We start from the raw sequence: 57,671 nt of genomic DNA on the forward strand, positions 1-57,671 counted from the left end.
CCCCAGCCTCGTGCTCCTTCAGCACCGCAATGATCTGCTCTTCCGTGAATCTTGCTCGCTTCATCAGTCCGTCCTCATCAGGGCCGGACTCTAACTCCGCGTGGAGGAAAAACTCAGTGGCAGGTCAGGCCAATCCGGCTGTGCGCCCACCGCCAAAATGAGCGTCCTGAAACCGGACGCTCCGAAGGTCAGGAAGGGGGCCAAAACCGCCATCTTCGCCAGGGCAAGTTGCGCCAGTACCTGACATTGACGTCGCGCCACAAACCAGACCTTAGCGGCCTTCGTTTCCGAACAGAATGGGCGTTCGAGCGACAGGCTGTAACAGGCGTCGACCTATTACCCGCCTACATGGGATCGCTAGCGCGTCGACCATCGCGCCGACCTTCTCTACCACGCCGACCTGCACCAGCTGCTGTTGCACCTCTACAATCCCGCCGATTGGCCGTTCGACCTGGCGCTGTTCTTGGACACGATGGATGACGACCCGCGCGAATTGGCCGACCAGGTCCTTGCCGACTATCGAGCTCTGGGCAGCAACGACGCCGAGTTCGTGCTGTTGGCGTCGAGCTTGGAGCAAGCGACCAGGAATGTTGACGCACGGCCGAGCTAAGCGGCGTCGGGAATGTAGGCGTTGCTCAACGTTCGGTGGACATCAGACCAGCCAAGCTTGGCCATTAAGCCCTGCTCAATTGCCACCTGGTTCGCCAAATCGTCCAGCTCAACCGAGATACTGAGAAGCGCCGACATTTTGGCGTCGCTATCGAGAATGAACCTCAAGCCGTCGGGTGTCCGAAGCGCCCGTGCTTTGTCCTTGTTGCCATAGCACCAATCGAAAAATCGTTGCGCCTCAGCGAGGATGCTCAGTTCGTTGATATACCCTGCACGCAACGCGGCTCCATCTGCGTGATAAAGCAAGGCTGCGATATCAAAGCTAGGCAGATTGGCGGCGTTTTGGTTCTCGGCGTCGTTTTTCACATTCTTGACCAATCGGACCGCCTTCTTCAGGCCTCCCAGATAAGCCACGTCACGATCGCTGATCAGCTTGATATGCTTGAATGGCCGGTTCGCGATCGTTTCGGGTACCTTCTTGTTCAAGATGGTGACGTCGCGGTCGTGCTTCTGCCGACTAGCTTGATAGGCTTCGGTGTCATGCCAATGAGCAGGCACCACATCAACCGGCCGTTCAAAGGAACCGCCGGAAAGAGAAATTGCCTTGCCGCCACTGCAATCGACGGTCGCCCCCCAATATCGTCGCTTCAGCAGTGCTTCTGCTTCGCTGCGCAGAAAAAACAATGCACTCAGGCTGGTCCGACCTCCAGCGCTTCCATAGAGACTGGCGCGCGCCATGGCGCCGCTGGTCTGGAAGGTAACGAAGCTGCCATCCAGCACCAACAGATCAACGTCACTGACGCCTCGAATATGGACGTCAAGAGGCACTGAACCCTGCAGTTCTGTTTCTACGACCACAGCCAAGCCGTCATGCAGCTGTTTCGAGACTCTCTCGGCTTCGTCGATGCTCTTCTTGGTGTAGGTGCTGTCGACTGCTTGCATCGCGCCAAGCGAGTACCGCGTGTAGGGCTGGCTCAGTGCCCGCCGCTGCCATTTCTCGTCCAGCGACGCGTGGCGAGAAATCTCAAGCTTGGCGCTGTCGTTTAGCCGGTCAATTCGGTCCAGACCCTTTCGTCGAGTCCGAAGATTGGTTAGGCGATCATTGATACTCCGGGGCATTATCTCTGCTCCTTCGTGAGCTGCATCGTGCCAAAACTGAAACGGCCGAGGCCATTGAAGTACTCGCCGTCCCCAGATTGGCGATCGAGTGAGAAAAGGATGTCAGCGGAGCCGCGATGTGGATGTAGGTCGACCTGGCCGACACGAGGCTCATTGCGGTAGGTGTAAAGAAGTCGCCAGCCGACGCTGCTTTCGCAGAGGATCGCAGCTGTAACGCTGGTCGATGTTGATTGCTTTGTTTCCAGGCGGACGCGGAGCTTGTCCCACCGCTGGATGATGATCAGCGTGCCCTTCCAGGGATCGCCTAATGTTTTGTCCGGATTGACTGTTCGTCCCTTCACGGCCCAGCGGCCGCTGAGATTGGGAACGCCAAGAATCTTGCCGATAGGCGCAAAGCGCCAAGCAAAGTTGTCCAAGACCCAATAGAGCCACGCCCAAGTCAGGGCGGCGCTAGTTAGCGATGCGATCCAGACGGTCCATTGCCTAGGAAGTCCTCTGATCTCCAGCCAGGCCCCCAGTCCGGACGACAGCAAGACACCCGCGGCGGATACAGCGGCAGAGACCAAGGCTAGGTACCGGCCAACCTTCGCTCGGTTAAACCCGCCGAGCAAAGCATACTCGTGTTCTACAGGCATCTAACCCAACCGCTGGAGCTATCGGCTATCCCGTGAACAACTTGGGAAGCGCGGTATAGTAAGGCAAGATGTTCTTGTTAAATTCTCCCCAGCTTTTTGCGCCCCCACTCGGTGTCGCAAATGTCCTAAGTCTCTCGGCGCCCCGCGTGCAGGCCAATAGCTCAGCAAAAGCGTGTTGCAAAACTCGTCGCACAGCCTGACAACACTATGAGCCAGGTCGCCGCAGCAATCGGTGTTCACCGGGCGACGCTTTACCGAGCATTGGGCGCGGGCAACTGAGTGGCGCAACTCTCACTGGTCGGGATATCGAGTTTGGTATCGCTCGTCAGGCGCGAGCCAATCAGCGAGATAGCTGAGGGGATCTTGCTCGCCCAGCATCGCTCGCGCCAGCGCCAGGCGGCTTTGAATGTGCTCCCGGCGATCCTCACCGAGGTGCTCCAGCCGCTTCTCCGCCTCCACGAAGAAGCGCTCAACAGCGGTATAAGCACCGACTATCTCAGACGCTGACTGCTGTCGGGGCGACGGATGTGCGCTATCGCGGCGCCGGGCCCGCCCTGAACGACATCGTCTAGGGCCAGATCGAGCTTTTGGCGGCCGGCGATCGGCCTTGCGAAAAGCGGCCAGATCAGGCGCTCGCCGTCACGATGCCGAAACGCTGGCCAGCCTTGCCCGAAGCGCCGACCTTCGACGTGTCTGAGGTGAAGGGCTACGAGACCGTCGCCTCGTTCGGATTCACGCCCGCAGCAATGGCGACTTTTTCAATGGTATGGGCGCGCATTTGCCAGAACTCCGTCCGTTTCAGGACGGCATTGGGGGCGGACGCTGACATTGGCTTGATCGATTGGGCGCGTTGCTCGCGCAAGACAATGCCCATGCAGTTGCCGCGAGGAACTGCAACTTCGACATGGAGCTACTCATTGGCCGAACGATCTCGTGGCCTTAGCCCTTTCCTCGCTTAGGCGGTCGTGTTCACCTATCAATGGTCGGTCTGAGCCGTTAAGTGAGGTAGTCGATGGGGCTGCCGTAGACCATGCTGACTGGTAGCGAACTACTTTGCCGTTGCAGGATGCGGGCATGATCCCTAACCGCCTGATTGCCAACCTCGCGAATGCAGCAGATGCGGCCCTATCGCCGATCTTGCAGACAGGAGCCTCGTCCCATGGGCAAGCTCCCCCCACCGGCGAGGTGGGATTTGTCGCAGCGGCAGTTCTCGGGGGAGTGCCCGCAATCGCCAGTGCATGGAACCCTATCCTTGGGCCGGCGGGTTACCATGTAAGAATGAGCGGCGTCTTTTGTCATAAAGCCCCTCAAGCGACATTCACTGACTCTGCCGGCAACAGTGTAAGCTGCGAACTCGCTGATCTCTTGGTTGTCGTTGACGACCTTACGTCCGGTGGCTCAGGGCAAAGGTGGGCAGCGCTGATCCAAGCGAAAATGGCGGCCGCGGGTGGCGGTAAGACGCTCACCGGTACGCTCGATCTCCGACAGCTCGATCTTTTCACGCGCTGGCCGCTATTCTCGCTTCCTACTGGATATCGGCAGGGTAATCGCGATTTCGCCACATGCGGACATAGCGGTGCGCCTATCGACTGCGGCCGTTACGGTTTGATCGATGGCCAGCCGAGTCCTAAGTGGCACCAGCAGGCACCTTCGACGGTGATGTCGGCAGGCGGAGATCAACTAGGTTCGTTTTTGGCGCATATGGTCGAAGTGGGCCAGTCGGGGTTCGGTCGCGAAGCTACCGGTACAACTGACGACTGGTCGATGACCGTCGACGAACTGCTGAACTTAACCTACGCGAGCGTATTTAACTACGTGACGGGGTTTGGCCCGAGCAATCCGCAGCCACGCCAAACGTCCGCTTTATCGCTCGTAGCGACAACTCCCCGAGCATTCCGCGTCTCAGATCGCCCGATATTTTACTATGTTCGAGACAACGTCTGGTGGGAAGACCGTCCTCCGCCGTCCGGAGGTAAACCTGAGTTCCCCGACGACGGACTCCCTGAGATGAGGGGATTGAGCGTGCTGCGGATCGGCATAGGCGGTGACGGTATCGAGCGGTGACATCGCGGCTAGCGCTGAGCATTAGGCGAGGCGCAGGCGACGCGTCGGCCGGGCGATAACGTCGGGCCTGTCCTTGCACAATGGGATATCGCTTTCGCATGGAGCATCGGTGCCCGATTGCCACGGGTGAATCTTCCGCGCTGGTTCGATCACGCCGGCTTGAGATTGCATTTCCGAATAAGCCGCGCAGAATTGGCTGGCGGATCCGGGGGGCGTGCCCCACAACCCCTCATCAGAGGGAATGGACCATCCCTGCGAGTTCTTGCTGCCATCTCGGCGCTGGATTGAAAGCTGATACCTGGTCGGGCAAATGCATCGCAAAGCTTAAGCTAGCCGGCGCGACAAAGGTCTTGGCTACGGCCTCGCGCCTCAGAAGACGCATTGCTGTGTCTGCGACACGATAGAGGCGTGGCTGGAAGGTTGCCGTGTATCGGGTCGCGTAAGCGCTCCAATCATGCATCGTCGCGTGCCGGTAGCCCACGCCGTTCGCTGCGCCATATGCCTCCACGCGTGTCAGCAAAGCTAGCTGAAGGGGCCCGAATTCTGTATCGTTGCCCAGCATCGCAAGAACCTGATCGACGATGGTCGGGAGGCTTTCCCCCATCGCTGTCGATGGCATCAAGCCGACGCTGAGCAAATGCAATTGCTCCTGGGCGCCGCTGGGAAGTTGGGCCGCCTCAAGCTGGTGGAAGCCAGAAAATTCGTGGATCGAACTCACGGACTGGGTCGTCTTTACCTCGATCGAGTTCGCTCCAAAAATGAAGTCGCGCCCGCCGCCGGGCTGCCAGCCCTGCCAAGCCTCGAGAATGATGCCCTTCAGATGATCTTGAGATCCGATACTGAGAAGGCTCTGTCTCAGCACGATGAGTTCACCGATCAATCCTATGATGACATTTTCCGGCAATGCGCCGCGCCGGATCGCCATCTCGATAATCGGCTCCACGTCACTGAAAGCGGCTTGCGAATCGTCCCCGACACCCAAGCCAGCACGAAGGAGTTCGACAGCGATCAAGGCAGCCACCGAGGCAAAATGAGGGGCTGATGGAAGGACGATGCGGGTCGCCGGAAACGGGTCGCCTCCGCTTTGCGGTTGCCATTCGCCATGCTGCAGGTGCCGGCGAACGAGAGGTGACGTCGCCACGAGTTCGGCGCCGCGAAGAAAGATCTCGTAGTCCCCACTGGCGCCCCGCGCAACGGCCAGCAGCTGGGAGAGCCACCGTAGGTTCCTCGCTTCTCCGTCCGGCGCCTGCAACGCTTCAAGATCGTCGCGGAGCGCCTCAAACGTGGGATTGTTCATGCCCGCAGCGCCGCGACGTGATCGGGGCCGCCATGCGGCAGACCAAGCCCCATGGCGACCAAGTCGTTCGGAGCGGTATCGCATCGGATGACGTGGAAAAGGACAAGGCCAGGATGGCCCCGAGGGCGCCATGTGGCGCCCCCCTCCAGCGACGGAAAAGGTCGTGTGCCATGATAATAGTAATCGACCAACTCGTCGCCGATATAGGAGCCGCCGTATCCCCGGGTTCCCCACAGCGTCTGCAGTGATTTTTCGCTGGGCGAAAGCTGGCGGGTCATCGCCCTGATTCCGTGCTTTATAAGTCGGGGGTCTTGAGCCTTCTGGTCGCCGAAGCGCACCGCGACGTAGAAGCGGGGTCCGGGCGCTGAACTGGCATCGGCATAGGACCAAGGCACGTCGGGACGGTCTGTCGGGTAAAAGCCTGGTGCGTGGCGGTCGCCTCGTAGCGCCTCCCAGAGCCGAAGGTAAGCGGCAATCGAGTATGGGCACGACTGTGGCTCGACGGCGTAGGCCTGCGGCGCCTGGCCGGGCGGCCGAAAGAGCCGGTCGGTCAGTCCGAGAAGGGCTTCGTAATGGTGCCAGCGTAGGCTCAATTCGTTGCTGGGATCAGGATCGTGGTGGCCATAACGAAAGCGATCGAGCAGGTCAGCCAAGGCGAGGAGTCCGATCGGCTGTTCCCGAATGATCCCGCGCTCGAAGCTATTGGCGTCCGCCAACGGAACCCATCGACCGTTGCTGCAGATATCGCTCAGCACGTCCACATTCGCATTTGCCAGCCCACCATCCACCGTCTCGACCAAGCGAATGGATGGTCGCGGCCCCGGCGAGAGCGGGACCTTCCGGCTATCAACCTTGCTGGTCGCGAGGAACGAGGCACCCTGCAGCACCAGGATCGAAGAGGCCGCATTACCTGTCTCATCTTCCATCTTCCGCATTATCTCGGACTTCAACGCGTTGTCGTTGACGTGGTAGCTCCGAAATAGCTGGAGTTGGTCCTCAAAGGTCAGCACACGACAGAACGGCAGATGCGGCCCGCGATAGCCGAACCACCTTTGCATCTGCATCTGGGTGTCGGCTGCCGGTTCGGTCGCGCTGCGTAGGAAAAGGCTCGTGGATAGTCCCTCTAAGGTCAGCCCGCGAGAAAGCACGTTACCCGCGACGAAAATGGACAAAAGATCCGGCGCTGGCGCGTAGCCGCCAGCGACCTGTTCGGGCTGAAAGCGCGGCCGGTCGTCTGAGGCAGGATCGCTGTTTAGGACTCTGATCGCGACATTCGGAAAAATCTCTTCGATAAGGATGCAACGGATCGCTGCCCACGAGGCGAGAGCGATAGGTTGGTAGGGCGCGCTCGGCATCGTCGCAAGCGCGATGCGGGTCGTCTCGAACTGTGCAAGCCAAGCCTGCCATGTTTGTTCCTCGGCATCCAACCGCTTCACGAGGCCTTCGACAGACATTCTCAGCTCGGGTAACCCGATATCCTCGTCGGGAACGACGGTTCGTTGCTCCTCGCCCGGCAAAGACATCGACCAACGAACGATGTCGACCGCCGCACTGAAATGGTCTCCCTTTCGTACTGAGGGGTGGTGCAGCATCGTGTGGGCTAGAGGAGACGCGGCCCTCGCCGCGTCGGCCGTATCGAAGATGGCGGAGCGCGCCATCGTGAGCGACACACCGCTCTGGTGAAGCCGAACGGCAGCGCCTACCAGAAAGCTTCGCAGCGCATCGGAGAGCATCTCCCAGCGCAGGGCCTGATGACGCAGATCGAGTTCCGCCTGACTCTCGCCGACGCGAAGCTCGGGGAACGGTGAGGGTTTGACCAGGGCAGCCCCGGGAATTCCTTGCAACCGCTCGTAGAAGATCTCGCCTCCGCAATAGTAGCCGCTTAAGCCTCTCGGCTCTGTGAACGTAAGGGAGCGAGGGCTAAGGGCGCCGGAACCTCCGGGCACGCGCAACGCCGCGTTGAAATCGCGAGGCGATAGAGGGTTGTGCGTCGCTTGTAGAAAGTTGGCCTGCGGCGTTGCGGTGTAGGCCACGTAGCTTGCCAGAAGGTTCTGGTGGCGGGTTTCCGAGAGGTCCGAGTCGCCGCTCCAAAGAGCGGTGATTAGGCGTGGCGTCACCTTGAGCGAGCTTTCACTATCGAGGACTGACGCGTCGTCCGCCTCATCGTCGAGCAGAAGCATCTTGAACGGCGCCTGCCGCGCGTTCAGGAACGGCTCGTCGATAACATGCTGCAGAAATCGGCGCAGCATCAGCAGATGGTCGTCCTCCTTGGGAACCACGCAGATGATTGGCCGGCCGGCTTTTAGGGCCAGCTTCGCCAGTTGGCGCTGAAGGTAGCGGGAAGGCTCTGCTCGCTGCTCGTTCAGGATGTCCGCGGGCTGCGGTAGAATGAGCCGTTCGGCGCGGCGCCAGTAGGCGTTCTCGGGGGTCGAGCCGTCGAGTTGTGCTAGCAAGCGTTCATAGGTCTGCAGCCAAAGGCCGACGCGGGTCCCGGCCAAGAGGATGATCAAGTCGACCCGACGGTCGAGAGCCATCGCGGCGACGCCCAGCATGCTAGCCGTCTTGCCGGACTGGACCGAGCCGACGACCATGCCAGTCCGAACGCGGCCGGCAGGCCAAGCCGCTTGCTCAGCGTCGGGTCCCGACTCCGGGATGGCTCTGTCGATGATATAGCGCGCGTCATCCTCTAGGATCTGTACCCCGCTCTCCGATTGGCGGGTCACAAGGGCGGAGCGGTAACGCGACCACCAGTCGTCTTGGCCCGCGCTTGAAGTATCGACACCAATCTGGCCACGCTGTTTTTGTGCGGCCGGCACCACAGACAACGGTCCGATCCAGGATTGAAGATCGACGACCATCAGATCGGGATCTTGCGGATTTCGATCAACGCCTGGATCGCGCTGTCGCCGTATCGCTCGGTAACCTCCGAATGAGCCAAAGACAGGTCAATCCCGAGTGCTTCCAATATCGATGTCGACGACGCCGCAATGTGCGCCCACTGCGTCTTGTTCTGGGTGCTTTCCGGCCCGACCATCACGGCGGTGCGCTGACGGACCGCCTCTAACCCGCCGATGATGCGATCCTGCTCGCCCATGATGACGAGTACGAGGCACGCCATGAGGCTCGCCACGACCGGAAGCTCCTCCCACCGTGACGCCATCTCGCTCTTGCCTTTGCGTCTGAACCTCGGGTGCCATGCATCCGAAACCGTCTGGTGAAGCTCCAAGGCCGCGATAAGATCGGTCGAGAGATTGATGAGCGTTTGGTTCGAGGTGAACTGCGCGAGGCGGCCACCATCGATCGCACGTAGGAACTCATCAATGTGACTCGCCGTGGACGGCGTTCGGTACGCACCGTCGGGCGCCTGGGCGGGTTTCATGATCAGGGTCGCCACGGTCCACAGCAGTATCTTGGTCCGACGAAAGCGCGTTACTCCGAAGCCTAGATCTTTGATGATTTGATGCGCATCCGGCTTCGGATCGATACCTGCCTCGACCAATTCGGGCGCAATGGTCGCTTCGGGCCTGTCGCCGCTTACAAAAAGAATTGCTCGCGATATGGCTAGGTGGTTGAAGACCGCGTTGCGAATTTCTTCGGCATTGAGCTTTATTCCTTGTTGATTATATAACTGAAAGACACGATGGATGTCCCTAACCTTTGTATCTTTATAGATCAGGACAGGTATGAAATAGTCGCAGGGCGTCTCGAAGAGATCAGCCACCGTGATCGTTTCTCCAGCTATCGTAACGGACTCATTTCTGATATCGCAGTAGTAGCGTCCACCCAGCTTAACGAGCGGATGACCCTCGGGGTAGCTCTTCGTCTTGAACGGGAGGTAGTTGTCTCGGATATCCGCCGCGCGCAATGAGTTGCGCCGTGCGAATTGAGCGAAGTTGGTCTTGAAGACCTCGAAGTCTTTCATCTGCTTCGCGTTCTCCAGCCCTTCCGGGTGGCTACCCATGAAGCGGAGGATCGCAGTTAGACGTTGTTTTCCGTCTACGATCTGAAACCGTTGGCTGTTCGACATCTTGGCCAAGATGATCGACGGCAAGGGGATACCACTGAGAATCGACTCGATGAGCATCTGCGAATCTGAGTTCGACCAGACGAAATCACGCTGGTAGGTAGGGTTGAGGTCGAGGTGCTGTTGCGATGCGCGACCCGCAAGGTCGTAGATGCGCCACTTGTCCACGCTGGCATTGATTGAGAGCGGCTCGACGATGGGGGGCTCATCCCACGCCTGGACCCACGCCTCGGTGGCGGCGGCGACCGATCGCTCCTCTTCCTCAATGAGCTGCAGGAACATGGTCCGGTTGCTGGCGGCCCGGCTGAGCCGCTCTTCCAGATTTTGCGCTCCGAACTCGGTAAGCCGGACGAGCCCATCGATGACGACGAAGCTGACAGCCGCTTTCCCGGGGGAAAGCTCATCAAAGAGCCGAAGCGCCACCGTCTCTGGAGAATCCTCACCATCGAAGCTGGCATCCAGGTTGAGCCAGATTCCGACTTGGAGCACTCGCGAGAGCCAATCGCTGGACGTGAAGGAAACGTCCGCGCCGTCAAAGGCCTGAGGCGCTTTTACGCCGCGGAGCTTCGGCACGAAGCTGGGCTGCGACAGGTCGCTTAGCAAGGAGCTTATCTGGTCGTAGTCTAGATCGATCACGCCGCTCTCCACCCCACGCTTCCCCATGCTCCTAGGCAACTTCTTTGGGCTCGCGGCGGACTGGCCCAAGACCATTCCGATCGCTGCACCAAGCCGTGCCCCTTAGCCGACGCTGGCTAACGCCTCGATTTTCTCATGCATATGCGTCAAGGGCAGCGAAGGTTGGGCGCGCTCGACTTCTGTCGGTAAGCCCAGGAGCGCTGTTGCAACCGCGTTTATGACGTCGACGTTCACGGCATTTCCAAGCGCCTTGAAGGCCGCGCCCTGCGTGGCAGGCAAATGCTCCAGTTTCCCCATGCTTTGAAGACGTGCGCATTCGCGCATTGTCATATAGCGGCGCTCCCAGGGAATAACGGGGACCTGGCTGGTGGTGAGGGCAACGAGCGATGGGGAGGACAGCGGCCGCTTGGCTCGGATGCCCGAGGCCCGAAACTGAATGATTGTGCTCCAGATGTCGCGAGGCCCGCCCTTCCAGTTCCATTCAAGCTTCTGGAAGCTCGGCGCGAAGGTACTGATGCTCGGCAGCCAAGGATCAATCACAGCCTTGTGGCGTCGATAGAAAGCTCGATTTTGCTCGATAAACGCGACCTTCCAGTCCGGGAAGGCGTCGTCCGGATCGCGTGCATAGGCCGGCAGAGCGGCGAGCACGGCCTCGGCGGACAGATCCTTTAGCGGCGCCCCCAGGGCGCCCTTGAAAGAGCGGATCTCCGTCAACCCATGCTTTGTCGGCGTCGCCGTCTTGAATGGGTAGGTCGCGCCAAACTCCATGGCCCAGATAGGAAAGGAGGGGAGGTCCTCGTCTGCCGGGATGGCATCAAGGAATGCCTGCCACGCCGTCAGATAGGTGATGAAAGTCTCCGTCAGGACGCGAGCCCCAGCAGGATTCTTGTCGAGAACGTTGCTAATGCTGAGTTGATCGGCGGAATGCGTCGGCTTCGGCCACTCGAAGCGATCCAAGCCGGTACGAGCACCGACGATGATGGCTCGATCTCGGACCTGCGGAACGCCGAAAAGGTGCGGCGACAGACGCGCCGAGTCGATCGCGTAGCCAGCGTCGCGCAGCCTTTCCTCGATCCGGCGCCAAGTCTTACCCGAATCGTGTCGCATCAGATTGGGCACGTTCTCGATCATCAGAAAGCGCGGCTCGTGCTGATCGAGGATCCTGATAACGTAGTCGAAGAGATCGCCCCATTGGGGGCAGTCGAAGCCCTTTTGATCTCCGGCTTTGGAGAATGGCTGGCACGGGAAGCCGGCGCAAAGGATGTCGTGAGCTGGGACCTCGACGTAAGAAGTCCGTATGTCGCCGTGCGGCTTCAGCCCGAAGTTCTTCTCGTAGAGCGCCGCCAATGTTGAATCGAGTTCTGACGCGAACACCGCTTTATGGCCAAGGCCCGCGAGCGCCTGGTGGAAGCCGCCCAGGCCGGCGAAAAGGTCGATAAATTTCATCGCAGCGCGCTCACGACAGGGGAAGCTTGAGCGGCAGTTTCGCGTCAGTGTGACGATCGTGCAGGTTCGTCACTGCCTAGCGCACCATGTACTGTAGGTTCACAGATGGCTTCTGACGCTCGCCAAGCTCGCGCAGGGCGGCGTACTCGGCCGCATCTAAGGCAACGGTGAACCTCTTCATCTGAGTCGGTTGAGCCATGATTCCCCGCGCACGCCAGAATGCACTAAGTTGGTGCGCGTTGTCTAACTCAACCGATCTCGAAGCTGCTCACAAAAGTCGGGGCGTTCGTCGGTCGGTTCCTCAGTCGCGCAGATGTTGATGTCGCCAAGAATCGTCCGTCCTGACGCCGTCTCGATCAGCGTCATGTCGCCGTTGCCGACTTTGAAATGCTGGGTCTTCGCAGCCATCGCTTCAGTTCGGGTCTGCAGACCTCAAATCGACGTTCATTTTATATCCCCTCTGCGATCTGGCGGCGAGAAACATACACCTCGCCGCCAATCAAAGCTCGACCGCCCGAAAAATAGTCATTCGTGACAGTCTGAATTGCCGCGCTAATCGCGAAATCTCAGATAACTAGCTGATTAGTCGTCTGTTTTTCGAAAATTCGCGCCCTTCCGAGTGACGAGCCAATTTGCCGTCGCCACCAATCATCAAGTCGGCATATCAGGAACAGCCAGTTGTGCTTCCACAGGTGTTGCACTTCAAGCACGTGCCGTTCCTTACCAGCGTGAAATTCCCGCACTCGCCGCAGCTGTCGCCGACATAGCCCTTCATGATCGCCTCGGCGCGGCGCTCGGTTGCGCTGGGCTGGGCGGCCGGGGCCGAGAAGCCGAGCTTGGCCATCTCGGCTTCGCCGTAAGCTTCAGGTTCCTCCTTGAGCGCGGTCGGGCTCGTGGTGATCAATGAGGTCACCGTCGCGCCGCCGCGCGCCACCGTCTCGGTACCGACAGCGAAGCCGCCGCCGCCCTGGATGGCGTGGAAGTTCATCGGCTTGCCGCGGCGAAAGCCGGTCGAGGCCAGCGGGCTCGTGGTGATCGGCGTCACGGTTTCGGGCGCCTTGTCCTGGCCGACGCCGCCGCCGATCACGTCATGGCCGATTTCGCTCGGATCGATATGAGCGAGGTCGTGCCGACCGAGATAGGAGATCGCCAGCTCGCGGAAGACATAATCGAGGATCGAGGTGGCGTTCTTGATCGACTGGTTGCCCTGCACGAAGCCAGACGGCTCGAAGCGCGTGAAGGTGAAGGCCTCGACATACTCCTCCAGCGGCACGCCATATTGCAGGCCGAGCGACACCGCGATCGCGAAGTTGTTCATCATCGCACGGAAGGCAGCGCCCTCCTTGTGCATGTCGATGAAGATTTCGCCGAGCCGCCCATCGGCATATTCGCCGGTGTGGACATAGACCTTGTGGCCGCCGACGACCGCCTTCTGGATGTAGCCGGTGCGGCGGGAGGGCATCTTCTCGCGCTCGCGGACGACCTTCTCGACGATGCGCTCGACGATCTTCTCGGTGAGCTGCGTCGTGCGGGCCGCCATCGGCTGCTGGTAATGCGCCTCGACCGCATCCTCCTCGTCGTCCTCGTCGGCGATCAGGGCCGAGTTGAGCGGCTGGGAGAGCTTGGAGCCGTCGCGATAGAGGGCATTCGCCTTCAGCGCCAGCTTCCAGGAGAGCATATAGGCGCTCTTGCAGTCCTCGACGGTGGCGTCGTTGGGCATGTTGATGGTCTTGGAGATCGCGCCCGAGATGAAGGGCTGGGCCGCCGCCATCATCCGGATATGGCTCTCGACCGAGAGATAGCGCTTGCCGATGCGCCCGCAGGGGTTGGCGCAGTCGAAGACGTTGTAGTGCTCGATCTTCAGGTGCGGCGCGCCTTCCAGGGTCATCGCACCGCAGACATGGACGTTGGCGGCCTCGATCTCGGCCTTCGAGAACCCAAGAAACGGCAGCACCTCGAACGCGGGATCGTTGAGCTTCTCGGCCGGGACCTTCAGCGTGTTGACGAGGAAATCCTCGCCCAGCGTCCATTTGTTGAAGACGAACTTGATGTCGAAGGCGGCCTTGAGGTCCTTCTCGATCGCGTCGATCTTGTCCTGGCCGAAGCCGCGCGCCCGCAGCGAGGAGTGGTTGATGCCGGGCGACTGCGCCAGCGTGCCGTGGCCCACCGCATAGGCCTCGATCTCGGCGATCTCATGCTCGCGGTAGCCCAGCGCGCGCAGCGCGTCGGGCACGGCGCGGTTGATGATCTTCCAGTAGCCGCCGCCGGCGAGCTTCTTGAACTTCACCAGGGCGAAGTCGGGCTCGATGCCGGTGGTGTCGCAATCCATGACGAGGCCGATCGTGCCGGTCGGCGCGATCACGGTCGCCTGGGCATTGCGGTAGCCATGCGTCTCGCCGAGCGCGAGCGCATTGTCCCAGGCGATGCGGGCGCGCTCGGACATCAGCGTCGAGGAGCCGCCGAGGCGGGCGAGCGTACCATGGTCGAGGGGAACTGGCGTGACCTCGAGGCCCTCATAGCCGGTGGCCATGCCGTGGGCGGCGGTGCGGTGGTTGCGGATGACGCGCAGCATATGGGCTGCGTTCTTCTTGTAGCCGGGGAAGGGGCCCAGCTCGCCCGCCATCTCGGCCGAGGTCGCATAGGAGACGCCGGTCATGATCGCGGTGAGGGCGCCAGCCAAAGCGCGGCCCTCGTCGGAATCGTAGCCGAGACCCATGGTCATCAGGAGGCCGCCGATATTGGCGTAGCCGAGGCCCAGCGTGCGGTACTCGTAGGAGAGTTCGGCGATTTCCTTCGAGGGGAACTGCGCCATCGTCACCGAGATTTCGAGCACGACGGTCCAGAGCCGGCAGAGATGCTCATAGGCCGCGACGTCGAAGGCCTTGGTCTCGTTGTCGTAGAACTGCAGGAGGTTGGCCGAGGCCAGGTTGCAGGCGGTGTCGTCGAGGAACATGTACTCCGAGCAGGGATTGGACGCGCGGATGCGGCCCGACGCCTTGCAGGTGTGCCAGTCGTTCATCGTCGTGTTGAAGTGCAGGCCCGGATCGGCCGAAGCCCAGGCGGCGAAGCCGATCTTCTCCCAGAGGTCGCGGGCCTTGAGCGTCTTCATCACCTTGCCGGTGGTGCGGCCGGTCAGGTTCCAGTCGCCATCCGCCTCCACGGCGCGCAAAAAATCGTCGGTCAGCGAGACCGAGTTGTTCGAGTTCTGGCCGGAGACGGTGAGATAGGCCTCCGAATCCCAGTCGGTGTCATAGATGTCGAACTTGATGTCGGTGTAGCCCTGCTTGGCGAACTGCATCACGCGCTTGATGTAGTTGTCGGGCACCATCGCCTTGCGGGCGAGCTTGACCTCGCGCTTCAGCGCCGGGTTCTTCTCGGGATCGAAGCAGGAATCGCCTTCGCCTTCACAGTTCACGCAGGCCTTGAGCACGGCCTTCATATGCTTCTGGACGGTCTTGGAGCCCGTGACGAGAGCCGCGACCTTCTGCTCCTCCTTCACCTTCCAGTCGATATAGGTCTCGATATCGGGGTGGTCGACATCGACCACGACCATCTTGGCGGCGCGGCGCGTGGTGCCGCCCGACTTGATGGCGCCGGCCGCGCGGTCGCCGATCTTGAGGAAGGACATCAGGCCCGACGAGCGGCCGCCGCCGGCGAGCTTCTCGCCTTCGCCGCGCAGCATCGAGAAGTTCGAGCCGGTGCCCGAGCCATACTTGAACAAGCGGGCTTCACGGACCCAGAGATCCATGATGCCGCCCTCGTTGACGAGGTCGTCCTGCACGCCCTGGATGAAGCAGGCATGCGGCTGGGGATGCTCGTAGCTCGACTTCGACTTGGTGAGCTTGCCGGTCTTGTAGTCGACGTAGAAATGGCCCTGGCTCGGGCCGTCGATGCCGTAGGCCCAGTGCAGACCGGTGTTGAACCATTGCGGCGAGTTCGGCGCGACGCGCTGGGTGGCGAGCATGAAGCGCAGCTCGTCATGGAAGGCCTGCGCGTCCTCCTCGGACGTGAAGTAGCCGCCCTTCCAGCCCCAATAGGTCCAGCAGCCCGCGAGCCGATCGAACACCTGCTTGGAGGAGATCTCGGAACCGTAGCGCTCACCTTCCGGGAGCTTGGCCAGCGCCGCCTCGTCGGGCACGCAGCGCCAGAGGAAGGAGGGAACGTCGTTCTCCTTGACCTTCTTTAAGGCCGCGGGGACACCGGCCTTGCGGAAATACTTCTGCGCGAGCACGTCGCTGGCAACCTGCGACCAGGATTCGGGCACCTCAATGCCTTCCAGGCGAAACACGATCGAGCCGTCGGGGTTGCGGATCTCACTGACGGCGGATCGGAAGGGAATCGCGGCGTAAGGCGACTGGCCGGCTGAGGTGTAGCGGCGCTCGATGCGCATGATCCGTCATCCCAATGCTTGCCGCGGGCGACATGCCTCGCGCGGCCGGTTGATCACCGGCTCCTGGTTCAGCCCAACTCGGTGTGATGCCCCATGGACGTCTCGGCGTTTGTACCCCCCGCCTCGATTCGTCCGGTTGCTTCCAGAACGATCCGCAGGCGGCCGCTCGCTGCCGCCGTTTCCGGCGTGCCGCGTGGTGATCGCCTCGACCCCTCTGGGAACTCTTTTGCGGGTGTCGATGGCGTTTCCGCCGGCCGTCACGCGACTGTCAAAACCTAACCCAGCCCCCCTTGGGCGTCAAGGATTAGTGCCATGCAGAACCTGTGGGCACGACATCTGGTGGGTCTGTGTGAGTAGCGGGGATAACTTTGGCGGTCCCGGCTAAGCCTTGGGAATCACGGGCGGAATCCGCGAGTGCTGCGAGATTGCCACAATCGCAGCCCGAATAAATCCCTCAAATGCCGGCGATCAGGGTTAACAGAACGTCGCTGGGGCCGGCCTGGCAGATGGCTCCGAAGGCTGCGTCTGCGCCGGCGAGGACAAGTACTTGAAACCATGCGGTGACGGGCCATCGGTCGGCTGTGGACTGCCTCATTCGAATCGAGGCCGAATCGTGGCGGTCGTGTTTCCTGCGCTGCCAGTACCGTGCTGCTGCCCGCGGGCTGGACAGCGCGGCCACGCCTCTTCATAAGTCGCGCAGACAAAACCGATCGCGACAGGCGCATTCCCATGAAACCCTGGCTGCTGCAGATCTTCACCTGGTGGAACGGCCAGACCATCGGCACGCGCTTCCACACCTGGCGCTTCGGCGAGCGCGTCGGCCAAGACGAGTCCGGCAATGTCTATTACCGCACCAAGGGTGGGGTGAAGGACAAGGCGCTCGGCATCCAGCGCCGCTGGGTCGTCTATAACGGCGACACGGAAGCCTCGAAAATCCCGCCCGGCTGGAACGGCTGGCTGCATCACACCGTCGACGTCGCGCCCTCCGAGGAACGCTACGAGCCGCGCGAATGGCAGCAGCCGCATCAGCAGAATTGGACCGGCACGGCGCTGGCCTACCGGCCCAAAGGCTCGACGCTGGCCGAGGGCGAGCGCCCGGCGGCGACGGGTGACTACGAAGCCTGGACGCCCGGCCGCTAAGCCGCTCCGCGGCTCCCGATTTCGTTCTGTTCGGCCGGTGGCGCAACATGCGCCGCCGGCTTTTCGTTTCGCGTAGCGGCACCCGGAACTTCCCCAGCGCCCTGCCGTTGATCGGCGTCATTGGCAGGGCCACGTTTCGTGAAGACAGATCGTGCAGGCTCCGCCCGCGTCCCGCTCGACGCGCTCAACTTCTTCCTGGCCGATGTGCGAGACGGGCTTGGGCCCTATCTCGCGATCTATCTGCTGACTGTGCAGAAATGGGATGAGGCCTCGATCGGCTTCACCCTGTCGGCGGCGGGCATCGCCGGAATCATCGCCCAGACGCCCGCCGGAGCGCTGATCGATGCGACCCGCGCCAAGCGCGCCATCCTGATCGCAGCTGCGCTGGCCATCACGATCTCCTCCCTGGCCATCCCGGTGTTCCCGAGCCTTGCACCTGTCGCGATCCTTCAAGCATTGTCGGGCGTGGCGGGAGCGGTGTTCCCGCCTGCGATTGCCGCGGTGACGCTCGGGATCGTCGGGCCCAAGGCGTTCGCGCGCCGGATCGGGCGCAACGAGGCTTTCAACCATGCCGGCAATGCCACGGCCGCGCTGCTGGCGGGCGGTTTTGCCTACGGGTTCGGCCCCATCGCCGTGTTCTGGCTGATGGCGGGCATGGCGCTTGCCAGCATCGTGGCCACATTGAGCGTTCCCGCCGACGCGATCGACCATGACGTCGCGCGCGGCTTGCACGGCAAGACGCAGGACGATGCCGCCAAGCCGTCGGGCCTGGGGGTGCTGCTCGCCAACCCGCCGCTGCTCGTCTTCGCGGTCTCGACGACGCTGTTCCACTTCGCCAACGCAGCGATGCTGCCGCTGGTCGGGCAGAAGCTGGCGCTGGCCAATCCCGAACTCGCCACCACGCTGATGTCGGCCTGCATCGTCGCGGCGCAGCTGGTCATGGTGCCGGTCGCGCTGATCGTGGGCGCCAAGGCCGACATCTGGGGTCGCAAGCCGATCTTTGCCGTGGCGCTGGCCGTGCTGTGCATCCGCGGCCTGCTGTATCCGCTGTCCGACGATCCTTATTGGCTCGTGAGCGTGCAGCTGCTCGACGGCGTTGGGGCCGGCATCTTCGGTGCGCTGTTTCCGCTGATCGTCGCAGACCTGACGCGTGGCACTGGACATTTCAACGTCAGCCAGGGAGCGATTGCGACCGCCCAGGGTATCGGCGGGGCGCTGAGCACGTCGGTCGCCGGCGCGATCGTCGTCGGTGCTGGATACAGCGCGGCCTTCCTGTTCCTCGGCGCGGCCGCCGGCATTGGATTGATCGTGCTGCTGGTCTTCATGTCGGAACCGGCGAAGGCCGACGCCCTACCGCCCGGCCACGCCGTTGAGACGCTGCCGGCTGCGTGAGCCGTGCGAACACGCGCCCTTTTTCCGCTGCGATTGACGTGTTAATGCCGCCCGTCGCGGCTCGCCCGCGCCCTCGCAGAGATTCGCAAAGCTGCCATGCCGTCGCCCCATCGCTTTCCGGTCCTGGCCGGCCTGGTCTCGACCACGCTCCTGTCGCTCGCCCTGTCCGGCCCCGCTGCCGCCGACCGGATCCGTAACCCGACGGCGGTCTTCGCCGGGCTCGACAAGATCACCGGCCGGATCATTTCGTTCGAGGTCGCGGTCGACGAGACCGTTCAGTTCGGCGCCTTGCAGTTGACGCCGCGCGTCTGCTGGACGCGGCCGCCGACTGAGGCGCCGCAGACCACGACCTTTACCGAGGTCGACGAGGTCACCTTCAATAACGAGTACCGGCGCATCTTCACCGGCTGGATGTATGCGTCGAGCCCGGGTCTGCATGGTGTCGAACACGCGATCTATGACGTCTGGTTGACCGACTGCAAAGGCGGCACTGAGCTGGTGGTCGATCCCAAGGAGCCGGAGGCGCCGGTCGCGGAAGAGCCTCGCCGGCCGCGCGCAGCCCCGGCGCGTGATGTGAACCAGCAGCCCGGCCTGCAAGGCGGGCGCGACGACGGTCTGACGCCGCCAGGCCAGCGCATCGATGTCCAGCCGCCGCGGGGCGTGCCGGTGGCGCCGGCCCAGGCGCCGCGCCAGCGCTATTTCCCGACGAACCCGGCACCGGGCCGCGATCCCGCCGGGAGCAACTGAGCCTGGAAACTCAGGCGCTTGCGAGCGCCGCCAGCGCCTCAGACCCGCTGACATACTGTCCCGGTGGCCAGGCGCGCCAGTTGGCAGGCACCGCGATCGCCTGCTCCAGCAGGCCCTGATAGGCCGCGCGCGGGACCTCCTGCGTGCCGAACTGCGCGAGATGCGTCGTCTGGAACTGCGCGTCGAGCAAGCGGTAGCCGCCATGCCTGAGCCGGGCGACGAGATGGACCAGCGCGACCTTCGAGGCGTCGGTCTGCCGGTGGAACATGCTTTCGCCGAAGAAGGCGCCGCCCAGCGACATGCCGTAGAGCCCGCCGACCAGGCGGTCGTCCTGCCAGCATTCGACCGTGTGGACGTGGCCGAGCGCGAACAGGGCTCCGAAGACCTCGCGGATGCGGCTGTTGATCCAGGTGTCGGGCCGGTCGTCCCTTGCCTCGGCACAGGCAGCGATGACCGCCTCGAAGGCCGTATCGACCCTGATCTCGAAGCGGTCCGAGCGCACCGTGCGGGCAAGCCGCGAGGACAGATGGAATCGGTCGAGCGGGATGACGCCGCGCAACTCAGGCTCGACCCAGAACAGGTTGGGATCATCCGCCGCCTCCGCCATCGGGAAGATGCCGGCGGCATAGGCGCGCAGCATGATCTCCGGGGTGATCTCGGGCGTGCGGACGGGAATGGAACGGGCCTTCATGGCGGCAGGGGAGCGCGGGACAGGGCGGGAGTCAAACACGGAAGGCGCCGCGTCATGGTCGGGCTTCACGCGACCATCTCAGGACGAGACGGCGCATTCCTGCACGAGATGGCCGGGTCAAGCCCGACCATGACGGAAGCGGCTCAGCCCTCGCTGGCTTCGTCCATGCCACCGGCGGCCAGGAATTTCTCCAGCCAGTGGATGTTGTAGTCGCCGTTCAGGATGTCGGGGTTGCGCACGAGCGTGCGGAACAGCGGCAGGGTCGTGTCGACGCCGTCGACGACGAACTCGTCGAGCGAGCGGCGCAGGCGCATCAGGCATTCGGCCCGGTTGCGGCCATGCACGATCAGCTTGCCGACGAGCGAATCGTAGTGCGGCGGGATCGTGTAGCCCTGATAGGCCGCCGAATCGACGCGGACGCCGAGGCCGCCCGGCGTATGGAACGAGGCGATCTTGCCCGGCGAAGGGCGGAAGGTCGCGTGATGCTCGGCATTGACGCGGCACTCGATGGCGTGGCCCTCGATGACGACGTCCTTCTGCTGGATCGAGAGCGGCGCGCCGGCCGCGATCCGGATCTGCTCGTTGACGAGGTCGATGCCGGTGATCATCTCGGTGACCGGATGCTCGACCTGGATGCGCGTGTTCATCTCGATGAAATAGAACTCGCCCTCCTCGTAGAGGAACTCGATCGTGCCGGCGCCGCGATATTGTAGCTTGGACATGGCCTCGGCGCAGATCTTGCCGATCCTGTCGCGCTCGCCTGCGTTCAGCGCGGGCGAGGGACCTTCCTCCCAGACCTTCTGGTGGCGGCGCTGCAGCGAGCAGTCGCGCTCGCCGAGATGGATCGCGTGGCCCCGGCCGTCGCCCAGGACCTGGATCTCGATATGGCGCGGCTTTTCGAGATATTTCTCGATATAGACCGCGTCATCGCCGAAATTGGCCTTGGCCTCGGTGCGCGCGGTCGAGAGCGCAACCGACATCTCGTCCTCGCTGCGCACGACCTTCATGCCCTTGCCGCCGCCGCCGGATGCCGCCTTGATGATGACGGGGAAGCCGATCTCGGCTGCGATCTTCAGCGCCTCGCCATCATCGGTGACGCCGCCCTCGGATCCGGGCACGCAGGGGATGCCGAGCGCCTTGGCGGTGCGCTTGGCCTCGATCTTGTCGCCCATCGAGCGGATATGCTCGGCCTTGGGGCCGATGAAGGTGATGTTGTGCCGGTCGAGGATCTCGGCGAAGCGGGCGTTCTCCGAGAGAAATCCGTAGCCGGGATGGACCGCGTCGGCCCCGGTGATCTCGCAAGCCGCGATCAGGGCGGGGATGTTGAGATAGCTCTCGCGCGCGCTCGGAGGGCCGATGCAGACGCTCTCATCCGCAAGTCGCACATGCATGGCGTTGGCATCGGCGGTGGAGTGCACCGCGACGGTGGCGATGCCGAGTTCCTTCGCCGCGCGCAGCACGCGCAGCGCGATCTCTCCCCGGTTGGCGATCAGGATCTTGTCGAACATTTTCGGTTCGCCGCTCGCCGGTCCGGTCACTCGATCACCAGAAGCGGCTCGCCATATTCGACGGGCTGCCCATCCTCGACCATGATTGCGACGACCGTGCCGGCGCGGGGGGCGACGATGTCGTTGAAGGTCTTCATCGCCTCGACCAGCAGCACGCGCTCGCCCGCCTTCACCACCGAGCCGATCTCGACGAAGGGCTTGGCGTCGGGCGAAGGCCGGCGATAGGCGGTGCCGACCATCGGGGAGGGCACAGTGCCGGGATGGGCGGCGGCGGACTTGGCGTCGACCGCAGCGGCGAGAACAGGAGCGGGAGCGGCGGCCAGGGCCGGGGCGGCTGCGGGAACCTGCACGGTCGCGGTGATCGTGCGGGCGACGCGGACGCGCAGATCGCCCTTCTCCACCTCGATCTCGGTGAGGTCGGTCTCGTTCAGGAGCTGCGCGAGTTCGCGGACCAGTTCGGGGTCGATGGGGCTTTTGGTCGCCATGGCGGATTCACCGTCTTCGTGGTCTTGAGTGGGGCGCGGGGAGCGCCGCCGGGGATGAGAGATGCGGGTCAGCCCGCCGGTTTGGCCACCCGCTTCTGCAGAAGCGGAACGATCGCGTCGAAAGCAAGGTCGTAGCTCGCGACACCGAAGCCGCAGATCACGCCCACGCAGACCGGCGCCATATAGGAATGATGCCGGAAGTCCTCGCGGGCATGGACATTCGAGACATGGACCTCGATCGCAAGCGCCTCGGTCCCCTTGATCGCGTCGCGCAGCGCAACCGAGGTGTGGGTGTAGGCGCCGGCGTTGATGATGACGCCCGCTCCGCTCAGGCCCGCCTGCTGGATGAAGGTGACGAGTTCGCCTTCATAGTTGGTCTGCTTGAACGAGAGCTCGACGCCGGCGGCGGTCGCCTTGGCCTTCAGACGCTCCTCGACGCCGGCCAGCGTAACCGCGCCATAGGTCGCGGGCTCGCGGGTGCCGAGGAGATTGAGATTGGGACCATTGAGAACGTGGACGGCGACCATGGCGCGCGTTGATTCCAGCGCCGCGCGGGGCGGCAGACGCCGCCCTCATAGACGCTACGGGCCGGCAGGGGAAGCCTGAGCGAGGTTTCGCGTCATGCCCGGGTGCGTTTCCGAGCATGATGCGGGAGCCTCAGCCGCTGCAGGTCGCCTTGCCGCATTTGCGCACGGAGTCGATCTTCTGCTTCAGTACGGGCACGCCGACTGCGCCAAAGACCACCTCGTCGCCGACAATGAAGGCGGGCGTTCCCGTGAGGCCGAGCCTGTCCCCGAGCGCGACCGTGCCCTCGATCACCGCCTTGGTCTGCGCCGAGCCCATGTCCTTCTTCAGGCGCTCGATGTCGGCGCCCGATTCTTTCGCAATTTCGAGCGCCTTGGCGCCGTTGACGCGGCCTTTCGTGGCCATCAGCTTGTCGTGGAAATCGAAATATTTCGCGCCCTGGAGCTGGGTCATTGCCGCGACCGCGACCCGGCTGGCCTCGACCGAATCGGGGCCGAGGATCGGGAAGTCCTTGATCACGACCTTGAGCTTGGGGTCTTCCTTGGCCAGTGCGCGGACATCCTCCAGCGCCCTTTTGCAAAAGCCGCAATTGTAATCCATGAACTCGACGATGGTGACGTCGCCCTGCGGGTTGCCCAAGATGGCCGACGTCGCCGGATCGATCAGGCTGGCCTTTTCCGCGGTAACGGCGCTGCGTTGCGCCTCGGCCTGGGCGACCGTGTTGCGACGCTCAAGCTCGACCATCGCCTCCTGGATCAGCTCGGGGTTCTGCAGCAGGGTTTCGCGAATCAGCGCGACCACCGCGGCTCGCTGCTCCGGCGTCAGCCCCGGTGCCGGAGCCTGAGCCAGCACGGGCGTCGTCGCCGCGGCGAAGCAGAGGCAGAGCGCCAGGCCTAGCGGCCGCAGCAGGATGCCGAGCCGGCGGGGCAGGGTGGGGGAAAGCATGTCGTCATCCTTTTCGGTTCCGGCCCCGCGGCCGGAGGCGCGGCGTCTGCCGCAATGTCTGCCTCAGCTTCTCGGCCGTCATGCGGCAGCGGTCAATTCACAGCTTTGCCATCGGTTGCGGGCCGATGAAGGGTCGGCTACGCCCGCGGGCAGATAGGCCCCATGCGGACGAAGCGATGCCACACCCAGATCCGAAGCCCGCGCTTGCGCCGCAGGAGCATCTCCAGCCGGCGCAGCGCGTCGCGCGCGTACAGCCCTTCATCGTCATGGACGTGATGAACCAGGCGGCAGCGATCGAGCGCGCTGGCGGCAGCGTCGTCCATATGGAGGTCGGCCAACCCTCGGCGCCGACGCCGGGCTCGATCCGCGCCGCCGCGGCGCGGGCGCTGGATCATGGCCGGATCGGATACACCCAGGCTCTGGGCACGGATTCGCTACGCTCTCGCATCGCCAGGCATTATCGGGATGCTTACGGCGTCGATGTGGCGGCCGAGCGCGTGGTCGTCACGACGGGCTCGTCAGGCGGATTCATCCTGGCCTTCCTGGCCTGTTTCCAGCCGGGCGCACGCATCGCGATCACGGCTCCGGGCTATCCGGCCTATCGCAACATCCTGATTGCGCTCGGCTTCGAGCCCGTGGCGATCGAGGTCGGCCCCGAGACGCGTTTCGCGCTGACGCCGGAGCTGATCGCCCGCGCGCATCGCGACAAGCCGCTGGCCGGCGTGCTGACGATGAGCCCGGCGAACCCGACCGGCGTGGTCATGGCGCCAGATGCAATCGCGGCGGTCGCGGCGGAATGCCGTCGGCTGGGGCTCTGGTACATCTCCGACGAGATCTATCACGGGCTGACCTACGACCAGCCGGCGACGACGGCGCTTTCCGCCGACCCAGACGCGATCATCGTCAACTCCTTCTCGAAATACTACTGCATGACCGGCTGGCGTGTCGGCTGGCTGATCGTGCCGCAGCGGCTGGTCCGGACGATCGAGAGGCTGCAGCAGAATTTGTCGATCTCCGTGCCCTATCTCAGCCAGGTCGCGGGCGAGGCGGCCTTCGAGGCGACAGCCGAATGCGAGGTGATCAAGGCCGGCTATGCGGAGAACCGCGCCTATCTGCTGAAGGCACTGCCGGAGATCGGGCTGGGCGACTTCCTGCCCGTCGACGGCGCGTTCTACATCTATTGCGACATGGGCCGCTATTCCAATGATTCCATGGCATTTTGCCGCGATATTCTCAACGAGGCCGGCGTCGCGATCACCCCGGGGCTCGACTTCGACGAGAGCCGGGGCGCACGCACGGTCAGGCTCTCCTTCGCGGGCTCGTTGGCGGAGTGCGAGGACGCCGTGTCGAGGCTCGGCGGCTGGCTGAAGCGCCGCTGAGAGGCGTCCCGCGCATACCCTTGCAAAGGACGTTGCGTCACCGTCATTGTCTCGCCGGGCGGCAACGGGGTCGCGACGGAATCGGGCGGGAATAATGGTGCAAAACGCGGTTCGGCAGGCGGTGCGACCGGGCATGGTGCGATCGCTCGCTGGCGTGGTCCTGTTGGCGCTGTGCTGGCTGGCGCCCGGTCCGACGAAGGCGCAGACCGATATGCCGGTGACGCTGACGCTACGCGGCGACGAGACGCCCGAAACCATCCGCAAGCTGGTCGATTCGCTCTCCGCCGGCGGCCGCAGGGTCGAGATCAGGCTGGGTGGCGCCGGGGCTGCCCTGGCGCCTTCGCCCTCCATCGCATCGCCTGCGTCGCCGCCTGCATCGGCCGGCGCGTCGGCGTCATCGACCGAGTCGGGCGTCGAGGCGATCTGGGACCATTTCGTCGAAGGCTTCGACCATGGCAACGCGGCCATTCCACATGTCGTGGATCTGCCGAGCGATTGGGGCCGGGCCTGGGCCACAAACCGAAACGGGGCGACTGGGCCCTCGGCCGGTGTGCGCATCCTCGCGGCCGTCGCGGTCGCGCTGGCCGGCGTGGTGATCTTTCGCCTCGCGACCGCTGGCTGGTTTGCGCGGCGACTGGAGCCGGCCGGGCCTGAATTCACCGCGCGCCTCGTCGTCTCGGGTTACGGGTTGCTGCAGGACCTCGCCTGCATCGCGCTTGCGCTGGCTCTGGCGCGGCTGACGCGGGTGTTCTGGCTGCCCGACACGGACCTCGCCATGTCGACCTTCCGGACCGCGGCGAACGGCGCGGCGATCGGCGCGACCTATATCGCCGTCGGGCGCTTTCTCCTGGCCCCGGGCGCGCCAGTTCGGCGGCTGTTGCCGCTGCCGCGCGCCGACCGGCATTTCTGGATCCTGACGGTTTACGCTGTCGTTACCCCGATCGCCGTCACCAGCGCACTGGTGCTCCAGGAGGTCGCGAGCAGCCGGCAGGGGCTGGCCGGGCTGGTGGCGCTCACCAGCACGGCGATCACGCTGTTCAAGGTCTGGTGGTTCTTCGATGCGCGCCGCGACCTGACCGTGCTGGTCCTGCGCTATGACCCCGTCCCGGGGCCGGGCCTGCGCCTGATGGCCGCGATCACGCCGTGGTTCTACATGGCCAGTGCCATCGCGATCTGGATGGTGGGGCGGGCGGCGCCGATGATGTCGGGGGGCGGGCGCTTCGTCGAAGCCGCCAGCCTCACCCAGATCATCATCGTGCTGGCGCCGGTCGTTGCGGTCGGCGTGACCAGCCTGATTGCGTGCCGACAGGCGATGCGCGCGGCCGCCGCGCCCCCGCCGCCGTTGACGCTGGCGGCCGGCACGGCAGTCCGCGCGGCGGCAGGCGGCGTCGTCTGGGTCGGCGGCCTATATGTCATGGCGAGCCTGTGGGCCGGTTTCCTGCTTGGAGTCAGCTCGGCCCAGTTCGCGGCGTTCACCCAAAGGGCAGCCGGTGCCGCGACCCTGGTCTTCCTTGGCTGGGTCGCCATCGTCTTCCTGCGCGCTTTCTTCGATGCCTATACGCCACAGCGCGTCGTCTCTGGTCCCCATGACGAGGACGCGGCCGTCGAGCCCAGCGTGCCGTCGCGGCTGGCGACCGTGATGCCCGTGCTGCGCGGGGTGGTGCTGGCTTCCGTCTTCGGTTTGACCGGGCTCGTCGTGCTGTCGCGGCTCGGGGTCGACATCGGCCCGCTGCTCGCCGGCTTCGGCATCCTGGGCCTGGCGATCTCCTTCGGCTCGCAGGCGCTGGTGCGCGACATCGTCTCGGGCTTCTTCTTCATGCTGGAAGATGCCTTCCGGGTCGGAGAATATGTCGATACCGGTCGGCTCAAGGGCACGGTCGAGAAAATCTCGCTCCGCTCGATGCAGATGCGCCACCAGAGCGGGCAGATCCATACCGTGCCCTTCGGCCAGATCCAGTCGCTGACCAATGCGAGCCGCGACTGGGCGACGATCAAGTTCAACGTCCGGCTCGACCATTCGGCTGACATCGAGCAGGCCCGCAAGACCATCAAGAAGATTGGCCTGGCGCTGCTGGACGATCCCGAATTCGGGCCGAACTTCATCTCCCAGCTCAAGATGCAGGGCGTGGCCGACATCACCGACAGCGCAGTGGTCATCCGGCTGAAATTCACGGCCAAGCCGGCGCATGCCTCGACATTGCAGCGCGAGGCGCTGAAGCGCGTCTATCGCGGGCTGAACGAGGCGAAGGTGCCGTTTGCCTCGAACGCCGTCACCGTGCGCGGGGGCGACGGCGGCGCGTCGGCGGGAGCGGCGGCTGCCATCTCGGCCGTGCCGCCACCGAGCCCGTTGGCGCCGGCCGCGGGGTAGGGCGAATTCACGTCAGGAACAGCATCCCGAAGCCGATGGCGGTGATGCAGGCTCCGGCGAGCATCGCGAGACGCGTCGCCGACATCAGGGCAGCGACATCGAATCTACGGGCTGCTTTCTCGCGAGCGCTTGCAAGCGCCTCATCGCCGTACCGGCTGGCATAGAGGCCGGGCGTCATCTGCGGGCCGACAGGCCTGTCGTTCTCGAGGTCGACACGGACTGCGACGAACAGCACGAACAGTCCGAGGATGCCAACGCCGAGCCAGCCGACGATCCCGAAGGCCAGCCAGGCGATGCCGGCGAGGGCCATCAGGCACAGCCCTGCCAAGATAGAGCCCTCCAACCGACGCGGCGGCCGCATTGCCAGCCCTCCTGAGAAAAAGGCCGCTGCGGTGTCCCGCAGCGGCCTCGTCTTCGTCAGCCTCGGCCGGCCAGCTTGTTCCACCAGCCGCCGCGCTTGGGGCGGTCCGGATCGGGCGGGGTCAGGACCACCGCAACGGGCTCCTCGATCACGCGCGGCGCGGGGGCCGGAGCAGGCTCGGGCTCCGCCACGGGAGCGGCCTCGACCGGTGCAGGCACCGGAGCTTCGGGCGCCTCAGTGGCCGTGACCGGCTCGGCAGACTCGCCGCCTTCCGTGATCGGCACGACCTTCTTGCGCGAGCGGCTGCGCTTGGGCTTCTCGGCCTCGGCAGGAGCGGCTTCGCTCTCCGGAGCCGCTTCAGCTGTGACGGGTTCCACCACGGCTTCGGCAACGACGTCCGCGGTTGCGTCAGCCTCAGCCGTCTTGGGCTTGCGGCCGCCGCGACGAGCACGCTTGGGCTTCTCGGCCGCAGCAGCCTCCGTTTCCTCGGCAGGGGCCTCCGCGGCGACGGGCGTCGCCGTCTCGGGGGCTTCCGTCAGCACGGCATCAGCATTCTGCTGAACGCCCGTCTGCTCGTCACCGTCCTCATCGCCCTCGTCGTCACCTTCTCCCTCGGCCTCGTCGCTGCCGCCGTCGAGACGCACGCCATTGGCGTCCCGCTCGCCGCCACGCCGCCGCCGCCGACGACGACGGCGCTTGCGTCCACCTTCGCCACGGGCCTCACCATCGCCCTCGGCCCTGGCCTCGCGCGGGCCGGCGTCGCGAGCGACAGCGTCGGTCTCCACGACCACGACAGTCTCGTTCTCAGCGTCGAGCGCCTCGGCCTCGGCGGCCGCGTCGAGCGCGTCCTCGTCGATGTCGGAGACGATCGCCTCGGCCTTCAGGCTGCTGGGAACGATGCGCCCTTCATTGCCGACGAATTCGCCGCGCTCGACCTCGAAATAGCGGATCCCGAGCAGGGTGGCATCGACCGTAACGCTGATCGCGATGGCAAAGCGCGCCTCAAGATCGGCGAGATGGGCGCGCTTCTGGTTGAGCACGTAAAGCGCGACCTCAGGACGGGTCCTGACCGTGAGATTGTGCGAGGCGCTCTTGATCAGCGTCTCCTCCAGGGCGCGCAGAATCTGCAGCGCGACCGACGAGGAGGAGCGCATCATGCCCGCGCCGGCGCAATGCGGACAGGGGACCGAGGAGCTCTCCAGCACGCCGGTGCGGATGCGCTGGCGCGACATTTCGAGCAGGCCGAAAGCCGAGATCCGACCGACCTGGATGCGGGCACGATCGTCCTTGAGGCAATCCTTCAGCTTCTTCTCGACGGCGCGGTTGTTGCGGTTCTCCTCCATGTCGATGAAATCGATCACGATGAGGCCGGCGAGGTCGCGCAGGCGCAGCTGGCGGGAGATTTCCTCCGCCGCTTCGAGATTGGTCTTGAGGGCGGTGTCCTCGATATTGTGCTCGCGGGTCGAACGCCCGGAGTTGATGTCGATGGCGACCAGGGCTTCCGTCTGGTTGATGACGATGTAGCCGCCGGACTTCAGCGTGACGTTGTTGGAGAACATCGCGTCAAGCTGGCTCTCGATGCCGAAGGAGGCAAAGAGAGGCGTCTGCTCGCGATAGGCCTTCACGCTCTTGGCATGGCTCGGCATGAGCATGCGCATGAAGTCCTTGGCCTCGCGATAGGCCTCGTCGCCGGCGACGTGAACCTCGTCGATATCCTTGTTGTAGAGGTCGCGGATCGAGCGCTTGACGAGGTTGCCCTCCTCATAGACCAGCGCCGGGGCGACCGAGGCCAGCGTCAGCTCGCGCACGCTCTCCCACATCCGCATCAGATATTCGTAGTCGCGCTTGATCTCGACCTTGGTCCGCGAGGCGCCCGCGGTCCGCAGGATCAAGCCCATCCCCTCGGGAACCTCGAGCTCTCCGGCGATCTCCTTGAGGCGCTTGCGATCCTCGGTGTTGGTGATCTTGCGCGAGATACCGCCGCCCTTGCCGGTGTTGGGCATCAGCACCGAATAGCGGCCGGCGAGCGAGAGATAAGTGGTCAGCGCCGCGCCCTTGTTGCCGCGCTCTTCCTTGACGACCTGGACCAGGATGATCTGGCGGCGCTTGATCACCTCCTGGATCTTGTACTGGCGGCGGTGATGGCGCTGCGGCCGCTCCTGGATGTCGTCGAGCGCGTCGCCGCCGCCGAGCTGCTCGGGCTCGTCATGCTCGGCATCGTCGGAGGCGTCGCTGTCCTCGCCGTTGTCGTCGTCCTCCGAAGGCCTGCGTGCCTCGGCGTTCTCGGACTCCGATGCCTCCGCGTCGGAGGTCTCGGTCTCTGAGGTCTCGCTTTCGTCGCTGCGCGTCTCGAATGTCAGCGGCGCGGCGTTCTCGACCGCGTCCTCTCCGGTCGATTCGGCGATCGCGGGAGCAAACTCCTGCCCGAAGGCGGGAGCGCCCTCGTTGACCATCGCGGCTTCCTTGCCGTCGGTCTCGACGCCCTCGACCGACACCTCGGCGCTGACGGTGTCGTCGGAAGCCGCCTTCTTGGCGCGCCCGTCGCGGTCGCCCCTGCGGCCCCGGTCGCGGCGGCCACTGCCGCGCTTCTCGCGCTTTTCCTCGTCGCGCTCGTCCTCGCGGTCGGCGCGGGCCTCGTCGGCCAGCAGCGCCTGACGGTCGGCGACCGGGATCTGGTAGTAGTCGGGATGGATTTCGGAGAAGGCGAGGAAGCCGTGGCGGTTGCCGCCATACTCGACGAAGGCCGCCTGGAGCGAGGGCTCCACGCGCGTTACCTTGGCGAGATAGATGTTGCCGCGAAGCGGCTTGCGGCTCGCAGCCTCGAAATCAAATTCCTCGATACGCGATCCGCGCACCACCACGACCCGGGTCTCCTCCGGATGGGTGGCATCGATAAGCATCTTGTTGGCCATATGAATCTTCCATGGGCGCGGCCGCCAGCGATACCCGCCGGGCTGCGGACGACAATCCGCTGCCGCGGGCAGGGGCGCCGCGCATAGGCCGGCACAAGCCGGCATGTTGCAGGAGGGTGATGGGTTCAATCGAGACAGAAAGGCGGCTCGGGAAATCCGGCCGGGGCAAAAGCCCGACGCAGTCCCGCAGGTATTGACGATTCACCGATGAACTATGCGGCGTCGTATGCCCCGACATCTGTCCTGACCTGCAGCGAACCTGTCGAAAAGACAAAGCACGCCGCGTTTGCACGCTCGCAAGACGTTGGCCTGGCGCTGAAAACGCGCGCGCCTGGCTCCGGCCGTCTGCGGACGATCCGTTGCGGTTGACCTGATGCCGCCAAACCCGGATGGGCCGGCCGGCCAAGGCATGCCCCGGACGCCGACGGACCCTCGGATCCGGATGCGCACCATGGGCGGGCCTTGCAAAGCAACCATCCCCATTACAGACAGGTGACAGTGATTTGCAAGTCACATCGCGGGGGGATCGACCGCCCTCCGGCGCAGGCCGGTTCTCCGATCGGACGCGCCATGGTAACCGGTCGTTAGGATGTTGCGTCGCTATGGTTAAGGCTTGGTGACGACAGCTCGGGATCATTGACCTGACGCCTCCCTCATTCATCTTCGGATTCGGCCTGCGGGCACGGTGTGCAGCGCCATTGCTGCGCCTGACGCTGTGCGCCTGGATCGGCCTCGCAAGCGGGGTCTTGGCGCAAGGCAATGGCCGCGCCCAGAGCGAGTTCCCCGTCGCAACCGACGCCAAGCTCGAGCAATCCGGCGACACCGTGCGGCTGACGATGGCCCTGTCGCGCCCCGTCGATGTCACCGCCTCGGTCCTGGCGGGGCCCGACCGCGTCGTCATCGATATGCCCTCGATCAATTTTCAGGTTCAGCCGGCCGCCGCACGCAAGAGCGCGGGCTTTGTGGGAGCCTATCGCTTCGGGCTGTTTACGGCCGACAAGGCGCGCATCATCATCGACCTGGCGCAGCCGGCCGTCGTGGTACGGGCCGAATCGCGGCCGGTTCGCGGCGGCTTCGGCGAACTGGTGATCGAGCTGCGGCGCGCCTCGCGGGCCGAGTTCCAGACGGCCGCCGCCGCAGCCTCGGTGCGCGACCCCGAGGCGAGTCCTCGGCCAGTCCCCGCCAAGCCGCCCGGAGAGACCCGCCAGACCATCGTCATCGACCCGGGCCATGGCGGCATCGATCCCGGCGCGGTCGTGGCGTCGATCGCCGAGAAGGCCGTTGTGCTCGCCTTCGGCATCAAGCTGAAGGAGCAACTCGAAGCCAGCGGGCGCTACCGCGTGCTGATGACGCGCGACGATGACCGATTCGTGCCTCTGGCCGAGCGCGTCCGCATCGCGCGGGCCGCTGGCGCCGATCTGTTCATCTCGATCCACGCCGATTCGCTGACGCAGGCGCAGGAGGTGCGGGGCGCGACGGTCTATACGGGCTCCGAGCGGGCGACCGATGCGGAAGCGGCGCGGCTCGCCGCCAAGGAAAACCAGGCCGACAGTGTGGCCGGGCTCGACGCCAGCGAGGATATGCAGGACGTCGCCGGCATCCTGATGGATCTGGCCAAGCGAGAGACTCGGACCTTTTCGGCGGTGTTCGCGCGCAATCTCGTCGAGAGGCTCGGCGGCTCGGTGAAGATGCACAAGGTACCGCTCCGCTCGGCCGGCTTTCGCGTGCTGAGCGCGCCCGACGTGCCCTCGGTGCTGATCGAACTCGGCTACATGTCGAGCCCGAAGGATGCCGAGTTGCTGAATTCGCCGCATTGGCGTGCTCAGGCGGTCGATGCGGTGGCGACGGCCGTGGAAGGCTATTTCGTTGGGGCTCGCGCGCCTGTCGGGAAAGCGGCTGAAAACCAGCGCTGACGTCTGCTCCTGAGCAGGCGAAGGACCTTGCGGAATGTGGTTCCAAGGCCACGGTTCCGCCATGTCCGTCATGTTATAGACCTGATTTGCAAAACGCCGCCTTCCGGGCTTGCCGGGCGGTCACGAGCCAAGGGCCAGGGCCTGAGATGCGCTTTATCCTGCGACTGTTCGGATGGATGTTCACCGCCGGCGCGATCATCTTCGTGATCGGCGCGATCGGTGCCGCCGGATTCCTCTGGCACTACTCCAAGGACCTGCCCGATTCGGCGCAGCTGCGGAACTACGAGCCGCCGGTGATGACGCGCGTCCATGCCGGCGACGGCTCTCTGATCGCGGAGTTCGCAAGGGAGCGTCGGCTCTATTTGCCGATCCAGGCCGTGCCGAAGCTGATCATCGACGCCTATCTCTCCGCCGAGGACAAGAACTTCTACAAGCATGTCGGCGTCGACCCCGAAGGGCTCGTGCGCGCCGCTATCACCAATTTCCGCAACCGTTCTGCCGGCCGCCGGCCGCAGGGCGCCTCGACCATCACCCAGCAGGTGGCGAAGAACTTCCTCGTCGGCTCGGAGCAGAACATCGAACGCAAGATTCGCGAGGCGCTGGTCGCGCTGCGAATCGAGTCGACCTACTCCAAGGACAAGATCCTCGAGCTTTATCTGAACGAAATCTATCTCGGGGCGCCGGCGCCGGGGCAGGGCAGCTATGGCATCGCCGCGGCCGCGCTGAATTATTTCGGCAAGTCGGTGCATGAGCTGAACCTGCAGGAGGCGGCCTATCTTGCTGCCCTGCCGAAGGCGCCGACCGACCTTCATCCGTTCCGCAACCGCGAGCGGGCGATCGAACGCCGCAACTACGTCATCGACCGGATGGTCGAGAATGGCTTCGCCAAGCGCGACGTGGGCGATCTGGCCAAGAAGCAGCCGCTCGGCGTCAACCCGCGCACGGTCTCGCCCAACAACATCGCCGCCGGCTACTTCGCCGAGGAGATCCGCCGCGAGCTCCAGGATCGCTATGGCGAAAAGAAGCTGCTCGAGGGCGGGCTGTCGGTGCGCGCCACCGTCGATCCCAAGATGCAGCTGATGGCGCGCAAGGCGCTGGTCGATGGTCTGGTGCGCTTCGACGAAGCGCGCGGCTGGCGCGGTGCGATCCAGAAGCTGGACCTCGCGGCCCGCGACTGGGGCCTTGCCATCGGCGAGCTGCCGGTGCTCGGCGACGTCGCGCCCTGGCGTCTGGCCGTGGTGCTGGACGTGGCGGGCGACAGCGCGCGGCTCGGGCTGCACCCGCTGCGGGAGACCTCCGGCCAGCTGAAGAGCGACCGCGAGACGGTGACGCTCGGCGGCGAGGGCATCAAATGGACCCGTCGCTCGCGCGTGTCGCAGGCGGTGTCGGTCGGCGACGTCGTCTATGTCGAGCCGATGGACAACCGCCCGGGCCAGGTCCGGTTGCGGCAGTTGCCCGAAGTCAACGGCGCCATCACCGTGATGGACCCGTTCTCCGGCCGCGTTCTCGCGATGGTCGGCGGCTTCAGCCATGACCAGTCGGAGTTCAACCGCTCGACGCAGGCGATGCGCCAGCCGGGCTCCTCCTTCAAGCCCTTCGTCTATGCGACAGCGCTCGACAATGGCTACACGCCCTCCAGCATCATCCTCGATGCGCCCATCGAGATCGATCAGGGCGGTGGGCTCGGCATTTGGCGGCCCGACAACTATGACGGCAAGTCGACCGGGCCGCGCACGCTGCGCTACGGCATCCAGTTCTCGAAGAACCTGATGACGGTGCGCCTGGCCAAGGATGTCGGCATGCCGCTGATCGCGGAATATGCCCGCCGCTTCGGCGTCTATGACGACATGCTGCCGGTGCTCTCGATGTCGCTGGGTGCGGGCGAGACCACGGTCATGCGGATGACGGCGGGCTACGCCATGCTGGTCAACGGCGGCAAGAAGATCCGGCCGACCCTGATCGACCGCATCCAGGATCGCTGGGGCGCGACGATCTTCCGGCACGACCAGCGCATCTGCGAAGGCTGCGATGCGACGAAATGGGCCGACCAGCGCGAGCCGCGCCTGATCGACAACCGCGACCAGGTGCTAGACCCGCTGACCGCCTACCAGATGGTCTCGATCATGGAAGGTGTGGTCCAGGCCGGTACTGCGACCGTGGTCAAGTCGGTCGGCAAGCCGCTCGCGGGCAAGACCGGCACGACCAACGACGCCAAGGACGTCTGGTTCGTCGGCTTCTCGCCCGACCTCGCGGTCGGCGTCTATATGGGCTTTGACAAGCCCAAGTCGCTCGGCACCTCGGCCACCGCTGGCCAGTATGCTGCGCCGATCTTCCGCGACTTCATGATCGCGGCGCTCAAGGACAAGCCGGCGACGCCGTTCCGCGTGCCGGCCGGCATCAAGCTGATCCGGGTCGATCCCAAGACCGGCATGCGCTCGGGTGGCGAGGGCGGCATCCTCGAAGCCTTCAAGCCGGGCACGGCGCCGCCCGACAGCTATTCGGTGATCGGAGCGGCCGGTGACGGCACGACCCCGTTCAGCGTCGCGCCGGGCGGCGGACGCGCCGTCGGGTCTGGCACGGGCGGGCTGTACTGACATCCAGCGTCATTCTCGGGCGAAGCGAAAACGCAGGCCCGAGAATCTCCTGCCGGAGATGGTCGGCTCAGGGCCGACCATGACGTGCTCGGCCGTTTACAGCGACCTCGTTCCGCCCTATCCCAGCCACTCGTTTTTTCATCCAAGGCCCCTATTCGCATGCGCCCAGAAATCCAGACGCAACTCGACAACGCCAAGCAGTCGATCGGACTGCTGAGGAGGCATCTTTGACTGGGATGTCGCGCAACGCCGCCTCGCGGAACTGAACGCCCTCTCGGAGGGACCCGATTTCTGGAATGACGCCGACATCGCGCAGAAGCTGATGCGCGAGCGAACCTCGCTCGAAGAGCAGATCGACGGCATCCTCAAGCTCGAGCGCGATCTCGACGATGCGCTGACCTTCATCGAGCTCGGCGAGATGGAGGATGATGCTGCCTCGATCTCAGAGGGCGAGGCCGGGATCAAGGCCGTCGAGATCGAGGCTGCACGTCGGCAGGTCGAGACCCTGCTCTCGGGCGAAGCCGACATGCTCGACACCTATCTCGAAATCCACCCCGGCGCGGGCGGCACCGAGAGCCAGGACTGGGCCGAGATGCTGTTGCGCATGTACCGGCGCTGGGGCGAACGCCGCAAACTCAAGGTCGAGACGCTCGAATATCAGGACGGCGACACCGCCGGCATCAAGTCGGCGACTCTGCAGTTCAAGGGCCACAACGCCTATGGCTGGCTGAAGACGGAAAGCGGCGTTCACCGGCTGGTGCGCATCTCACCGTTTGATTCGAATGCCAGACGACAGACCTCCTTCGCGTCGGTCTGGGTTTATCCCGTCGTCGACGACCGTATCGTCATCGAGATCAACGAATCGGATTGCCGGATCGACACCTACCGGGCGCAAGGAGCGGGCGGACAGCATATCAACACGACCGATTCGGCGGTGCGCATCACCCATATCCCGTCGGGGATCGCGGTCTCGTGCCAGCAGGAGCGTTCGCAGCACAAGAACAAGGCCAAGGCCTGGGACATGCTGCGCGCGCGCCTCTACGAGGTCGAGTTGAAGAAGCGCGAGGACAAGGCGAATGCCGAGCAGGCCTCGAAGACCGATATCGGCTGGGGCCACCAGATCCGTTCCTATGTGCTGCAGCCCTATCAGCTCGTGAAGGACCTGCGTACGGGCGTCAGCTCGACGGCGCCCTCAGAGGTGCTCGACGGTGCGCTCGACCCGTTCCTGGAGGCCTCGCTGGCGCAGCGGGTCTACGGCACGGAGGTCGAGGTCGAGGACATCGACTAGGGGCCGTATGCGTCATGCTCGGGCTCGACCCGAGCATCTCGTGACACGAAGGCTCCTGTCCGCGACGGGCGACTTCTTGCCAAGAGATTCTCGGGTCGGCGCTTCGCTTCGCCCGAGAATGACGACGGGCTCTATCCGGCGTGCGTTTTCCCTTTGCGGCCCGATGGTCTAGCGTCGCGCTCTGCACGACGTGAAGCCGCCCGCATGACGCTGCCCAATCTGATCACCATCGGCCGTCTGTTTCTCGTCCCGCTCGTGATCGTCATGATCCTGAACGAGCGCTGGCAGGGCGCCTTCGTCATCTTCGTCGTGGCGGGCATCTCCGACGCCGTCGACGGGGGTCTCGCCAAGCGCTTCGCGATGGCCAGCGAACTTGGGGCCTATCTCGACCCGATCGCCGACAAGGCGCTGATCGTCTCGATCTACATCACGCTCGCGGTGGTCGGTGCGGTGCCGGCCTGGCTCGTCATCCTGGTGGTCGCGCGCGACGTGATGATCGTCTCGGCGGTGGTCCTGTCCTGGGGGATGGGGAAACCCGTGGTAATCTCGCCCTTCGTCGTCAGCAAGCTGAATACGGCGGCGCAGCTGATCTTCGCCGCGCTTCTCCTGGGTTCGCGCGCCTTTGGTGTCGATCCGGGCCAGGCGGTGCAGGCTGGCCAGCTTTTCGTGGCGCTGTTGACGGTCGGTTCGATGACGGCCTATCTGGCCTTCTGGCTGCGTCACATGGCGGCATGATCCTTCGCATAGGCTGCCGACCGCGGCCGGTGAAACGACCGCAGGCTGGACAATTCACCGCCTCTCCCCATTTGAAGACCGCGCCGCCGGATCCGCGAAAGGCCCGAGAATGACCCTGCAACGCCAAATCGGTTTCTGGCTGATCTCGCTCGTCGTCTTCGTGCTGTTTCTCGTCGTCCTGCGCGATGTGCTCCTGCCGTTCATCGCGGCGCTGGCGCTGGCCTATCTGCTCGATCCGCTGGCCGACCGGCTGGAACGCATGGGGATGAGCCGGCTTGCGGCGACGATCGCGATCCTCTTCGTCTTCCTGCTGATCTTCGTGCTGGCACTGGTGCTGCTCGCGCCGCTGCTGGGCCAGCAACTGGCGGGGCTGGTGGCCCGGCTGCCTGCCGATGCAGCAAAGTTGCAGGCGCTGGTCCTGGAGCAAGGCGGGCCCTGGCTGGAGCGCTTCGGTGGAACCAGTCTGACCGAGGAGGCGAAGAGCTCGCTCGGTGACCTCGTCGGCCAGGCGACCAAATGGGTCGGTAGCGTGCTGCAATCGCTCTGGACTGGCGGCACGGCGATCATCGGCGTGTTCTCGCTTCTGGTGCTGACGCCGGTCATCGCCTTCTATCTGCTCGTCGACTGGGACCGGATGTGCGCCACGGTCGACAGCTGGCTGCCGCTCGACCATCGCGAAACGATCCGCGGGCTGCTGCACGAGATGGATGTCGCCATTGCCGGTTTCCTGCGCGGGCAGGCGCTGGTGTGCCTGCTGCTGGGCATCTTCTATGCCGTGGGCTTGAGCATTCTCGGCGTCAATTTCGGCGCGTTGATCGGGATCATCTCGGGCTTTCTGTCCTTCATTCCCTATGTCGGCTCCCTGACCGGACTCGTGCTTTCGGTCGGCGTCGCGATCGTGCAGTTCTGGCCTGACTGGACGTGGCCGCTGGCGACGCTCGCCGTCTTCGCCGCCGGGCAGTTTCTGGAGGGCAACATCTTCCAGCCGAAATTCGTCGGCGATTCGATCGGCGTGCATCCGGTCTGGCTGATGTTCGCGCTGCTCGCCTTCGGTTCGCTGTTCGGCTTCGTCGGACTTCTGCTTGCGGTGCCGCTGGCGGCCGTCATCGGCGTGCTCTGCCGCTTCGCGCTGCGGCAATATCTCGCCAGCAACATCTACCATGGCGGCGACGCGGCACGGGCGGCGCAGGTGCAGGCCCGCATCGGCAGCGATGCCTGAGCAGCCCGCCCGCCCGCGCCAGCTCGCCTTCGACCTGCCGGTCGACAGCCGGCACGGCGTCGAGGATTTCCTGATCGGCCCGTCGAACGAGGCGGCCTATGGCCTGGTCGAACGCTGGCCGGCCTGGCCCGACGCCTGGCTGCGGCTGGTCGGCCCCGACGGCGCCGGCAAGACCCATCTTGCAGCGATCTGGGCCAAGGCTGCCCATGCCTGGATCGTGCCGGCCTCGGAGGTTGTCGAGGGCAACGTTCCGCATCTGGTATCGGGCGGCGCGCTGGTCCTCGAGGATTGCGACAGGGGCTTGAGCGACGAGGCCGCGCTGTTCCATCTGATGAATGCGATCAAGGCGCGCCGCGGCTATCTGCTGATGACGGCCCGCCAATCGCCGGATCAATGGGGGCTGCGCGTGCCGGACCTGCTGTCGCGGCTGCGGCTGGCGCCACATGCCACGATCGAGCCGCCCGACGACGCGCTGTTGCGCGCCGTGCTGGTCAAGCTCTTCATCGACCGCCAGCTCGTCGTCGATACCGGCATCATCGAGATGCTGGCGCTGCGGATGGAACGCTCCTTCGCGGCCGCGCGCACGCTGGTCGATGCGCTCGACCGGCTCTCGCTCGAACGCGGGCGCCGCGTGACGCGCCCGTTGGCTGCGGAAGCGCTGGCTGCGCTTTTTCCCGAGGACTGAGGCCGGCCGTCAGCCGGCGCGGCCGGAGCATGCTTCGGCCGGCGAGGCGACCAGCCGGGCATGCATCGCCTCGACGAGGAGATCGTGAGCGCGTGCCGCAATGGCGTCCAGCGATGGCGTCTTGACGAACATCGCGGCGGCCTTCTCGCCGAGCTGTTCGCGCGTCGGCAGGACGGGCAAGTGCCAGTTCGAGGCGTCCCAACTCGCCAAAGTGTCATGCGCCTGCTGCTGGAATTCCGCGAACCGATCTCCGGCGCGCTCCTGCAATTCGGCCAACGCCGTCTTGAGCTCGGCCAGCGTGATGCTTGGCAGCTGCATGTCGGCGAGACTGGGCGTCGCGGCATAGGCCTCGCGGAAGGCGATGACGACGCGGTCGAGCGGCACCGATGCCGCGAGCCGCTCGGCCGAACGCTCGATGACGCGCGGGGGCAGGGCCTGGGAGCGCTCGATCACGGCCTGCGGGGGCTGCTTCAGGTCCCAGACCAGGCGCAGCTTCGAAAGCCCGAGAATGGTGTAGTAGGTCGGGTCGATCTGCCACCAATGGAAGCCCTGCCGCACGCTGTACTGGTAGGCGTGGTGGTTGTTGTGCCAGCCTTCGCCCATGGTGATGATCGCCAACCACCAGTTGTTGCGGCTCTCGTCGCCGGTCACATAGTCCTTGTCGCCATGCACATGGGCGAGCGAGTTGATGCAGAAGGTCGCGTGATAGACCGCCACCGTCGACCAGAAGAAGCCGACGAACAGACCGGCCCAGCCATCGATCGCAAAGCAGAGCACAGCCAGCAGGATCGCCGGTGCGATCTCGAAGCGGTGCAGCCAGCGTAGTTCCGGGAACTTCGTCAGGTCGGGAATCGTCGACTCATCGAAGCTGTGATGGTCGCGGCTGAAGATCCAGCCGACATGGGAATAGGCGAAGGACGTCTGCACCGGAGAATGGACGTCGTGCTCGGTGTCGGCGTAGCGATGATGATGGCGGTGTTTCGAGGCCCACCAGAACACGCTCTTCTGGGCCGTCGACTGCGCCAGCAGCGCCAGCACGAACTGGAAGAACCGGCTGGTCTTGTAGGTGCGATGCGAGAAGTAGCGGTGATAGCCGCCCGTCACTGCAAACATCCTCAGCCAATAGAGGCCGATGGCGAGCCAGATCGAGGTCGCGGTCACTCCGCTCCAGATGGCGCCGAAACAGGCCAGATGCGCCAGGACGAAGGGGACGGCGGACGGATAGACGATGTCGCCGTCATCATGATGGGAAGTGCTGCTCAAAATGGCCTCTGTCGGATGGGGCGGCGCCTGTCGCAACCGTGCGGGACGACACTGTGCCGCTTCGCGCACGAAACAGGACCCCCGCCCGCCATGCAAGGGGACCGCTCGACGCAGGGCCTGAGGCGATGCCGCGCGATATGTCGCAAATGATGTCGTGTGTCATCGAAGCGTCACGCTAGGATGGCTCAAGACGGGCAAGGAGACCAAAGTGGCGAGAGCAGTGAGCGGAACAAGAGCCAAGCGAATGAGCACGCAACCGAGTGTCATCGAAGCTGTGGACGTCGTTCCCACCGAAGAGACCGTGTCGCTGCGCAATTTGCCCGCACGCTTCATGAATCGCGAACTGTCCTGGCTGCAGTTCAACCGCCGCGTCATGGAAGAGGCATCCAACCGAAACCATCCGCTTCTGGAGCAATTGCGCTTCCTGTCGATCTCGGCGGCCAATCTCGACGAGTTCTTCATGGTGCGCGTCTCGGGCCTGCGCGAGCAGCTCAAGGCCGGCGTGGTCACGCCGAGCCAGGACGGGCTGACGCCGGCCGAGCAGCTCGGCGAACTCGGCAGGGCGGTCTCGGCGCTGACCGACGACCAGCAGGCGCGCTGGGTCGAGCTCAAGCGCGACCTGCACGAAAACCGCATCCACCTGCTGGCGCCGGACGATATCGGCCCGTCGGAGCGTCTCTGGCTCGAGGATTACTTCCTGAACTACGTCTTCCCGGTGCTGACGCCGCTGGCGATCGATCCGGCCCATCCCTTCCCGTTCATCCCCAATCTCGGCTTCACGCTGGCGCTGGCGCTGGAGCGGATCAGCGACGGCCGCCAGCTCGACGCGCTGATACGCGTACCGGTCAAGATGGATCGCTTCATCGAGCTGCCCGACCTCGCGCGGGAGGGCCTGCGCCGCTTCATCACGCTGGAGGATGCGGTCTCGCTGTTCATTAGCAAGCTGTTCCCTGGCTATGACGTGAAGGGCACCGGCTCGTTCCGTGTCATCCGCGACACCGATCTCGATGTCGAGGAAGAGGCCGAGGACCTGGTGCGGGTCTTCGAGACGATGCTCAAGCTGCGCCGGCTCGGTGTGGTCATCCGTCTCGAGATCAGCGCCGGCATGCCGGCCCATCTGCGCAAGCTGATCGTGCGTGAACTGAAGGTCGATGAGGACGAAATCGTTGCTGTCGAGGGAATGATCGGCCTCAGCGAGCTGGCCCAGCTCGTAAGCGTCGATCGGCCGGACCTGAAGTTCAAGCCCTACAACGCCCGTTTCCCCGAGCGGATCCGCGAGCATGGCGGCGATTGTTTCGCGGCGATCCGGCAAAAGGACCTGCTCGTCCATCACCCCTACGAATCCTTTGACGTCGTCGTGCAGTTCCTGGAGCAGGCGGCGCGCGACCCCAATGTCGTGGCGATCAAGCAGACGCTCTACCGCACCTCGTCGAACTCGCCGATCGTCAAGGCGCTGACCGAGGCTGCCGAAGCCGGCAAGTCGGTGACCGCGCTGGTCGAGCTCAAGGCGCGCTTCGACGAGGAGGCGAATATCCGCTGGGCCAAGGAGATGGAGCGCGCCGGCGTCCAGGTCGTCTACGGCTTCATCGAGCTCAAGACCCACGCCAAGCTCTCGCTCGTCGTGCGCCGGGAGGCCGGGCAGCTCGTGACCTACTGCCATATCGCGACCGGCAACTACCATCCGATCACGGCGCGCATCTACACCGACGTCTCGTTCTTCACGGCCGATCCGGTGATGTCGCAGGATGTCGCGCGCGTCTTCAACTTCATCACCGGCTATGCCGAGCCGGCTGAGCTGGAGAAGATGTCGGTCTCGCCGGTGGGGCTCAAGCAGCGCCTGCTCGACGACATCGCCGAGGAGATCGCGCATGTGAAGGCGGGCCGGAAGGGCGCGATCTGGGGCAAGTGCAACTCGCTGGTCGACCCGGAGATCATCGACGCGCTCTATGATGCCAGCCAGGCCGGGGTCGAGATCGATTTCGTCGTGCGCGGCATCTGCTGCTTGCGGCCGGGCCTTCCCGGCCTGTCCGAGAACATCCGCGTCAAGTCGATCATCGGGCGTTTCCTCGAGCATACCCGCGTCTACGCCTTCGGGGCAGGGCACGGCCTGCCGTCGCCCAAGGCGAAGCTCTACATCTCCTCGGCCGATCTCATGCCCCGCAATCTCGACCGGCGCGTCGAGGCGCTGACGCCGATCCTCAACCCGACGGTCCACCAGCAGCTGCTCGAACAGATCATGCTCGCGAACTTCCTCGACAACGAACAGAGCTGGACGATCTTGCCCGATGGCGGCTCCCGACGCATTGTCCCGGCGCCGAACGAAGAGTCGTTCAACGCCCATAAGTACTTCATGACGAACCCGAGTCTGTCCGGACGTGGAAAATCTCTCTCCAATTCGAGTCCCCGTTCCCTTTCACGCCGAGGGGGGCGCAAGAACTGAGGTGCTGAACGCGCCGGGGCGCCTCGGGCTCGGCGCCGGGACACTCGCGATCGTCGATATCGGCTCGAACTCCGTGCGTCTCGTGGTCTACGAGATGGTGGCGCGCGCCCCCGCGCAGGTCTTCAACGAAAAGGAGATGGCGGGGCTCGGCCGCAACGTCGCCTCGACGGGCAAGCTCTCGACGGGCGCGATGCGCAAGGCGATCGAGGCGCTCGTCCGCTTTCGCATTCTCTGCGAGGCGATGCATGTCAGCGAAATCCGCGTCATCGCGACGGCCGCCGCACGCTATGCCAGCAATGGGCCGCAATTCATCGAGCGGGCCGAGGACGCCATCGGGCAGCCCATCGAGCTGATCTCGGGTGATCGCGAGGCGATCTTGTCGGGGCTGGGCGTCATCGCGGGGTTCGACAATCCCGATGGCGTGGTCGGCGATCTCGGCGGCGGCAGCCTCGAACTGATCACCGTCGCACGCGGCGAGGTGGGAGAGGGGGCGAGCGTGCCGCTCGGCGGCCTCGCCTTGCTCGACCGTTCGAAGAACTCGCTGAAGGCGGCAGAGAAGATCGTCAAGGACGAACTCGACCGGCTGCCGCAGGTCGAGGCCATGAAGGGCCGGGACTTCTATGCCGTCGGCGGCACCTGGCGCGCGCTCGCGACGCTCCACCAGCATCAGGTGAATTATCCCCTGAACGTCATGCACGGCTATACGCTGCAGGCGAAAGACATCGCTGATTTCGTGAAGCTGGTCGAGAAGTCCGATCTGACGGGACTGGAGGCGATCGATTCGGTGTCGTCGGCGCGGCGCCCGCTCCTCGCCTATGGCGCGCTCGTGCTCGACGAGCTGATCAAGCGCGGCAAGCCACGCGCGGTGATCATCTCGGCGCAGGGCGTGCGCGAAGGGCTGCTCTACGAGCAGCTCTTGCCGGAGGAGCGTGCCGCCGACCCGCTGCTGCGGTCGGCGCGCGACTACAATCACCTGAGGGCCCGCGATCCGCGCCACGCCGCCGAATTGATCGCCTGGAGCCGGGTCATCCTGGAGACTGCGGGCCTGTCCGGCGACGAGCCGTCGTCGCGTCTGATCGAATCGGTCTGCCTGCTTTCGGATATCGGCTGGCGCGCCCATCCCGATTATCGGGGCGAGCAGAGCATGAACGTCATCGCGCATGCCTATTTCACTGGCATCGACCATGTCGGCCGGGCCTTTCTCTCGCTGGCGATCTTCCACCGTTATGCCGGGCTGAAATCCAGCTCGCCTGCGGCGACGGCGCTGCGGGCCCTTTTGCCGCCGCCCATCCTGGAACGGGCCATGCTGCTCGCGGCCATCTTCCGCGTCGCCTATCTCCTATCAGCGGGCATGGCCGGGCTACTGCCCCGGATGCCGGCAGCCTGTGTGGATGGACGCTTGATCCTGCGCTTTCCCGACGATCTGCGTCCGCTGGCGAGCGAGCGTGTCGTCGGCCGCCTGAAGCAGCTCGGCAAGCTTCTGGGGCGCGAGGTCGAGATCGCGCGGATCTAACGGCCCATTCCCCCGGCCAGTCCCTGGCGCATGACGAGGCGGCGCAGCGGCCGCAGCCGCGACAAGGCGAGCAGCCCCGCGCCGCGCAGCAGATCGGCCGGCATCAGATCGGTCAGCAGCGTCCGATTGAGCGCGTCGACCGCGCCGGTACGCAGGCGCACATCCGCTGTCCTGGCACGGTCATAGGCCGCGACGACGGCGGATGCGCCCGGATCGGACGCAGCCGAGACCGCCTCCCGCAACGCCATCACGTCCCGCAGGCCGAGATTAAGCCCCTGGGCGCCGATCGGCGGGAAGACATGCGCGGCCTCGCCGATCAGGACCATGCGGCCCGCGCCGAAACGCTCGACCGACAAACCGCCCATCGGCACGCGGCCGCGCGGCCCGTCAAGCGCCATCGCCCCGAGCAGCGAATGGGCCTGGGCCTCGACGCGACGCGCGAAGGCGGCATCGTCCAGCGCAGCGACGGCATCGGCCTCGTCGGGATCGAGCAGCCAGACCAGCGAGGAGCGCCGGCCGGGCAGGGGGACGAGGGTGAAAGGCCCCTTGCGGGTGTGGAATTCCGTCGACGTCTCGCGATGGTCGCGGGTGTGGCTGAGAATCGCGGTCAGCGCGACTTGCGGATAGCGCCACTCGCGAGCCGCGATGCCGGCGGCCACCCGCACGCGCGACTGCCGGCCATCGGCGCCGACGACGAGGCGCGCGCGCAAAGGCGTGAAGCCCTCCCCGGTCAGCGTCACCCCGGCATCGTCGGCGACGATCTCCGAGACCAGCCCCGCCAGGTGCCGGATCGTGTCAGTCTCTTTGACCTTCGCTGCGAGCGCTTCGACCAACTCGGCGTTCTCGACGTTCCAGCCGAAGGCGTCGAGACCGACCTCGGAGGCCTTGAACTCCACCGGCGGCTGGCGGAACAGGCTGCCGGTGTCGTCCACCAGCCGCATCACGCATAGCGGCGCGGCACGCTCGGCAAGCGCACCCGCCAATCCGAGATCTCCGAGCAACCGCCAGGAACCGTCGAACAGGGCAACCGTGCGCCCGTCACGCGGGGCTTGGTGCGGGCCGACGACCGCGACGCTCAGCCCGCGTTCCGCCAGCGCCAGCGCTGCGGCGAGACCGACGGCGCCCGCACCGACGATGGCGATATCGATGGAATGGGCCTCGATCGAACTCATGCAACGTGGCTAGCCCAAGATGCCGGGCTTGACCACAGGCCGAGGCGTCGCAGGCGCGCGCCGGGCGCAGCGAAGAGAGCCTCCGCCATCGCACAGACGTGATGCACGGTCCGCGCGGCGGCGCCGTTGCGCGGCCCGGGGAAGGCCTTATGGTCCTGACGCAAAGTCGAGGGAGACGAGTCATGGTCAAGGCGATCCGCGTTCACAAGGTGGGCGGGCCAGAGGTGTTGCAGGTCGAGGACATCACGCTGCCCCAACCCGGGCCGGGCGAACTCCTGGTCAAGAATCGGGCCATCGGCCTGAACTTCATCGACACCTATTTCCGCAGCGGGCTTTATGCGGCGCCGCAGATGCCCTTCGTTCCGGGCAATGAGGGTGCCGGCGAGGTCCTGGCGGTCGGACCCAATGTCACCGAGTTCAAGCCGGGCGACCGCGTCGCCTATGTCGCGACGCTGGGCTCCTATGCCGAGGAGCGGGTCGTCGCGGTCAACTCGACCGTGGCGCTTCCCGAAGCCGTTTCCTTCGAGGCCGCCGCCAGCATGATGCTCAAGGGCATGACGGCGGAATACCTGCTGCACCGGACCTACAAGGTGAAGCCGGGCGACACCATCCTCGTCCATGCCGCCGCTGGCGGCACCGGGCTGATCCTGTGCCAATGGGGCAAGGCGCTTGGCGCGACCGTGATTGGGACCGTCGGTTCCAAGGAGAAGGGCGAGCTCGCCAAGGCGCACGGCGCCGACCACGTCATCCTCTATCGCGAGGAGGATTTCGTCGCGCGGGTGAAGGAGATCACCGGCGGCAAGCTCTGCGCCGTGGTTTATGACGGCGTCGGCAAGGATACCTTCCTGCCCTCGCTCGACTGCCTGCAGCCCTTCGGCGTGCTGGCGAGCTTCGGCAATGCGTCCGGCGCGGTGGAGCCGTTCAATCTCGGGCTGCTCGGGCCGAAGGGCTCGTTGTATGTGACGCGCCCGACGCTGTTCACCCATATCGCCAGGCGTGAGACGATGGTCGAGATGGCCGCCAACCTGTTCGGGGCGGTGTCCTCCGGCAAGGTCGTGGTGCCGGTCAATGCCCGCTTCGCCCTGACGGACGCCGCCAATGCGCATCGCGCGCTGGAAGGGCGCGGCACCACCGGCTCGACGGTGCTGATTCCCTGATCGGTATATCCCCCTGACGGCAGCCGATTGCGGCAATATCGCCAAAGTCGGCTGCTAGATGCTCGCCTCATCCGGAACGTGCCGGGTGGGAGCGGTGGGAGCAGGCGCGTCGCCATGAAGAGGGTTTCGCTGGCGCTCGGGCTTGGGCTCGGTCTGGCTGCGGCCGGCACGCTCGTGCTGCCGCCCGGCTGGCAGCACTGGCAGTTGCTCGCCGCTGCCGAGGATCCTGTCGCGCTCGCTGATCTGCGCCTGGCGCAGGTGTTGTCGGCGCAGCGTCTTGATGCCGAGATCGACAGCGCCATCGCGGCGCGCGACGCCGAATTGACCGAGAGTCTGATCGCGCTCGCCGGTACGCAAGACATTCCCGTCTCGTTTGAGCAGAAACGCCGCCTGCAGGTCCTCAAGGATGGCGCGTTGGGCCAAGCCGTCACCGATTTCGGCCATGGTTTCGTGGCCGGCGACCGCGAAAGCGGTGCTGCCTTTGCGGGCGCCCTCGTCGGGGACGTCAGCGGCTATGGCGATCTGCGCGATCTCGCGGTCGAGGGCCGCAAATGGCTGGGCGGGGAAGGCGCCGACCCGACCGTGCTCGCTATCGCGGCTGCGGGGCTCGCGATCAGCGCCGCGACCTGGATCAGCTTCGGCGGCACTTTGCCGGCCCGCAACGGCCTGAGCGTGGTCAAGGCGGCGAGCAAGACAAAGCTGCTGTCGCCAGCCCTGACCGCCCATCTGACCCGCGTCGCGGCCGGCGCGATCGACCGCCCCGCCTTGAACGCCAGCCTCGCCGCCGCCTCGCGCTTCGATATTGCCGCCGCGCGTGTGGCCGCGGGCGGCATCGTCAAGCCCGCCGCGATGGCCCGCTTCTCGACGCTCGGCCAGGATTCCGGCGCCGTCTATGCCCGCACCGGCCAGCGCGGCCTGCGCCAGGTCCTCAGTCTCGCCGACGATGCCGGCGACATCGGCAAGGCGGCCAAGCTGAGCGCGGCGAAGGGCACGACCACGCGGGCGATCCTGAAGCTGCTGGGACGTGGCGCGCTCGTGCTGGGCGCCTTGAGCCTCAGTGCCGTCGGCTGGATGCTGGCGCTGATCGGCTACGCGGTCGCGATCGCGATGCTGGCGCAACGCTTCGGCTGGTGGCTGGGCCGCAGACTGTTTCCGCGGAGGGCGACTGCCTGACGCAATCCGCCTCGCCCGAATGAACCGAATGCTGCGATGCCGCGACGAATGGCTGTCAGCGCATGCTGATGCTCATTCGGACACACTTCCATGTCTCGGCCGCTTCGCGTCACCGGCTTTGTCCTCGCTTCGCTTACCATCGTGACCGTGGCCCTGGCGCAGCAGAGCGTCGGCACGGGCCGCAGCGATGCCGCGCCGCTGGCACCCGTTGTCACGGCGGCCGATCAGGGCAAGGCCCGTCTATCGCGGATTGCCCAGCCGCGTTGGGCTTTGACCGACTGCCAGGCGCAGGCCTGTGATACGCCGCCGAAGGGCGCGAGGACGGCGCAGGACGACACCCAGACCATAGGCGCCTGCAACGGTGACAGCACGGTCGCACGCGACCGCAACGGCAAGATCATCCGCCGGATTTGCCAGGTTTTTTGAAACTGATCGTCCTTGCGAGCGCAGCGAAGCCGCGACGCGGACATGCCTCAGACTGCGGCGCCGTGCAGGTCGTAGGCGTCGGCGCGCTCGATCTTCACCGTGACGATCTCGCCGGCACGCAAGGGCCTGCGGCTCGCGACATAGACGTTGCCATCGATCTCGGGCGCATCCCATTTCGAGCGGCCCTTGGCGACGGTTGGTCCAGCCTCGTCGATGATGACCTGGATACGCTTGCCGACGCGGCTCTTGACGATGCGGGTCGAGATTTCGGCCTGCGCCTTCATGAAGCGGTGCCAGCGTGCTTCCTTCTCGTCCTCGGGAACGAGCGGCAATCCGAGGTCGTTGGCCGGCGCGCCCTTGACCGGCTCGTATTTGAAGGCGCCGACGCGTTCGAGCCTGGCCTCCTTCAGCCAGTCGAGCAGGATCTGGAAGTCTTCTTCCGTCTCGCCGGGGAAGCCGACGATGAAGGTCGAGCGGATGGCGAGATCGGGGCAGATCTCGCGCCACTTCCGCAGTCGGTCGAGCGTGCGATCTTGATGAGCCGGACGCTTCATCGCCCTGAGAACATTGGGAGACGCGTGCTGGAAGGGGATGTCGAGGTAAGGAAGGATCAGCCCGTCCTGCATCAGCGGGATGACCTCGTCGACATGCGGATAGGGGTAGACGTAGTGCATCCGCACCCAGATCCCCATCTGGCCGAGTTCGCGCGCCAGCTCGAAGAAGCGGGTGCGGACCTCGCGATTTTGCCACATCGACGGAGCGTATTTGATGTCGAGGCCATAGGCGCTGGTGTCCTGAGAGATCACCAGCAGCTCCTTGACGCCGGCCTTGACCAGCTTCTCGGCCTCGCGCAGCACCTCGCCGATCGGCCGCGACACCAGATCGCCGCGCAGCTTGGGAATGATGCAGAAGCTGCAGCGATTGTTGCAGCCCTCGGAAATCTTGAGATAGGCGTAGTGGCGCGGGGTCAGCTTGATGCCATGGTCGGGCACCAGATCGACGAAGGGGTCGTGGCGCGGCGGCACGGCGGCGTGCACGGCCGAGACGACGCTCTCATAGGCCTGCGGGCCGGTGATCGCGAGCAGATTGGGGAACTTGTCGCGGATTTGCTCGGGCTCGGCGCCCATGCAGCCGGTGACGATGACCTTGCCGTTCTGCGCCATCGCGGCGCCGATCGCCTCCAGCGACTCGGCCTTGGCCGAGTCGAGGAAGCCGCATGTGTTGACAATGACGAGGTCGGCACCGTCATGCGTCTTGCTGAGCTCGTAGCCGCCGGAGCGCAGCGAGGTGATGATGCGCTCGGAATCGACGAGCGCCTTGGGGCAGCCCAGCGAAACGAATGAGATTTTCGGCGCGACGGCGTTCATCGGCGGGCTGCTCGACAATTTTGGAAAGGGGGCGGCGCGGCTCAAGGCTCGCGCGTGCCTCCTTTGAACCGTTTCAGCCTGTTTGGCAAATCCGGCCAGAAGCAATGACGTCTTCGCTGTCAGGCCGCGCCCGTCGCCACTGGCCGCTCAGGATCCTGCGTCCAGTCGGTCATCGAGCCGTCATAGAGCGCGATCTCGTCGCGGCCGAGCACCTCCGACATGACGAACCAGTTCAGCGCCGCCGTATGGCCGGTGTTGCAGTAGGAGATCGCCGGGCCGTTCGGCACCGCGCCGAACAGCTTCGCGAGATCGCCCGCAGGCTTCAGCCTGCCCGTCGCCGGGTCGAAGGCCTCGGCATAGTCGCGCGACATGGCCCCGGGAATATGCCCGGCCCGCGTCGCTTCGGGCGCCTTCTCGCGGCCTTCGAAATAGCTCGTGGAGCGCGCATCGACCAGCGTCGCGAGCTTGCTGCGCGAGGCCACCAGCGTCGCATCGCTGGTGCTGCGCAGGCGCTGCTGCATCACGACAGGGTAGGGCTCTGCCGGATTCTCAGCCGACGGGCCGGTCTCGACCGGGCGCGCGGCATCGGCGGCCCAGGCCTTGAAGCCTCCGTCGAGGATCGCCTGCTGGCCATGGCCGATCAGCTTCAGCGTCCAGTAGACGCGCGCAGCCGCGGCGAAATCGGTCGCGCTGACGCCGGCGGGCACGATCACGACGTCGTCATGCGGCTTGATGCCGAGGCGGCCGACGAGAGCCGCCAGATGGTCCAGCGGCGGCAGCATGCCCGGCGCGTTGCCGACCTTGGCGCGCCAGCCATCGACGACATAGTCGGAATGCAGGGCGCCCGGCACATGGCCGGCCTCATAGGCCGCCTTGCCGCCGCCATCGACGGAGGAGCGGATGTCGATGATGACGAGGTTGCCGTCACCGAGCCCGGCCTGGAGAGCCTCGGGGCTGATCAGTCCTGCAAAAGCGGTTTCGCTCATTCGGCTGCTACCTTCTTTGCTTCGTCGACGATGTCGATCGCATAGGTGAACGCGGCGGTGGCGCCGAGCATGATCGAAGCTGAACAGTATTTTTCCTTCGACAATGCGACGGCCCGCTCGACCTTGGCCGATGACAGCCCGGGTCCGCTGATCCGGTAGGCGAGATGGATCTTCGTGAAGACCTTCGGGTCTTCGGTGGCACGCTCCGCCTCGACCTCGACCTCGCAGCCGGTCACAGGCTCTCGGCCCTTCCTGAGAATCTGGACGACGTCGAAGCCGGTGCAGCCCGCGAGCCCGATCAGCAGCATCTCCATCGGCCTGATGCCGATATTGCGTCCGCCATATTCAGGCGCGCCGTCCATCATCACGGCATGGCCGCTGCCGGCCTCGCCCATGAAGGCCATGCCCTCGACCCATCTCGCCCGCGCTTTCATCCTGCGTCTCCCGTCTGTCAATTCAGCCATGGCCAGTCGATTGCACAGCCGAGTCGAATGCACAGCCAAGCCGGTTGCATGGCATACTGGCTTGAGCGGAATGAGGCGAGCCCGGTGCGCGGGCTCAGGCGCTGCGCCGATCGACGACAGACGCCGCGCTGGAACGGGCGGCCCCCAGCGCATGGCCGACCATGACCAGGACCGGCCCACCCCTGGGAAGCTCACGGAGCCGCTCAGGCAGTGTCGCGATGGTGGCGGCGACGCGGGTCTCGTCGGGCAGTGTCGCCGACTGTACGGCGATCGCCGGCGTCGCCGGATCGAGCCCAGCCGCAAGCGCACGATCACGGAATCCCGAGAGGGTGGCGCGAGCCATGTAGATCACCGTCGTGGCATGGGGATCGGCCATGGCCTTCCAGTCGAGATCCTCGGGCAGGTCGCCGCTGCGGGCATGGCCCGTGACGAATTGCAGCCGGCGGGCGTGGTCGCGATGGGTCAATGACAGCCCCAGCGAAGCGGCTGCCCCTTGTGCCGCAGAAATCCCCGGCACGATCGTCACGGGCAGGCCGGCCGCCTCGCAGGCCGCGATTTCCTCGCCTGCACGGCCGAAGATGCCGGGATCGCCACCTTTGAGCCGCACGACATGCTTGCCCTGGCTCGCCAGCGACACGATCAGCGCGTTGATCTCGCTCTGCTTGACGGAGGGGCCATAGCCGGTCTTGCCGACCATCATGCGCTTGGCCTCTCGGCGCGCCAGTTCGAGCACGCCCGGCGAGACGAGGTCGTCATAGAGGATGATGTCGGCGCTCTGCAGCGCGCGGATTGCCTTGAGGGTCAGCAACTCCGGATCTCCGGGGCCGGCGCCGACGAGGCTGACGCGCCCCGCGCCGTCCTGGGTAGCTTCGAGCCGGTCGAGCGCGGCAAACAGCGCCGTCCTGTCGTCTTCGTCCGGAGCCCGCTCCGGTTCGCGCATCGCCTTGGCGGTGAAGAGTTCCCAGAAGGCGCGCCGCAGCGCGAACGGCAGCTCCCGCGCCTGCACCGCGGGCCGCCAGTCCTTGGCTGCCTGCGCCCAGGCCTTGAGACCGACCGGCAGCAGCGTTTCGATCCGGGCGCGGAGCGCCTGTCCGAAGACGGGCGCGGCGCCGTCGGTCGAGATCGCGACGATCAGCGGCGATCGGTTGACCAGCGTCCCGAAGGAGAAGTCGCAGAAATCCGGTTTGTCGACGACGTTCACGGGCGCGCCGGCCTGTCGTGCCGCGGCGACGAAGGCCCGGATTTCGTCTTCATCTTCGATGTCGCCGATCGCGAGCGCGGCGTCCTGGAGATCGGCCGGCTGCCAACCGCGCGGATGAACCGTGATGAGCCCGGCGCTGTCCTGCTTCGCGAGGCTCCCGAACAGCTCCGCCCCGCCACCTGCGAAGACATGAAGCGCGGCGCCGGTCGCCGCCAGAAGCTCGGCCTTCCACAACGCACCCTCGCTATCGCCCGCCAGCACGACCTTTCGTCCTCCCAGCTTGTGGAAGAGCGGCAGGGTCGCGAGCGCCTCGATGCGGCGTGTGCTGGTGGTCTGCGGGCGTCTCTGCGTCATGGCGTTTCTGTCTGTCGTATCGCGTCGAATATGTCAGCCACCAGCTCTCACCCTCATGCGAGCGAGCCGGCCGGCCCGGATTGCCCTGTCGACCAACGATAAGGCTCAAGCAAGGATCAAACCAGCCGACACAGCCTCAGGCGCCCGCCTTTTCGCTGCGCTTGACCGCCTGCCAGAGCGCCTCCATCTCGTCGAGGCTCGCATCGGCAGCGGCTTTGCCCTCCGCCTCCAGGAGCGTCTCGATTCCCTTGAAACGCCGCTCGAACTTCGCGTTGGCAGCCTGGAGGCAGCCTTCCGGGTCGGCATCGACATGGCGGGCGAGGTTGGCGACGACGAAGAGCAGGTCGCCGATCTCCTCCATGATCGCCGCCTTGTCGCCCGAGGCCAGCGCCTCGTCGATTTCGGCGGTTTCCTCGCGGATCTTGTCCAGCACGAGGCGGGCGTCGTTCCAGTCGAAGCCGACGGTCGAGGCCTTCGCCTGCAGTTTCCAGGCGCGGGTGAGGGCGGGCAAGCCTTTCGTGACGCCCGCGAGCACGCCTGTCTCCTCGACCGGCTCGGGCTGGCCGGCTGCGCGCCTTGCGGCGGCCTTGTCGGTCTTTTCCTGCGCCTTGATCTGGTGCCAGAGCGCCTTGACCTGCGCCGGCGACAGGTCACGCGCCTCGCCGAAGACATGCGGGTGGCGCCGGATCAGCTTGGCGGTGATCGCCTCGACCACATCGGGGAAGGCGAAGGCGCCTTCCTCCTCCGCCATTCTCGCATGGAAGACGACCTGGAGCAGCAGATCACCGAGCTCGTCCTTGAGATCGAGCCGGTCGCCGCGCGCGATCGCGTCGGTGACTTCGTAGGCCTCCTCGATCGTGTAGGGCGCGATCGAGGCGAAGTCCTGTTCTAGATCCCAGGGGCAGCCCGTACCGGGCGTGCGCAAGGCCGCCATGATCTCGATCAGCCGGGCGATGTCGCTGGAGGGCTGCAAGGCTGAAAATCTCCGTCAGATGAGCAGGAATCGTACAGCGAGAGCAGGATTTACGCGAAAAACCGGTTCCCACTTTTTCGCATCCTGCTCTACGGTTCCTCCCATGATTCAAGTGACGCCGTCCATCGCCATCGACGAGAGCGAGATCGAGGAGACCTTCGTGCGCGCCTCTGGGCCGGGCGGGCAGAACGTTAACAAGGTTTCGAGCGCCGTGCAGCTGCGGTTCGACGCGCGCCGCTCGTCCTCGCTGCCCAACGACGTCGCGATCCGGCTGATGAAGCTCGCCGGCAGCCGGCTGACGCAGGACGGCGTCATCGTCATCGTGGCGCAGGCGCAGCGCAGCCAGAAGCGCAACCGGGAGGAGGCGCTGGAGAGGCTGCTGGAGATGATCCGCGAGGCGGCCGTGCGCCCACAGACACGCCGCCCGACCAAGCCGACCAAGGCCTCGAAGGAGCGCCGGCTGGTCTCCAAGGACAAGCGCTCCTCGATCAAGGCCGGCCGCGCCAGGCCGGGCGACGATTGATGGAGACAGAAGGGGGGCGCGCCGCCAAGGCCAGGCCGGAACGCCGCGCGCCGCGTCGCATCACAGCCGACTACCTGCAACGCGCGGCAATGCATTATCTCGAACGCTATGCCGCGCCCGCCGCGCAATTGCGCCGCGTTCTGGCGCGCAAGGTCACCATTAGCTGCCGACATCACGGTCTGGAGACGGCCGCGTTCGAGGTGATGCTGGACGAGGTCGTGGCGCGCTGTGTCGCCTCGGGGCTGGTCGATGACGAGCGCTTCGCGCAGGTGAGGGCGGCGACGCTGCGGCGCAAGGGACGCTCTTCGCGCGCCGTCGCGGCGAGCCTGTCGGCTAAGGGCGTGTCGCGCGACCTTGCCGCGGAAGCCAGCGAGGTCAGCGCCGAGGACGAGATGGCTGCCGCATTGAAGACGGCCCGGCGCAAGCGGCTAGGACCCTGGAGTCGCGGCGACCGTGCGGCTGTACGCCAGAAGGATCTGGCGGCGATGGCACGCGCCGGCTTCTCGATGACGATCGCCCGCACCGTGATCGATGGCGCGGGCGATGAGGATGTCACAAACGTCTGAGGGCAGGGCGGCCGAAACCGCCCCGGTTCACTCCAGCTTGTCTCATTCCAGCTTGACTTGCGCGTCCGTCACCACCTTGCCCCAGCGCGCAACTTCGGCCGTGACGAACTTGCCGAAGTCATCGCCAGCGAGGGTCGGGATCGGCGAGCCGTTTTTCTTCCATGCCTCGGCGATGGCCGGCGCAGCGAGCGCCTTGGCGACTTCGGCGCGCATGCGGGTGACGATCTCGGGCGGGGTGCCCTTGGGCGCCCAGAGAGCGTACCAGGTCGCGACCTCATAGCCATCGAGCCCGGCTTCCTTGGCCGTCGGCACGTCAGGGATCGCATCCGAGCGCGTCGCCGCGGCGACCGCCAGCCCGCGCAGGCGCCCCGACTGGATTTGCGGCGCGGACGAGCCGAGGCCGTCGAACAGGACGTCGACCTGGCCCGCGACGATGTCCTGCAAGGCCGGCCCGGCACCGCGATAGGGCACATGCGTCAGATTCACCTTGTTCTGAAGCTTGAACAGCTCGCCGGCCAGGTGATGCGTGGTGCCATTGCCGGCCGAGGCATAGTTCAGCTTGTTGGGGTTGGCCTTGGCATAGGCGATCAGCTCGGCGACGGTTTTGGCCTCCACCTTGGGATGGACGACGATGACCTGCGGCGGCTGGGCGATCACGGCGATCGGGATGAAATCGGTCTGGATGTTGTAGTCCAGCTTCGGATAGAGCGCCGGCGCGATGGCGTGATGCGCCGCGCCAACGAAGAAGCCGTAGCCGTCCGGCTGCATCTTGGACGCGGCGGAGGCGCCGACCGTGCCGCCGGCCCCGCCGCGATTTTCGATGATGATGCGCTGGCCGAGCTGCTGGTCGAGCTGGGCAGCGATTGGACGGGCGAAGGCATCGGTGCCGCCGCCGGCCGGGAAGGGTACGATGAAGGTGATCGGCCTTTGCGGCCAAGCTTGGGCCTGAGCCGCACCCGCCGCGATGAGGCAGAGCCCGGTGGCGGCCGCGAGCGCGACGAGAGAACGTGACGTGGTCATGGAATCGGATACCTCCCTGAGATTGTTGCAGACGGCTCTTGCTGGCCGCTGGTCGCTCCGCCTTTGGCGAAGCGACCGCTATCGCGATGAATTAGGGCATTCGCCGATCGTTCTGACAAGCCTGCCGTTCGCAGGGGGTATCGGCGCGGCCGCCGCCGCTGTTATGGCGATGGCACGGCACGCTTCGATTGATCGTGCCGTCGGATCACGCCGACTGGAGATAAGAGTGTATGAGTCGCCTCGACAGTTTCATCAGACGCCTCGAGGCCCAGCGCCGGATTCTGGACTGGGCCGCAGCCGGGATCGCCGGCCGTCCCGGCCTGGTGCTCGAGCTCGGTCTCGGCAATGGCCGGACCTATGACCATCTGCGCGAGCTCCTGCCGGATCGCGAGATCCATGTCTTCGAGCGCGATGTCAGCCCCAATCCGGCCTCTATGCCGCCGGCCGGCCTGCTGGTGGAGGGGGACATGGCGACGACGCTGCCAGCCTTCGCGGCGCGCCATGGCCGCAGCGCCGCCCTCGTCCATGTCGACGTGACCACGGGCGTGCCCGAGCGCGACCGCATCCTGTTCGCCTGGTTGCCGGAGCATGTCGCGGCGCTGGCCGCGCCCGACGCGCTGGTGCTGAGCGGTTGGGATCTCGCTCATCCGGCGCTCGTGGCGATCCCCCTGCCGGACGGCGTGCCGGCCGGGCGCTACTACGCCTATCGGCGCGCCGGCTGACGCGAGCCGCTGCAACGGCGGCGAGCCCGCATGTCGACTTGAGCTATTATTTCGATAAAACTGGATATATGGCTTGACGGCGCGCTCCGATGCGGTGATCGTCGTCGGCATGAACACGAACGATGCAGCCTCGAAGCTTGAAGCGCTGGGCAACCCGACCCGGCTTTCGCTCTATCGCCTGCTGGTCAAGGCCGGCCACGCCGGCCTTCCGGTCGGTGTCTGCCAGCAGCGGCTCCAGCTCGCCCAATCGACGCTTTCCTTTCACCTGAAGGCGCTGATCCAGTCCGGGCTGGTCACGCAGGAGCGGCAAAGCCGGACGCTGATCTGCAGGGCGAATTTCGAGATGATGACTGAGCTGGTCGGGTTCCTTGTCGACGAGTGCTGCGCCGACGAGCGCTGCCAGGCACAGACGCCCGGCGCGGCCTGAATTTTTGGCTTTTGCTTCGGTGATTCCGGATATGTGGGGGGCTGCCATGGCCAGAAAGACGATCGCCATCATCGGGGCAGGGCCGGTTGGCCTTGCCGCTGCGGCTCATGCCGTGGAGCGCGGGCTGACCCCGATCCTGTTCGAGCGCGGACTGTCGATCGGCCATGCGGTGAGGCAGTGGGCCCATGTCCCGATGTTTTCGCCCTGGGCCTATAACATCGACGCTGCCGCCGGCCGCCTGCTCGCCGCCCGTGGCTGGGCGCCGCCGGCGCCCGACGCCTACCCGACCGGCGGTGATCTGCTGGCGCTGTACCTGGCGCCTCTCGCCGCGCTTGCCGGGATTCGCGACGCGATCCGGCTCGAGTCCGATGTCACAGCGATCTCGCGCCTCGGCTTCGACAAGGTGAAGACGGCTGGCCGCGACAGCGCGCCTTTCGCCATCCGCTACCGGCAGGGAGGCGACGAGACGACGCAACTGGCCGATGCGGTGATAGACGTCTCGGGCACCTGGTTCTCGCCCAATCCCGCCGGCGCCTCAGGCTTGCCGGCCATCGGCGAGCATGAGGCGACAGGGCGGATCAGCTACGGCATGCCCGATGTGCTGGGGTCGGCGGCAGAGCGGTATGCCGGCCGCCGGATCGCGGTTCTGGGCGGCGGTCACTCGGCGATCGGCACCTTGACCGCCCTGGCGGAGCTTCAGGGCAGGGCGCCCGCCACGGCGATCACCTGGCTTTATCGCGGCGACGTTCTCTCCCGAGCTTTCGGCGGCGGGGCAGCCGACCAACTGGCTGCGCGTGGTGAACTCGGAACGCGGATC

48 protein-coding genes (1 of these 48 running past the window's edge) are annotated in these 57,671 nt (G+C 65.3%); 24 read left to right on the plus strand and 24 right to left on the minus strand.

All coding sequences use genetic code 11. The features are described 5' to 3' along the window. Window positions 1-415 precede the first annotated feature (415 nt). Window positions 416-610, plus strand: coding sequence for a hypothetical protein (locus AE618_RS22330; RefSeq protein WP_054211286.1), 195 nt, complete (start codon window positions 416-418; stop codon window positions 608-610). Here AE618_RS22330 and AE618_RS22335 read toward each other — a convergent pair. Both AE618_RS22335 and AE618_RS22340 read right to left on the minus strand, forming a co-directional pair. Continuing rightward, a complete protein-coding gene (locus AE618_RS22335) occupies window positions 607-1,728 on the minus strand; it encodes a hypothetical protein (protein WP_054211287.1) in 1,122 nt (373 codons plus the stop codon). The genes AE618_RS22330 and AE618_RS22335 overlap by 4 nt on opposite strands. Next, a complete protein-coding gene (locus AE618_RS22340) occupies window positions 1,728-2,144 on the minus strand; it encodes a hypothetical protein (RefSeq protein ID WP_156330432.1) in 417 nt (138 codons plus the stop codon). Before AE618_RS22340 ends, AE618_RS22335 begins: the two co-directional genes overlap by 1 nt. A 531-nt stretch (window positions 2,145-2,675) precedes the next feature. On the opposite strand from AE618_RS22340, the gene AE618_RS22345 reads away from it, so the two are divergent. Then, a complete protein-coding gene (locus AE618_RS22345; RefSeq protein WP_054211289.1) occupies window positions 2,676-2,870 on the plus strand; it encodes a hypothetical protein in 195 nt (64 codons plus the stop codon). Window positions 2,871-3,069: 199 nt separating this feature from the next. Here AE618_RS22345 and AE618_RS28160 read toward each other — a convergent pair whose 3' ends face one another. Further along, on the minus strand, window positions 3,070-3,237 hold the full coding sequence (locus AE618_RS28160) for a hypothetical protein (protein ID WP_156330433.1): 168 nt from the start codon (window positions 3,235-3,237) through the stop codon (window positions 3,070-3,072). Between the two features lie 200 nt (window positions 3,238-3,437). On the opposite strand from AE618_RS28160, the gene AE618_RS28165 reads away from it, so the two are divergent. Next, window positions 3,438-4,427, plus strand: a complete 990-nt coding sequence (locus AE618_RS28165; protein ID WP_156330434.1) for a hypothetical protein — start codon at window positions 3,438-3,440, stop codon at window positions 4,425-4,427. A gap of 232 nt (window positions 4,428-4,659) precedes the next feature. Here the strand turns inward: AE618_RS28165 and AE618_RS22350 are convergent, their stop codons facing one another. From AE618_RS22350 to AE618_RS22370, 6 genes are all read right to left on the minus strand, one after another. Continuing rightward, entirely contained in the window at window positions 4,660-5,724 is a 1,065-nt protein-coding gene (locus tag AE618_RS22350; protein WP_054211290.1) for a PD-(D/E)XK motif protein, read from the minus strand. After that, window positions 5,721-8,582, minus strand: coding sequence for a Z1 domain-containing protein (locus tag AE618_RS22355; RefSeq protein ID WP_054211291.1), 2,862 nt, complete (start codon window positions 8,580-8,582; stop codon window positions 5,721-5,723). Before AE618_RS22355 ends, AE618_RS22350 begins: the two co-directional genes overlap by 4 nt. Beyond that, complete coding sequence (locus AE618_RS22360; protein WP_197280864.1) at window positions 8,582-10,384, minus strand: DUF262 domain-containing protein; 1,803 nt, start codon at window positions 10,382-10,384, stop codon at window positions 8,582-8,584. The genes AE618_RS22355 and AE618_RS22360 overlap by 1 nt, the downstream gene beginning before the upstream one ends. Window positions 10,385-10,486: 102 nt before the next feature. Beyond that, window positions 10,487-11,830 (minus strand): DNA cytosine methyltransferase, encoded by a 1,344-nt coding sequence (locus tag AE618_RS22365; protein WP_082365492.1) that lies wholly within the window; start codon window positions 11,828-11,830, stop codon window positions 10,487-10,489. Window positions 11,831-12,073: 243 nt separating this feature from the next. Then, a complete protein-coding gene (locus AE618_RS28170; RefSeq protein ID WP_156330435.1) occupies window positions 12,074-12,238 on the minus strand; it encodes a hypothetical protein in 165 nt (54 codons plus the stop codon). A 256-nt stretch (window positions 12,239-12,494) separates the two neighbouring features. Further along, window positions 12,495-16,220, minus strand: a complete 3,726-nt coding sequence (locus tag AE618_RS22370; RefSeq protein ID WP_054211293.1) for a vitamin B12-dependent ribonucleotide reductase — start codon at window positions 16,218-16,220, stop codon at window positions 12,495-12,497. A 729-nt stretch (window positions 16,221-16,949) separates the two neighbouring features. On the opposite strand from AE618_RS22370, the gene AE618_RS22375 reads away from it, so the two are divergent. From AE618_RS22375 to AE618_RS22385, 3 genes are all read left to right on the plus strand, one after another. Beyond that, on the plus strand, window positions 16,950-17,360 hold the full coding sequence (locus AE618_RS22375; protein ID WP_054211294.1) for an NADH:ubiquinone oxidoreductase subunit NDUFA12: 411 nt from the start codon (window positions 16,950-16,952) through the stop codon (window positions 17,358-17,360). 138 nt (window positions 17,361-17,498) lie between these two features. Beyond that, complete coding sequence (locus tag AE618_RS22380) at window positions 17,499-18,752, plus strand: MFS transporter (protein WP_054211295.1); 1,254 nt, start codon at window positions 17,499-17,501, stop codon at window positions 18,750-18,752. A 96-nt stretch (window positions 18,753-18,848) separates the two neighbouring features. Then, complete coding sequence (locus tag AE618_RS22385; RefSeq protein WP_054211296.1) at window positions 18,849-19,499, plus strand: DUF2155 domain-containing protein; 651 nt, start codon at window positions 18,849-18,851, stop codon at window positions 19,497-19,499. Window positions 19,500-19,509: 10 nt separating this feature from the next. Here AE618_RS22385 and aat read toward each other — a convergent pair whose 3' ends face one another. The 5 genes from aat to AE618_RS22410 form a co-directional block, all read right to left on the minus strand. Continuing rightward, window positions 19,510-20,190 (minus strand): leucyl/phenylalanyl-tRNA--protein transferase, encoded by a 681-nt coding sequence (gene aat, locus AE618_RS22390; protein ID WP_054211297.1) that lies wholly within the window; start codon window positions 20,188-20,190, stop codon window positions 19,510-19,512. A gap of 143 nt (window positions 20,191-20,333) precedes the next feature. Next, window positions 20,334-21,698 carry an acetyl-CoA carboxylase biotin carboxylase subunit gene (gene accC / locus AE618_RS22395; RefSeq protein WP_054211298.1) on the minus strand — a complete coding sequence of 455 codons (1,365 nt, stop codon included), beginning with the start codon at window positions 21,696-21,698 and terminating at the stop codon, window positions 20,334-20,336. A 26-nt stretch (window positions 21,699-21,724) separates the two neighbouring features. Continuing rightward, window positions 21,725-22,183, minus strand: a complete 459-nt coding sequence (accB, locus tag AE618_RS22400) for an acetyl-CoA carboxylase biotin carboxyl carrier protein (protein WP_054211299.1) — start codon at window positions 22,181-22,183, stop codon at window positions 21,725-21,727. A gap of 68 nt (window positions 22,184-22,251) precedes the next feature. Next, on the minus strand, window positions 22,252-22,710 hold the full coding sequence (gene aroQ, locus AE618_RS22405) for a type II 3-dehydroquinate dehydratase (protein WP_054211300.1): 459 nt from the start codon (window positions 22,708-22,710) through the stop codon (window positions 22,252-22,254). Between the two features lie 130 nt (window positions 22,711-22,840). Continuing rightward, complete coding sequence (locus AE618_RS22410) at window positions 22,841-23,653, minus strand: DsbA family protein (protein ID WP_054211301.1); 813 nt, start codon at window positions 23,651-23,653, stop codon at window positions 22,841-22,843. A gap of 176 nt (window positions 23,654-23,829) precedes the next feature. Between AE618_RS22410 and AE618_RS22415 the strand changes: the two genes are divergently transcribed. Then, the gene (locus AE618_RS22415; protein ID WP_054211302.1) at window positions 23,830-25,032 is read left to right on the plus strand and encodes a pyridoxal phosphate-dependent aminotransferase; all 1,203 of its coding nucleotides are present in this window, start codon (window positions 23,830-23,832) and stop codon (window positions 25,030-25,032) included. A 133-nt stretch (window positions 25,033-25,165) separates the two neighbouring features. Continuing rightward, complete coding sequence (locus AE618_RS22420) at window positions 25,166-27,400, plus strand: mechanosensitive ion channel family protein (RefSeq protein ID WP_054211303.1); 2,235 nt, start codon at window positions 25,166-25,168, stop codon at window positions 27,398-27,400. A 7-nt stretch (window positions 27,401-27,407) separates the two neighbouring features. Here the strand turns inward: AE618_RS22420 and AE618_RS22425 are convergent, their stop codons facing one another. Further along, the gene (locus AE618_RS22425) at window positions 27,408-27,710 is read right to left on the minus strand and encodes a hypothetical protein (protein ID WP_054211304.1); all 303 of its coding nucleotides are present in this window, start codon (window positions 27,708-27,710) and stop codon (window positions 27,408-27,410) included. A 107-nt stretch (window positions 27,711-27,817) separates the two neighbouring features. Next, on the minus strand, window positions 27,818-30,673 hold the full coding sequence (locus AE618_RS22430) for an Rne/Rng family ribonuclease (protein ID WP_054211305.1): 2,856 nt from the start codon (window positions 30,671-30,673) through the stop codon (window positions 27,818-27,820). Between the two features lie 698 nt (window positions 30,674-31,371). On the opposite strand from AE618_RS22430, the gene AE618_RS22435 reads away from it, so the two are divergent. From AE618_RS22435 to AE618_RS22460, 6 genes are all read left to right on the plus strand, one after another. After that, window positions 31,372-32,586, plus strand: coding sequence for an N-acetylmuramoyl-L-alanine amidase (locus AE618_RS22435; protein WP_054211306.1), 1,215 nt, complete (start codon window positions 31,372-31,374; stop codon window positions 32,584-32,586). A 146-nt stretch (window positions 32,587-32,732) separates the two neighbouring features. Continuing rightward, on the plus strand, window positions 32,733-35,180 hold the full coding sequence (locus tag AE618_RS22440; RefSeq protein ID WP_054211307.1) for a penicillin-binding protein 1A: 2,448 nt from the start codon (window positions 32,733-32,735) through the stop codon (window positions 35,178-35,180). Window positions 35,181-35,339: 159 nt separating this feature from the next. Further along, a protein-coding gene (gene prfB / locus AE618_RS22445; protein ID WP_156330437.1) for a peptide chain release factor 2 occupies window positions 35,340-36,468 on the plus strand; the annotation gives its coding sequence in 2 pieces (ribosomal slippage) (window positions 35,340-35,408 and window positions 35,410-36,468; 1,128 coding nt in all). Between the two features lie 204 nt (window positions 36,469-36,672). After that, window positions 36,673-37,203 (plus strand): CDP-alcohol phosphatidyltransferase family protein, encoded by a 531-nt coding sequence (locus tag AE618_RS22450; protein ID WP_054211309.1) that lies wholly within the window; start codon window positions 36,673-36,675, stop codon window positions 37,201-37,203. 109 nt (window positions 37,204-37,312) lie between these two features. Next, on the plus strand, window positions 37,313-38,422 hold the full coding sequence (locus tag AE618_RS22455; RefSeq protein WP_054211310.1) for an AI-2E family transporter: 1,110 nt from the start codon (window positions 37,313-37,315) through the stop codon (window positions 38,420-38,422). Beyond that, a complete protein-coding gene (locus tag AE618_RS22460; RefSeq protein ID WP_054211311.1) occupies window positions 38,415-39,107 on the plus strand; it encodes a hypothetical protein in 693 nt (230 codons plus the stop codon). The genes AE618_RS22455 and AE618_RS22460 overlap by 8 nt, the downstream gene beginning before the upstream one ends. Before the next feature lie 9 nt (window positions 39,108-39,116). Here AE618_RS22460 and AE618_RS22465 read toward each other — a convergent pair whose 3' ends face one another. Continuing rightward, the gene (locus AE618_RS22465) at window positions 39,117-40,370 is read right to left on the minus strand and encodes an acyl-CoA desaturase (RefSeq protein ID WP_082365495.1); all 1,254 of its coding nucleotides are present in this window, start codon (window positions 40,368-40,370) and stop codon (window positions 39,117-39,119) included. Between the two features lie 244 nt (window positions 40,371-40,614). Between AE618_RS22465 and AE618_RS22470 the strand changes: the two genes are divergently transcribed. Continuing rightward, window positions 40,615-42,810 carry an RNA degradosome polyphosphate kinase gene (locus tag AE618_RS22470; RefSeq protein ID WP_054211312.1) on the plus strand — a complete coding sequence of 732 codons (2,196 nt, stop codon included), beginning with the start codon at window positions 40,615-40,617 and terminating at the stop codon, window positions 42,808-42,810. Between the two features lies 1 nt (window position 42,811). Next, entirely contained in the window at window positions 42,812-44,323 is a 1,512-nt protein-coding gene (ppx, locus tag AE618_RS22475; RefSeq protein ID WP_282568526.1) for an exopolyphosphatase, read from the plus strand. Here ppx and AE618_RS22480 read toward each other — a convergent pair. Further along, window positions 44,320-45,495, minus strand: a complete 1,176-nt coding sequence (locus AE618_RS22480; protein ID WP_054211313.1) for a UbiH/UbiF family hydroxylase — start codon at window positions 45,493-45,495, stop codon at window positions 44,320-44,322. The genes ppx and AE618_RS22480 overlap by 4 nt on opposite strands. A 182-nt stretch (window positions 45,496-45,677) precedes the next feature. Between AE618_RS22480 and AE618_RS22485 the strand changes: the two genes are divergently transcribed. From AE618_RS22485 to AE618_RS22495, 3 genes are all read left to right on the plus strand, one after another. Then, complete coding sequence (locus AE618_RS22485) at window positions 45,678-46,652, plus strand: quinone oxidoreductase family protein (RefSeq protein WP_054211314.1); 975 nt, start codon at window positions 45,678-45,680, stop codon at window positions 46,650-46,652. Between the two features lie 114 nt (window positions 46,653-46,766). Further along, on the plus strand, window positions 46,767-47,825 hold the full coding sequence (locus tag AE618_RS22490) for a hypothetical protein (RefSeq protein ID WP_054211315.1): 1,059 nt from the start codon (window positions 46,767-46,769) through the stop codon (window positions 47,823-47,825). A 141-nt stretch (window positions 47,826-47,966) separates the two neighbouring features. Continuing rightward, on the plus strand, window positions 47,967-48,251 hold the full coding sequence (locus tag AE618_RS22495) for a hypothetical protein (protein WP_156330438.1): 285 nt from the start codon (window positions 47,967-47,969) through the stop codon (window positions 48,249-48,251). A gap of 47 nt (window positions 48,252-48,298) precedes the next feature. Here the strand turns inward: AE618_RS22495 and rimO are convergent, their stop codons facing one another. The 5 genes from rimO to mazG all read right to left on the minus strand — a co-directional run bounded on the left by rimO (window position 48,299) and on the right by mazG (window position 53,596). Continuing rightward, a complete protein-coding gene (gene rimO / locus AE618_RS22500; protein ID WP_054211317.1) occupies window positions 48,299-49,618 on the minus strand; it encodes a 30S ribosomal protein S12 methylthiotransferase RimO in 1,320 nt (439 codons plus the stop codon). Window positions 49,619-49,737: 119 nt separating this feature from the next. Beyond that, window positions 49,738-50,604, minus strand: coding sequence for a sulfurtransferase (locus AE618_RS22505; protein WP_054211318.1), 867 nt, complete (start codon window positions 50,602-50,604; stop codon window positions 49,738-49,740). After that, window positions 50,601-51,038 carry an OsmC family protein gene (locus AE618_RS22510; RefSeq protein ID WP_054211319.1) on the minus strand — a complete coding sequence of 146 codons (438 nt, stop codon included), beginning with the start codon at window positions 51,036-51,038 and terminating at the stop codon, window positions 50,601-50,603. The genes AE618_RS22505 and AE618_RS22510 overlap by 4 nt, the downstream gene beginning before the upstream one ends. A 124-nt stretch (window positions 51,039-51,162) precedes the next feature. Beyond that, window positions 51,163-52,623, minus strand: a complete 1,461-nt coding sequence (cysG, locus tag AE618_RS22515; protein ID WP_054211320.1) for a siroheme synthase CysG — start codon at window positions 52,621-52,623, stop codon at window positions 51,163-51,165. Window positions 52,624-52,759: 136 nt separating this feature from the next. Next, window positions 52,760-53,596, minus strand: a complete 837-nt coding sequence (mazG, locus tag AE618_RS22520) for a nucleoside triphosphate pyrophosphohydrolase (protein ID WP_054211321.1) — start codon at window positions 53,594-53,596, stop codon at window positions 52,760-52,762. Window positions 53,597-53,699: 103 nt separating this feature from the next. On the opposite strand from mazG, the gene arfB reads away from it, so the two are divergent. Both arfB and AE618_RS22530 read left to right on the plus strand, forming a co-directional pair. Next, window positions 53,700-54,119: an alternative ribosome rescue aminoacyl-tRNA hydrolase ArfB gene (gene arfB / locus AE618_RS22525; RefSeq protein WP_054211322.1), complete on the plus strand. Its 420-nt coding sequence runs from the start codon at window positions 53,700-53,702 to the stop codon at window positions 54,117-54,119. Next, complete coding sequence (locus tag AE618_RS22530; protein WP_054211323.1) at window positions 54,119-54,685, plus strand: regulatory protein RecX; 567 nt, start codon at window positions 54,119-54,121, stop codon at window positions 54,683-54,685. The genes arfB and AE618_RS22530 overlap by 1 nt, the downstream gene beginning before the upstream one ends. Window positions 54,686-54,727: 42 nt before the next feature. Here AE618_RS22530 and AE618_RS22535 read toward each other — a convergent pair whose 3' ends face one another. Then, window positions 54,728-55,705 carry a Bug family tripartite tricarboxylate transporter substrate binding protein gene (locus AE618_RS22535; RefSeq protein ID WP_054211324.1) on the minus strand — a complete coding sequence of 326 codons (978 nt, stop codon included), beginning with the start codon at window positions 55,703-55,705 and terminating at the stop codon, window positions 54,728-54,730. A 230-nt stretch (window positions 55,706-55,935) separates the two neighbouring features. Between AE618_RS22535 and AE618_RS22540 the strand changes: the two genes are divergently transcribed. The 3 genes from AE618_RS22540 to AE618_RS22550 form a co-directional block, all read left to right on the plus strand. Then, complete coding sequence (locus AE618_RS22540) at window positions 55,936-56,427, plus strand: class I SAM-dependent methyltransferase (protein WP_054211325.1); 492 nt, start codon at window positions 55,936-55,938, stop codon at window positions 56,425-56,427. Between the two features lie 109 nt (window positions 56,428-56,536). Beyond that, window positions 56,537-56,854, plus strand: a complete 318-nt coding sequence (locus tag AE618_RS22545) for an ArsR/SmtB family transcription factor (protein WP_054211389.1) — start codon at window positions 56,537-56,539, stop codon at window positions 56,852-56,854. A gap of 46 nt (window positions 56,855-56,900) precedes the next feature. Then, window positions 56,901-57,671, plus strand: the 5' portion of a protein-coding gene (locus tag AE618_RS22550; protein WP_054211326.1) for an FAD-dependent oxidoreductase. 618 nt of this gene lie beyond the right edge of the window; the window shows 771 of its 1,389 coding nt (coding positions 1-771); its start codon is at window positions 56,901-56,903; the stop codon falls past the right edge of the window.

The organism is Allobosea vaviloviae (genome assembly GCF_001298265.1).
Taxonomy (GTDB): Bacteria; Pseudomonadota; Alphaproteobacteria; order Rhizobiales; family Beijerinckiaceae; genus Allobosea; species Allobosea vaviloviae_B.

What these genes read in the sequence shown, in the direction of transcription:
- AE618_RS22335 (WP_054211287.1), bottom strand. Translation starts at nt 1,728, where the DNA reads ATGCCCCGGAGTATCAATGATCGCCTAACCAATCTTCGGACTCGACGA.
- AE618_RS28160 (WP_156330433.1), bottom strand. Translation starts at nt 3,237, where the DNA reads ATGGGCATTGTCTTGCGCGAGCAACGCGCCCAATCGATCAAGCCAATG.
- AE618_RS28165 (WP_156330434.1), top strand. Translation starts at nt 3,438, where the DNA reads ATGATCCCTAACCGCCTGATTGCCAACCTCGCGAATGCAGCAGATGCG.
- AE618_RS22350 (WP_054211290.1), bottom strand. Translation starts at nt 5,724, where the DNA reads ATGAACAATCCCACGTTTGAGGCGCTCCGCGACGATCTTGAAGCGTTG.
- AE618_RS22355 (WP_054211291.1), bottom strand. Translation starts at nt 8,582, where the DNA reads ATGGTCGTCGATCTTCAATCCTGGATCGGACCGTTGTCTGTGGTGCCG.
- AE618_RS22365 (WP_082365492.1), bottom strand. Translation starts at nt 11,830, where the DNA reads ATGAAATTTATCGACCTTTTCGCCGGCCTGGGCGGCTTCCACCAGGCG.
- AE618_RS28170 (WP_156330435.1), bottom strand. Translation starts at nt 12,238, where the DNA reads ATGGCTGCGAAGACCCAGCATTTCAAAGTCGGCAACGGCGACATGACG.
- AE618_RS22370 (WP_054211293.1), bottom strand. Translation starts at nt 16,220, where the DNA reads ATGCGCATCGAGCGCCGCTACACCTCAGCCGGCCAGTCGCCTTACGCC.
- AE618_RS22375 (WP_054211294.1), top strand. Translation starts at nt 16,950, where the DNA reads ATGAAACCCTGGCTGCTGCAGATCTTCACCTGGTGGAACGGCCAGACC.
- AE618_RS22385 (WP_054211296.1), top strand. Translation starts at nt 18,849, where the DNA reads ATGCCGTCGCCCCATCGCTTTCCGGTCCTGGCCGGCCTGGTCTCGACC.
- aat (WP_054211297.1), bottom strand. Translation starts at nt 20,190, where the DNA reads ATGAAGGCCCGTTCCATTCCCGTCCGCACGCCCGAGATCACCCCGGAG.
- accC (WP_054211298.1), bottom strand. Translation starts at nt 21,698, where the DNA reads ATGTTCGACAAGATCCTGATCGCCAACCGGGGAGAGATCGCGCTGCGC.
- accB (WP_054211299.1), bottom strand. Translation starts at nt 22,183, where the DNA reads ATGGCGACCAAAAGCCCCATCGACCCCGAACTGGTCCGCGAACTCGCG.
- aroQ (WP_054211300.1), bottom strand. Translation starts at nt 22,710, where the DNA reads ATGGTCGCCGTCCACGTTCTCAATGGTCCCAATCTCAATCTCCTCGGC.
- AE618_RS22410 (WP_054211301.1), bottom strand. Translation starts at nt 23,653, where the DNA reads ATGCTTTCCCCCACCCTGCCCCGCCGGCTCGGCATCCTGCTGCGGCCG.
- AE618_RS22415 (WP_054211302.1), top strand. Translation starts at nt 23,830, where the DNA reads ATGCCACACCCAGATCCGAAGCCCGCGCTTGCGCCGCAGGAGCATCTC.
- AE618_RS22420 (WP_054211303.1), top strand. Translation starts at nt 25,166, where the DNA reads ATGGTGCGATCGCTCGCTGGCGTGGTCCTGTTGGCGCTGTGCTGGCTG.
- AE618_RS22425 (WP_054211304.1), bottom strand. Translation starts at nt 27,710, where the DNA reads ATGGCCCTCGCCGGCATCGCCTGGCTGGCCTTCGGGATCGTCGGCTGG.
- AE618_RS22430 (WP_054211305.1), bottom strand. Translation starts at nt 30,673, where the DNA reads ATGGCCAACAAGATGCTTATCGATGCCACCCATCCGGAGGAGACCCGG.
- AE618_RS22440 (WP_054211307.1), top strand. Translation starts at nt 32,733, where the DNA reads ATGCGCTTTATCCTGCGACTGTTCGGATGGATGTTCACCGCCGGCGCG.
- AE618_RS22450 (WP_054211309.1), top strand. Translation starts at nt 36,673, where the DNA reads ATGACGCTGCCCAATCTGATCACCATCGGCCGTCTGTTTCTCGTCCCG.
- AE618_RS22455 (WP_054211310.1), top strand. Translation starts at nt 37,313, where the DNA reads ATGACCCTGCAACGCCAAATCGGTTTCTGGCTGATCTCGCTCGTCGTC.
- AE618_RS22460 (WP_054211311.1), top strand. Translation starts at nt 38,415, where the DNA reads ATGCCTGAGCAGCCCGCCCGCCCGCGCCAGCTCGCCTTCGACCTGCCG.
- AE618_RS22470 (WP_054211312.1), top strand. Translation starts at nt 40,615, where the DNA reads ATGAGCACGCAACCGAGTGTCATCGAAGCTGTGGACGTCGTTCCCACC.
- AE618_RS22480 (WP_054211313.1), bottom strand. Translation starts at nt 45,495, where the DNA reads ATGAGTTCGATCGAGGCCCATTCCATCGATATCGCCATCGTCGGTGCG.
- AE618_RS22485 (WP_054211314.1), top strand. Translation starts at nt 45,678, where the DNA reads ATGGTCAAGGCGATCCGCGTTCACAAGGTGGGCGGGCCAGAGGTGTTG.
- AE618_RS22490 (WP_054211315.1), top strand. Translation starts at nt 46,767, where the DNA reads ATGAAGAGGGTTTCGCTGGCGCTCGGGCTTGGGCTCGGTCTGGCTGCG.
- rimO (WP_054211317.1), bottom strand. Translation starts at nt 49,618, where the DNA reads ATGAACGCCGTCGCGCCGAAAATCTCATTCGTTTCGCTGGGCTGCCCC.
- AE618_RS22505 (WP_054211318.1), bottom strand. Translation starts at nt 50,604, where the DNA reads ATGAGCGAAACCGCTTTTGCAGGACTGATCAGCCCCGAGGCTCTCCAG.
- AE618_RS22510 (WP_054211319.1), bottom strand. Translation starts at nt 51,038, where the DNA reads ATGAAAGCGCGGGCGAGATGGGTCGAGGGCATGGCCTTCATGGGCGAG.
- cysG (WP_054211320.1), bottom strand. Translation starts at nt 52,623, where the DNA reads ATGACGCAGAGACGCCCGCAGACCACCAGCACACGCCGCATCGAGGCG.
- arfB (WP_054211322.1), top strand. Translation starts at nt 53,700, where the DNA reads ATGATTCAAGTGACGCCGTCCATCGCCATCGACGAGAGCGAGATCGAG.
- AE618_RS22530 (WP_054211323.1), top strand. Translation starts at nt 54,119, where the DNA reads ATGGAGACAGAAGGGGGGCGCGCCGCCAAGGCCAGGCCGGAACGCCGC.
- AE618_RS22535 (WP_054211324.1), bottom strand. Translation starts at nt 55,705, where the DNA reads ATGACCACGTCACGTTCTCTCGTCGCGCTCGCGGCCGCCACCGGGCTC.
- AE618_RS22540 (WP_054211325.1), top strand. Translation starts at nt 55,936, where the DNA reads ATGAGTCGCCTCGACAGTTTCATCAGACGCCTCGAGGCCCAGCGCCGG.
- AE618_RS22545 (WP_054211389.1), top strand. Translation starts at nt 56,537, where the DNA reads ATGAACACGAACGATGCAGCCTCGAAGCTTGAAGCGCTGGGCAACCCG.